The sequence below is a fragment of the Achromobacter sp. ACM02 genome, from assembly GCF_014851605.1.
Lineage (GTDB): Bacteria > Pseudomonadota > Gammaproteobacteria > Burkholderiales > Burkholderiaceae_B > Achromobacter > Achromobacter aegrifaciens.
Genome location: NZ_JACUZY010000002.1, coordinates 1 through 57,178, shown reverse-complemented (window position 1 = coordinate 57,178; position 57,178 = coordinate 1). Strand labels below are relative to the sequence as shown.

At 66.4% G+C, this 57,178-nt stretch carries 50 protein-coding genes (1 of these 50 cut by a window edge); 17 read left to right on the top strand and 33 right to left on the bottom strand.

The genetic code is table 11. The features are described from left to right. Both IB258_RS05085 and IB258_RS05080 read right to left on the bottom strand, forming a co-directional pair. Positions 1–2,068, bottom strand: partial view of an acetate--CoA ligase family protein gene (locus IB258_RS05085; protein ID WP_192352257.1) — the 5' portion only. Its footprint begins 17 nt before the window's first position; only the first 2,068 of its 2,085 coding nucleotides appear in the window; its start codon is at positions 2,066–2,068; the stop codon falls past the left edge of the window. Further along, positions 2,065–2,943 (bottom strand): enoyl-CoA hydratase, encoded by an 879-nt coding sequence (locus tag IB258_RS05080; protein WP_225590291.1) that lies wholly within the window; start codon positions 2,941–2,943, stop codon positions 2,065–2,067. Before IB258_RS05080 ends, IB258_RS05085 begins: the two co-directional genes overlap by 4 nt. A gap of 112 nt (positions 2,944–3,055) precedes the next feature. On the opposite strand from IB258_RS05080, the gene IB258_RS05075 reads away from it, so the two are divergent. Next, on the top strand, positions 3,056–3,826 hold the full coding sequence (locus tag IB258_RS05075; RefSeq protein ID WP_119450004.1) for an IclR family transcriptional regulator: 771 nt from the start codon (positions 3,056–3,058) through the stop codon (positions 3,824–3,826). A gap of 63 nt (positions 3,827–3,889) precedes the next feature. Here IB258_RS05075 and bktB read toward each other — a convergent pair whose 3' ends face one another. Next, a complete protein-coding gene (bktB, locus tag IB258_RS05070; RefSeq protein WP_054452951.1) occupies positions 3,890–5,071 on the bottom strand; it encodes a beta-ketothiolase BktB in 1,182 nt (393 codons plus the stop codon). A gap of 155 nt (positions 5,072–5,226) precedes the next feature. On the opposite strand from bktB, the gene IB258_RS05065 reads away from it, so the two are divergent. Continuing rightward, the gene (locus tag IB258_RS05065; RefSeq protein ID WP_054452953.1) at positions 5,227–6,132 is read left to right on the top strand and encodes a LysR family transcriptional regulator; all 906 of its coding nucleotides are present in this window, start codon (positions 5,227–5,229) and stop codon (positions 6,130–6,132) included. Between the two features lie 81 nt (positions 6,133–6,213). Then, positions 6,214–6,654: a CBS domain-containing protein gene (locus IB258_RS05060; protein ID WP_054452955.1), complete on the top strand. Its 441-nt coding sequence runs from the start codon at positions 6,214–6,216 to the stop codon at positions 6,652–6,654. Positions 6,655–6,684: 30 nt separating this feature from the next. Here IB258_RS05060 and IB258_RS05055 read toward each other — a convergent pair whose 3' ends face one another. Beyond that, the gene (locus IB258_RS05055; RefSeq protein WP_054452957.1) at positions 6,685–7,449 is read right to left on the bottom strand and encodes a sulfite exporter TauE/SafE family protein; all 765 of its coding nucleotides are present in this window, start codon (positions 7,447–7,449) and stop codon (positions 6,685–6,687) included. Between the two features lie 285 nt (positions 7,450–7,734). Between IB258_RS05055 and IB258_RS30290 the strand changes: the two genes are divergently transcribed. The 3 genes from IB258_RS30290 to IB258_RS05035 all read left to right on the top strand — a co-directional run bounded on the left by IB258_RS30290 (position 7,735) and on the right by IB258_RS05035 (position 12,897). After that, the gene (locus IB258_RS30290) at positions 7,735–9,363 is read left to right on the top strand and encodes an FxLYD domain-containing protein (protein WP_225590289.1); all 1,629 of its coding nucleotides are present in this window, start codon (positions 7,735–7,737) and stop codon (positions 9,361–9,363) included. Positions 9,364–9,504: 141 nt separating this feature from the next. Then, positions 9,505–12,096: a bifunctional aconitate hydratase 2/2-methylisocitrate dehydratase gene (gene acnB, locus IB258_RS05040; protein WP_054452959.1), complete on the top strand. Its 2,592-nt coding sequence runs from the start codon at positions 9,505–9,507 to the stop codon at positions 12,094–12,096. Between the two features lie 201 nt (positions 12,097–12,297). Then, entirely contained in the window at positions 12,298–12,897 is a 600-nt protein-coding gene (locus IB258_RS05035; protein ID WP_054452962.1) for a hypothetical protein, read from the top strand. Positions 12,898–12,913: 16 nt separating this feature from the next. On the opposite strand, the gene IB258_RS05030 is transcribed toward IB258_RS05035, so the two are convergent. The 8 genes from IB258_RS05030 to IB258_RS04995 form a co-directional block, all read right to left on the bottom strand. After that, positions 12,914–15,118: a TonB-dependent siderophore receptor gene (locus IB258_RS05030; protein ID WP_054452964.1), complete on the bottom strand. Its 2,205-nt coding sequence runs from the start codon at positions 15,116–15,118 to the stop codon at positions 12,914–12,916. A 252-nt stretch (positions 15,119–15,370) separates the two neighbouring features. Further along, a complete protein-coding gene (locus IB258_RS05025) occupies positions 15,371–16,879 on the bottom strand; it encodes a M81 family metallopeptidase (RefSeq protein ID WP_192352256.1) in 1,509 nt (502 codons plus the stop codon). Further along, positions 16,876–18,159, bottom strand: a complete 1,284-nt coding sequence (locus IB258_RS05020; protein WP_119450006.1) for a Zn-dependent hydrolase — start codon at positions 18,157–18,159, stop codon at positions 16,876–16,878. The genes IB258_RS05025 and IB258_RS05020 overlap by 4 nt, the downstream gene beginning before the upstream one ends. A 39-nt stretch (positions 18,160–18,198) precedes the next feature. Next, positions 18,199–18,897, bottom strand: coding sequence for an ABC transporter ATP-binding protein (locus tag IB258_RS05015; RefSeq protein ID WP_192352255.1), 699 nt, complete (start codon positions 18,895–18,897; stop codon positions 18,199–18,201). Next, positions 18,894–19,673, bottom strand: a complete 780-nt coding sequence (locus IB258_RS05010; protein WP_054452971.1) for an ABC transporter ATP-binding protein — start codon at positions 19,671–19,673, stop codon at positions 18,894–18,896. The genes IB258_RS05015 and IB258_RS05010 overlap by 4 nt, the downstream gene beginning before the upstream one ends. After that, on the bottom strand, positions 19,670–20,659 hold the full coding sequence (locus IB258_RS05005) for a branched-chain amino acid ABC transporter permease (protein ID WP_054452973.1): 990 nt from the start codon (positions 20,657–20,659) through the stop codon (positions 19,670–19,672). The genes IB258_RS05010 and IB258_RS05005 overlap by 4 nt, the downstream gene beginning before the upstream one ends. Further along, on the bottom strand, positions 20,659–21,516 hold the full coding sequence (locus tag IB258_RS05000; protein WP_054452975.1) for a branched-chain amino acid ABC transporter permease: 858 nt from the start codon (positions 21,514–21,516) through the stop codon (positions 20,659–20,661). Before IB258_RS05000 ends, IB258_RS05005 begins: the two co-directional genes overlap by 1 nt. Positions 21,517–21,605: 89 nt before the next feature. Beyond that, positions 21,606–22,805: an ABC transporter substrate-binding protein gene (locus tag IB258_RS04995; RefSeq protein ID WP_054452977.1), complete on the bottom strand. Its 1,200-nt coding sequence runs from the start codon at positions 22,803–22,805 to the stop codon at positions 21,606–21,608. A gap of 320 nt (positions 22,806–23,125) precedes the next feature. On the opposite strand from IB258_RS04995, the gene IB258_RS04990 reads away from it, so the two are divergent. Continuing rightward, complete coding sequence (locus IB258_RS04990; RefSeq protein ID WP_054452979.1) at positions 23,126–23,959, top strand: FadR/GntR family transcriptional regulator; 834 nt, start codon at positions 23,126–23,128, stop codon at positions 23,957–23,959. 45 nt (positions 23,960–24,004) lie between these two features. Here the strand turns inward: IB258_RS04990 and IB258_RS04985 are convergent, their stop codons facing one another. From IB258_RS04985 to IB258_RS04975, 3 genes are read right to left on the bottom strand one after another with little or no spacing between them, the layout of a single operon-like run. Beyond that, positions 24,005–24,991: a tripartite tricarboxylate transporter substrate binding protein gene (locus IB258_RS04985; RefSeq protein ID WP_054452981.1), complete on the bottom strand. Its 987-nt coding sequence runs from the start codon at positions 24,989–24,991 to the stop codon at positions 24,005–24,007. Between the two features lie 47 nt (positions 24,992–25,038). Beyond that, positions 25,039–26,541, bottom strand: a complete 1,503-nt coding sequence (locus IB258_RS04980; protein WP_192352254.1) for an AMP-binding protein — start codon at positions 26,539–26,541, stop codon at positions 25,039–25,041. Further along, positions 26,538–27,425 carry an SDR family oxidoreductase gene (locus tag IB258_RS04975; protein ID WP_054453670.1) on the bottom strand — a complete coding sequence of 296 codons (888 nt, stop codon included), beginning with the start codon at positions 27,423–27,425 and terminating at the stop codon, positions 26,538–26,540. The genes IB258_RS04980 and IB258_RS04975 overlap by 4 nt, the downstream gene beginning before the upstream one ends. Before the next feature lie 148 nt (positions 27,426–27,573). Here IB258_RS04975 and IB258_RS04970 point away from each other — a divergent pair, with 148 nt between their 5' ends. Both IB258_RS04970 and acnA read left to right on the top strand, forming a co-directional pair. Further along, positions 27,574–28,503 (top strand): LysR family transcriptional regulator, encoded by a 930-nt coding sequence (locus tag IB258_RS04970; RefSeq protein WP_082400873.1) that lies wholly within the window; start codon positions 27,574–27,576, stop codon positions 28,501–28,503. A 268-nt stretch (positions 28,504–28,771) separates the two neighbouring features. Then, positions 28,772–31,477 carry an aconitate hydratase AcnA gene (gene acnA / locus IB258_RS04965; protein WP_054452985.1) on the top strand — a complete coding sequence of 902 codons (2,706 nt, stop codon included), beginning with the start codon at positions 28,772–28,774 and terminating at the stop codon, positions 31,475–31,477. Positions 31,478–31,568: 91 nt separating this feature from the next. Here acnA and IB258_RS04960 read toward each other — a convergent pair whose 3' ends face one another. Beyond that, the gene (locus IB258_RS04960; RefSeq protein WP_082400875.1) at positions 31,569–32,345 is read right to left on the bottom strand and encodes a class III extradiol ring-cleavage dioxygenase; all 777 of its coding nucleotides are present in this window, start codon (positions 32,343–32,345) and stop codon (positions 31,569–31,571) included. Positions 32,346–32,554: 209 nt separating this feature from the next. Here IB258_RS04960 and IB258_RS04955 point away from each other — a divergent pair, with 209 nt between their 5' ends. The 6 genes from IB258_RS04955 (at position 32,555) to IB258_RS04930 (ending at position 36,931) form a co-directional block, all read left to right on the top strand. Further along, the gene (locus IB258_RS04955; RefSeq protein ID WP_054452990.1) at positions 32,555–33,757 is read left to right on the top strand and encodes a DUF2863 family protein; all 1,203 of its coding nucleotides are present in this window, start codon (positions 32,555–32,557) and stop codon (positions 33,755–33,757) included. Positions 33,758–33,763: 6 nt separating this feature from the next. Next, complete coding sequence (gene earP, locus IB258_RS04950) at positions 33,764–34,876, top strand: elongation factor P maturation arginine rhamnosyltransferase EarP (protein WP_192352253.1); 1,113 nt, start codon at positions 33,764–33,766, stop codon at positions 34,874–34,876. A 144-nt stretch (positions 34,877–35,020) separates the two neighbouring features. Continuing rightward, positions 35,021–35,581: an elongation factor P gene (gene efp / locus IB258_RS04945; RefSeq protein WP_006225610.1), complete on the top strand. Its 561-nt coding sequence runs from the start codon at positions 35,021–35,023 to the stop codon at positions 35,579–35,581. A 148-nt stretch (positions 35,582–35,729) separates the two neighbouring features. Beyond that, complete coding sequence (locus tag IB258_RS04940; protein ID WP_192352252.1) at positions 35,730–36,032, top strand: type II toxin-antitoxin system HigB family toxin; 303 nt, start codon at positions 35,730–35,732, stop codon at positions 36,030–36,032. 2 nt (positions 36,033–36,034) lie between these two features. Continuing rightward, positions 36,035–36,406: a type II toxin-antitoxin system HigA family antitoxin gene (locus IB258_RS04935; protein WP_346546232.1), complete on the top strand. Its 372-nt coding sequence runs from the start codon at positions 36,035–36,037 to the stop codon at positions 36,404–36,406. Positions 36,407–36,451: 45 nt separating this feature from the next. After that, positions 36,452–36,931, top strand: coding sequence for a VOC family protein (locus tag IB258_RS04930; protein ID WP_225590288.1), 480 nt, complete (start codon positions 36,452–36,454; stop codon positions 36,929–36,931). 52 nt (positions 36,932–36,983) lie between these two features. On the opposite strand, the gene IB258_RS04925 is transcribed toward IB258_RS04930, so the two are convergent. From IB258_RS04925 to IB258_RS04845, 17 genes are all read right to left on the bottom strand, one after another. Then, on the bottom strand, positions 36,984–37,445 hold the full coding sequence (locus IB258_RS04925) for a DUF1178 family protein (RefSeq protein ID WP_054452999.1): 462 nt from the start codon (positions 37,443–37,445) through the stop codon (positions 36,984–36,986). Between the two features lie 140 nt (positions 37,446–37,585). Beyond that, the gene (locus IB258_RS04920) at positions 37,586–38,290 is read right to left on the bottom strand and encodes a DUF2968 domain-containing protein (protein ID WP_054453001.1); all 705 of its coding nucleotides are present in this window, start codon (positions 38,288–38,290) and stop codon (positions 37,586–37,588) included. A 117-nt stretch (positions 38,291–38,407) separates the two neighbouring features. After that, positions 38,408–39,805 (bottom strand): sigma 54-interacting transcriptional regulator, encoded by a 1,398-nt coding sequence (locus tag IB258_RS04915; protein ID WP_175163168.1) that lies wholly within the window; start codon positions 39,803–39,805, stop codon positions 38,408–38,410. Positions 39,806–39,854: 49 nt separating this feature from the next. Continuing rightward, complete coding sequence (locus tag IB258_RS04910) at positions 39,855–41,897, bottom strand: pilus assembly protein TadG-related protein (protein WP_192328787.1); 2,043 nt, start codon at positions 41,895–41,897, stop codon at positions 39,855–39,857. A 102-nt stretch (positions 41,898–41,999) separates the two neighbouring features. Continuing rightward, the gene (locus tag IB258_RS04905) at positions 42,000–42,437 is read right to left on the bottom strand and encodes a DUF3613 domain-containing protein (protein WP_054453004.1); all 438 of its coding nucleotides are present in this window, start codon (positions 42,435–42,437) and stop codon (positions 42,000–42,002) included. A gap of 22 nt (positions 42,438–42,459) precedes the next feature. After that, entirely contained in the window at positions 42,460–43,329 is an 870-nt protein-coding gene (locus tag IB258_RS04900; protein ID WP_054453006.1) for a tetratricopeptide repeat protein, read from the bottom strand. Beyond that, entirely contained in the window at positions 43,329–44,324 is a 996-nt protein-coding gene (locus IB258_RS04895) for a type II secretion system F family protein (RefSeq protein ID WP_192352251.1), read from the bottom strand. The genes IB258_RS04900 and IB258_RS04895 overlap by 1 nt, the downstream gene beginning before the upstream one ends. Positions 44,325–44,337: 13 nt before the next feature. Further along, positions 44,338–45,261 carry a type II secretion system F family protein gene (locus IB258_RS04890; RefSeq protein ID WP_119450015.1) on the bottom strand — a complete coding sequence of 308 codons (924 nt, stop codon included), beginning with the start codon at positions 45,259–45,261 and terminating at the stop codon, positions 44,338–44,340. Continuing rightward, complete coding sequence (locus IB258_RS04885) at positions 45,261–46,622, bottom strand: CpaF family protein (RefSeq protein ID WP_054453013.1); 1,362 nt, start codon at positions 46,620–46,622, stop codon at positions 45,261–45,263. The genes IB258_RS04890 and IB258_RS04885 overlap by 1 nt, the downstream gene beginning before the upstream one ends. A gap of 33 nt (positions 46,623–46,655) precedes the next feature. Further along, positions 46,656–47,984, bottom strand: a complete 1,329-nt coding sequence (locus tag IB258_RS04880; protein ID WP_175164483.1) for a pilus assembly protein CpaE — start codon at positions 47,982–47,984, stop codon at positions 46,656–46,658. Further along, positions 47,981–49,342, bottom strand: a complete 1,362-nt coding sequence (locus IB258_RS04875) for a type II and III secretion system protein family protein (protein WP_125471893.1) — start codon at positions 49,340–49,342, stop codon at positions 47,981–47,983. The genes IB258_RS04880 and IB258_RS04875 overlap by 4 nt, the downstream gene beginning before the upstream one ends. Before the next feature lie 65 nt (positions 49,343–49,407). Then, complete coding sequence (gene cpaB / locus IB258_RS04870; protein WP_054453017.1) at positions 49,408–50,367, bottom strand: Flp pilus assembly protein CpaB; 960 nt, start codon at positions 50,365–50,367, stop codon at positions 49,408–49,410. Beyond that, positions 50,364–50,843 carry a TadE/TadG family type IV pilus assembly protein gene (locus IB258_RS04865; protein ID WP_244958701.1) on the bottom strand — a complete coding sequence of 160 codons (480 nt, stop codon included), beginning with the start codon at positions 50,841–50,843 and terminating at the stop codon, positions 50,364–50,366. The genes cpaB and IB258_RS04865 overlap by 4 nt, the downstream gene beginning before the upstream one ends. Before the next feature lie 13 nt (positions 50,844–50,856). After that, a complete protein-coding gene (locus tag IB258_RS04860; protein WP_082400878.1) occupies positions 50,857–51,318 on the bottom strand; it encodes a TadE/TadG family type IV pilus assembly protein in 462 nt (153 codons plus the stop codon). After that, the gene (locus tag IB258_RS04855; protein ID WP_082400946.1) at positions 51,264–51,785 is read right to left on the bottom strand and encodes a prepilin peptidase; all 522 of its coding nucleotides are present in this window, start codon (positions 51,783–51,785) and stop codon (positions 51,264–51,266) included. The genes IB258_RS04860 and IB258_RS04855 overlap by 55 nt, the downstream gene beginning before the upstream one ends. A gap of 142 nt (positions 51,786–51,927) precedes the next feature. Then, positions 51,928–52,128 (bottom strand): Flp family type IVb pilin, encoded by a 201-nt coding sequence (locus IB258_RS04850; RefSeq protein WP_054453678.1) that lies wholly within the window; start codon positions 52,126–52,128, stop codon positions 51,928–51,930. A gap of 130 nt (positions 52,129–52,258) precedes the next feature. Beyond that, positions 52,259–53,089 (bottom strand): MHYT domain-containing protein, encoded by an 831-nt coding sequence (locus tag IB258_RS04845; RefSeq protein WP_054453023.1) that lies wholly within the window; start codon positions 53,087–53,089, stop codon positions 52,259–52,261. A gap of 608 nt (positions 53,090–53,697) precedes the next feature. On the opposite strand from IB258_RS04845, the gene IB258_RS04840 reads away from it, so the two are divergent. Beyond that, complete coding sequence (locus tag IB258_RS04840) at positions 53,698–55,296, top strand: ShlB/FhaC/HecB family hemolysin secretion/activation protein (protein ID WP_370126546.1); 1,599 nt, start codon at positions 53,698–53,700, stop codon at positions 55,294–55,296. A gap of 348 nt (positions 55,297–55,644) precedes the next feature. Beyond that, a partial coding sequence (locus IB258_RS04835; protein WP_192352250.1) for a collagen-like triple helix repeat-containing protein occupies positions 55,645–57,178 on the top strand: 1,534 nt, incomplete at its 3' end.

The window sequence follows — 57,178 nt, the reverse complement described above, 5'->3', positions numbered from 1 at the left end:
CGGGCAGGATCAGCGCGTCCAGTACCGCAACGCCCTGTCCAGCCTCTTTGATCAGCAATGGATTGACTTCGATTTCCGCCACATGCGCGGGCGCGGCAAGCAAGGCATTGCCCACGGCCACGATGCTGCGGCACGCGGCCGCCACGTCGGCCTGGGGCTTGCCGCGATAACCGTCAAGCAGCGCGTAGGCCTTGAGCTCCTGCAGCATTTGCAGCGCAATGTCCTCGTCCACCGGCAGCAGACGATGGCTGGTGTCCTGGTACAGCTCGGTCAGCACACCGCCCAGCCCCACGGTCAGCACCGGACCGAAGACGGGATCGCGCGTGACGCCGACGATGATCTCGGCCACGCCGCGCTCCATCTTCTGCACCATCACGCCGTCGATCCGCGCCCCTGGCTGCGCCGCGGCCGCCGCCCGCGTCACCTCGCCGTACGCGCGGCGCACGGCGTCGTCGTCGGCCAGGTTCAGCGCCACGCCACCCGCCTCGGTCTTGTGGGCGATGTCGGCGCTCAGTATCTTCAGGGCAACCGGATATCCGGCCTCCCGCGCCTGCGCGACGGCTTCATCCGCGTTCGCGGCCACCTTGGTCCGCGCTTGCGGCAGGCCGAAAGCAGCCACGTACCCGCGCGCATCCGCTTCATTGCAGGGCACAGCCGGCACCGCTGGCGCGTCCAGTTGCGGCGCCGCCGCGATGCGCTTGGCGCCGCGCGCCTCGCACCACAGCAGGTAAGGCGCCAGGGCCGCGACCGCGAGACCCAAGTCCTCGAACACGGCCACCTCGGCGTCGCGCAAGGCCGCGCGGCTCTGGGCCAGGCCGGTATCGATGGCAACGAACAGGCGCTTGTGCCGGCGCGACACGTCCGTCAGCGCGTCGGCCATGCGGTCCAGCATGTAGCCGGGCGCATACACGACGACCGCGTCGATCGCATCGGTGGTGGCCAGCGCTTCCAGCACGGTATGCACAAAGGCTGGATCGTTGACCACGTTGCCGGTCACGTCCACCGGATTGCCGACCATGCCGTAGTCGGGAATCCCGCCGCGCAGTACCGCCTGCAGGTCCGGCGGCAGATCGGGCAACTCCAGTCCTGCGCCGATGAACTTGTCCGCCAGGATGGCGCCCAGCGCGCCCGACATGGTCAGCACCGCGACGCGCTTGCCCGCCGAGCGGTGACGCAGCGTGGCCAGGCTGGCCAGATGCGCCATCTGCGCGAAATCGGTGGCCTCGATCACATTCAATTGGCGGAAGGCCGCCCCGTACACGCGCCGGTCCCCGGCCAGCGCCGAGGTATGCGACTGCACCGCCTGCGCGCCCTTGTCCGTGGTGCCGGCCTTCAGCGCGATCAGCAACTTGCCCTGGCGCTCCAGTTCGCGGCAGGCGCGCTTGAAGCGCTCGCCATCGCGCAACTGTTCTATGTAGCCCAGGACGATTTCCGTCTGCGGGTCGGCCGCCAGGTACTCCAGGTATTGCGAGAAATCCAGGCAGGCTTCGTTGCCGGTGTTGATGAAATGCGAGAACGGCAGGTCCAGCCGGCGCGCGATCGCGTACACCGCCGCGCACACGTTGCCGCTTTGCGTCAGCAGGCTGACCTTGCCCGGCCCCGTCTGCGCCGGCGCGGTCTTGAAGACCGAGGCGAACGCCGTATAGGCCTGCGTGTTCAGGTTGGCGAAGCCCATGCAGTTCGGACCAGCCACGGCCATGCCGCTTTCGGCCACGAAGGCCTCCAGCTCGTCCTGCAGGCGCGCGCCCTCGCCGCCCGCTTCGGCGAAGCCCGCGGCGTAGACGATGGCGGCGCGCGCGCCCTTTGCGTGGCAGCGGCGCAGCATGGGCGTGACGTCCGCGGCCGCGATGGCCAGCACCGCCAGATCCACCGGTTCAGGCACGGACTCGATGTCCGGCCAGCAGCGGCGGCCGAAGACTTCCTGGTACTTCGGATTCACGGGATAGATGCCGCCCGCATAGCCGAAGCGCGTCAGCAGATCCAGCGGCATGCCGCCGATGCGCCCTGCGTCGGCGCTGGCGCCGATCATCGCGATGGAGCGCGGGTTGAGCAAGGGGTCCAGAGTCATGCTGCCTCACCCGTTTTGCCGCCGGGCCGCCCCAAGGCAAAAGGCGCCCCCTCGGGGGGCAGCGCGCTTGCGTCGCGTGGGGGCATTTGCTTATTGCGCTGGATGGCTTGCGCCAGGCCGCGTGCACGGACGGCCTGGAACTCCTCGCTCAGATGCGACAGCTGGTGCGTATCGAAATGCGCCGACAGAGCGGTGCGGAAGCCCTGTGCGTCCGCGGTGCGGTTCAGCGAACGCTTGATGAGGCGCAGGCCGAAAGGCGGCGCCTGCGCGATGCGCTGCGCCAGCGCCAGGGTCGCGGCGTCCAGCTCGGCCTCGGGCACCACGCGGTTCACCATGCCGATGCGCAGCGCTTCCTGCGCGTCCACCTTTTCGCCGGTGTAGAGCATTTCCTTGGCCTTGCGCAGCCCCATGACCCAGGGATGGATCAGCACCTCGGTGGCGGCGGCCGCCAGCGTGTGGCCGACGGGATCCGAAAAATAGGCGGTGTCGGAGCACACCACCAGATCGCACATATTGGCGATCATGAAACCGCCCGCCACGCAGGCGCCCTGCACCTGCGCCACCGTCGGTTTGGGAAAGTCCCAGATGCGCATGCAATAGCCGTAGTAGCGGCGCGACTCGTAATCCCAGCGCTCCTCCACCGTGAAGTCGGCGCGTTTGGCCTGGGCTTCCTTCAGGTCATGGCCCGCGGAAAAGTGCGCGCCGCGCCCGGCCAACACCACGACCCGTACCGAGTCGTCCTGTTCTGCGCGCGTCAACGCGTCATCCAGTTCGTCCAGCATCAGCTGGCTTTGGGCATTGCGCGCGGATTCGCGCGCCAGGCTGATGCGGCATACCGAGTCGTGCCGCTCGACGGCCAGGGTGGCGTATTCCATGGTCTCCTCGTCCTTGTTCTGCCGCGCCTTGAGAGGCGGCGCGGTCGACTGGATTGAATTAACGCACCTGGAATCCTAAAATACAAAATATTCAATCAATATTTCCCACATTATGAACAACAGCGGATCCACAGGCGGTACCCAGAGCATGCGGCGCGCCCTGGGCCTGCTGCGCGTACTGGCGCAGCACCAGGAAGACGGCATAGACCTGCAAGGCGTCATGGCCGAGGCCGGACTGGAACGCTCCACCGCGCACCGGCTGCTCAGTTGCCTGCTGGAAGAGCAATTCGCCGAGCGCGACGCCACGACCCGGCGCTACCGCCTGGGCGTGGATTCCATGCAACTGGGATTCGCGGCGCTGCGGCGCACGCCGCTCCTGGACGCGCTGCGTCCGTTTGCGCAGAAGCTCGCGCGCCTGTCGGGCGACACGGTGTTCCTGGTGATACGCCAGGGCGACTACGCCCTGTGCCTGCTGCGCGAGGCTGGCTCGTTCCCCGTCAAGGTATTCACCATCGACCAGGGGGAGCGGCGTCTTCTGGGCGTGGGCGCGGGCGGCCTGGCGCTGATGGCCACCCTGCCCGACGAGGAAATCGCCGCGCTGTACGCGCGGCACTCCGCCACTTACGCGCAGATCGGCGCATCCAGCGCTGCCCTGATGAAATCGGTCAGGCAGGCGCGCGCAGCGGGCTATTCGGAAATCGTGGACACCATCACGCCCGGCGTGTCGGGCGTGGGCGTGGCGTTCCGGGTGTCGGAACTGACCTGGGTGGCATTCAGCTTCGGCGCGATCAGCAGCCGGCTGGACGCGCCGCGGCGGGCGCAGATGGGCGCGCTGCTGCGCGCCGAGTGCCAGGCGTGGGCCCAGGACTACCTGGAAAAATAAAGCCCCCTCGCGCAGCGAGGGGGCAGTCTTGCGGCCGGGCGCCCAGAGGCGCCCCTAGGCGCTTCAGATCCGCTCGAAGATGGCGGCAATGCCCTGGCCGCCGCCGATGCACATGGTCACCAGCGCGTAGCGCCCGCCCACGCGCTGCAGTTCGTGCAGCGCCTTGACGGTGATGATCGCGCCGGTGGCGCCGATGGGGTGGCCCAGGCCGATGCCGCTGCCGTTGGGGTTCACCTTGGCCGGATCCAGCTTCAGTTCGCGCGACACCGCGCAGGCTTGCGCCGCGAACGCTTCGTTGGCTTCGATCACGTCCAGCTGATCCACCGTCAGGCCGGCGCGCTTGAGCGCGGCCTGCGTGGCCGGCACCGGACCGATGCCCATGATGTTGGGGTCCACGCCCGCGTGGGCATAGGCCACCAGGCGCGCCAGCGGCTTGACGCCGCGCTTGGCCGCGACCGAGGCGTTCATCAGCACCACGGCGCCCGCGCCATCGTTCAGGCCCGAGGCGTTGCCCGCCGTCACCGTGCCGTTTTCCTTCTGGAACACCGGCTTCAGGCCCGCAAGGTTTTCGGCCGTGACGTCGCGGCGCACATGCTCATCGGTGTCGAACACCACTTCGCCCTTGCGCGACTTCATGACCACCGGCACGATCTGGTCGCGGAAGTAGCCCGCGTCGATGGCGGCCGCGGCGCGGCGATGCGATTCCGCGGCCACGGCGTCCTGGTCCTGGCGGCTGATGCCGAACTTGGCCGCCACGTTCTCGGCGGTCACGCCCATGTGCATGCGGCCGAACGGATCCGACAGCGCGCCGGTCATCATGTCCAGCATCACGCTATCGCCCATGCGCGCGCCCCAGCGCTGCGCCGGCGCGATGTACGGCGCGCGGCTCATGCTTTCGGCGCCCGCGCCGATGGCGATTTCGGCATCGCCCAGCATGATGGTCTGCGCAGCCGACACGATGGCCTGCAAGCCCGAACCGCAAAGGCGGTTGACGTTGAAGGCGGGGGTTTCCTTGGCGATGCCGGCGTTCATGGCCGCCACGCGCGACAGGTACATGTCGCGAGGTTCGGTGTTGATGACGTGGCCCACGGCGACGTGGCCGACTTCGTCGCCCTTGACGGCGGCGCGTTCCAGCGCGGCCTTGATGACGGTTGCGCCCAGGTCGCACGGCGGCACGTCTTTCAGCGCGCCCCCGAAATCGCCGATGGCGGTGCGGACGGCGGACGCGACGATGACTTCATTCATGGTGTTTCCTCCTTGTAATGCGTTCCATCATACCGCCGCCGTCTTGTGCCCGGGGCTGGCGCGGCGTGAATGCCCGATACCGAAGGGATAGCACCAATACCCCTATCGATACGAACTTCATATCATCCATGCCCAATGCCATCTGGAGCGCCCGCATGGATTTCCGTCATCTGCAGCAGTTCCTGGTCCTGGCCGAAACGCTGAATTTCCACCGCGCTGCCGAAAAACTGCACATGTCGCAGCCGCCCCTGTCCGTCTCGATACGCAAGCTCGAAGAGATGGTGGGAGTGCCGCTGTTCCTGCGCGGACGCCAGGGCGTGAAACTCACCGAAGCCGGCCTGGCCGCGCTGGACGAGGCGCGCCGCGCCCTGTTCCATGCCGAACAGTTCCGGCAGGCGGCGCGCGCCGGCGCCGCGGGCGAAGGCGGCACCGTGCGCATCGGTTTCGTGGGCTCGGCCACGCACGGCGTGCTGCCGCGCATCCTGCCGCAGTTCCGGCAACGCTATCCCGGCGTCACCGTGGTGCTGCGCGAAGCCACCTCCATACGCATCATGCAGGAACTCGAGGAAGACACGCTGGAGATCGGCATCGTGCGCGTGCCGGTGGCGATGGGATCGAACGTGCGGCTCGCGCCGCTGACGACCGAGAACTTCGCGCTGGCCGTGCCCAAGACGCATCCGCTCGCGCGGCGCGGCCGCATCCGCCTGGCGGACCTGGCCGACGAGGCCTTCATCATGTACACCGCCACCGAGGCTGCCGGCCTGCGCATGGCCGCCATCAACGCCTGCCAGCTGCGCGGCTTCACGCCCCGCATCACGCAGGAGGCGGTGCAGGTGCAGACGCTGCTCAGCCTGGTGGAAAGCGGCCTGGGCGTGGCCCTGGTACCAGCCGGCGGCCGGCGCCTGCCCGGCACCAACGTCGTCTACAAGACGCTGGCCGATTTTCCCGCGGATGCAACGATCGGCATTTCGCTGGCATGGAACCCCGCGACCGAACGCAGCGCCACGCGCAACCTGCGCGAAATGGCCAGTCAGGCGTTCCGGGACAAGAACGCGAAATAAGCGCGCCGCTTGCGGCAACACGGCCGCCAGGCTTAGGATGGAGCATGGGTTTTATCCTCACCAGCGATCCGGGAGCGCATCGTGAAGACAGTTGCTGAGATACTCAGGGAAAAAGCCAATCATTCCGTCGTGACGGTTTCGCCCGACGCGTCGGTTTTCGAAGCCGTCAGAATCATGGCGGAACGCAGCATCGGCGCCGTGGTGGTGGTCCAGGGCGACGCGGTGCTGGGCATGCTGACCGAGCGCGACTACGCCCGCAAGATCGTGCTGCAGGACCGCTCCTCGCGTACCACGAAGGTGCGCGACATCATGACCGATTCCGTCTACTACGTCAGCCGCGCGGACACGCGCGAACACTGTATGGCGATGATGACGGAACGCCACTTCCGTCATCTGCCTGTCATCGAGGACGGCAAGCTGGTCGGCCTGCTTTCCATCGGCGACCTGGTCAAGGACGTCATGAGCGAACAGAAGTTCATCATCCACGAACTCGAACGCTACATCACCGGCGAACGCGGCTGACGCCGCGCGGTCCATGGGACGGACTCGCGGCTAGCCCGCCGCGAGCGCCTTGAATGCCGGCACGATCAAACCCATGCCGGCCGCCAGCAACAGCACGAACACCATGCGCTTGACGGTCTTCATCGAGCCCGCCGTGCTGTAGCGGCGAGCCACCCAGGTGACGCCGATCACAACCGGCAACGCCAGCAGACTCAACCAGAACGACGAGGCCATGAAGGCCCCCTGCCCGGTCACGAGCGCCAGGCGCACGACCGCGTTAAGCGAAAACAGAATCAGCAGGCTGTTGCGGATGGCGGCCAGCGGCAGGGGCTGGCGGTACAGGTGATAGACCATGGGCGGACCCGCGCTGGAAAACAATCCGCCCAGCACGCCGGAAATCGCGCCGAAGAACACGAACGAACCGCGCGAGGACACATGCGCCAGCGGCTGCGCACGCGCGATCAACAGCACCGCGCAGCCCAGGATGGTGCAGCCCAAAAGCAGTTGCAGCAGCACGCCCATGGAGCCGCTGATCCAGGCCAGCGCCGCCACGCCCGCCCCCACGCCGACCAGGCTGCTGGCCATCGCGGGCCGCATCAGCGACCAGTTCACCTGCGGCTTGGCGCGTGCCAGCGTCACGGCCGCGTTCACCAGCGACAGCACGCTGACCACGTTGGCCACTTCGGACACGGAAGCCAGCTGGAACACGCCCGACAGGCCCAACAACACCAGCCCGAAGGCGAAGCCCGTCATGGTCTGCGCATAGGTGGCGAGCGCCACGCAGGCGAGGAACAGCAAATATTGGGAAATGCTCATGCTAATGGGAGAGCCTGACCTGCCTCGGCTCTGCCCGGAGCGGCGCGTTGCGCGGCGCGGGAGCGGATCGACGGGGAACAGCGTTAGGGGTTTGGGATCGGGTTTTTTCCGCCGGCGATCATAGCACCGGGACGCGCCGACTCACACTTTGTCACAACTGGATGCGCTCGTGCACCATGACCGGCGCGCCCTGCCGCTATCCTTGCCGCCCTGTAAATCCCTTGCGCCTTGCTCCCGCCGCGCCATCCGCCGCGCCGTCTGGATACGGCGCGCACGGCTGCGAGAATGACGCCCAAACAGACCACGATCAACACGGTGACGCTGACCTGCTCGACCTGCGGCAGCGCCCAATTCACCAAGCTGGACACCAACGAATACCGCTGCAGCCATTGCCACGCGGTCACGCTGGTCGAAGACAACGTCGCCCAACGGCTGGAGAAGATCCTGCGCGGGATGCAGCAGCCGGCTCCCAAGCCGCAGCTCGGTCCGCGCGCCATCGCGGCGGTGGCAGTCGCCGTCGCCGCCGTAATCGCCGTGCCTTTGGTCGCCTCCATGATCGGGTCCAAACCGACCGTCACGCGGCAGCCGCCTGCGCCGCCTCCCATCGACGCCTCGCTGGTCAAGCTGACGGACGTGCAGGAGATCCGGGTCCGCGACCGCACGCAGCTGGTCATGATCATGCGCAACGAGACGGGCAAGAAGATCGACGTGCCGCGCGTCACGGCTTCGTTCTTCCAGGGCGACCTGTCGCTGCCGTCGAACTCCGGCTCGGCGCCGGCGCGTTCGCTGCAGCCGGGCGAGTACACACCTGTCATCATCTCCACGCCCAGCCAGGCCTACAGCCGCTATGCGCTGCAGGTCTCGCAGCCGACGCTGGCGCGGGACAGGAACAACGACGTGGCCGCCAGCAAGGTGCAGCTAGTGCGCAACGACGGCGCCTACCGCCTGGTCGGCCTCTTGAAGAACAACGGCGCCAACGAGGCCAACAGCAGCCAGATCACGGTGATGCTGTACGACGAGGACGGCAAGCTGATCGGCACCGGCAACGGCTACGGCGCCGCCAGCCCGCTGGCGCCGAACGCGCTGACCTCCTTTGACGTGCGCTGCGAGATGCTGACCGAGGGCCGGGTCGCCTCCTACGACTACATGGTGCAAAGCGAGACCCACACCGCAGCGTCTGCCGCGTCCAAGGCGGAAACGCCCGCCAGCCGCATCGTGCGCGTCAGCCCGGCCGACCCGCGAATCATCGAGCACGTGCGCCTGACGACCGCGGAACTGCTGGATCCGGACTTCGCGCTGTTCGACGCCAGCGCGCTCAAGCTGTCCGCGCCGCGCCGCCTGCTCGACGAGATCGAGCGCCCGGTCCTGTACGCCGAACTGGTCAACACCAGCGACCAGTACGTCGTCCTGTCGCCGAAAGCCAACATTACGGTGTTCGACGGTTCCAACCGGCTGGACCTGCGCCAGAGCTGGAGCCTGCCGGCGCGCCTGTACCCCGGCGAGCGGGTGCCGGTGGCGTTGACCGGCCGCGTCGACCGCTATACCGAGGTCAAGACCGACTGGCTGCCCGCCAAGCGCGCCGCCCTGCCCGGCCCGCGCCCCAAGCTGGCGGTCACGGTCGAGAACACCGAGGCCCAGGTCGGCACCGGCACCCTGAACTTCACCCACCGCTTCCGCTACAAGTACGTGACCGTGCACGGCCGCGTGCGCAATGACAGCCAGGCCGAGGTCGAGAACGTCAAGGTCTGGATCAGCCTTTACGACGCCCAGGACAAGCTGACCGGCGCGGTTTTCCAGGAATTGCGGCTGCCCAAGCTCAAGCCGGAGGAAAGCGCGCCGTTCCAGGTCGACGTCAAGCAATACGGCGGCAACTTCGCCCGGGTGGGCGTGGTGTACGACGCCGGGCCGCGCTAGGGTGCCGTCCTGCGTCGCCCTTAAGCAACAGCTATGGGCTCAAGTCTTATATAAGATATAAGACATTTGCTTGCGTCCCCCTGTTCCCTCTACAATTCGGCGAACAACCCTTCTTCCAACCCGACTTTGAGCAGGCCTCACATGCTGGATAATTACCGCCAACACGTTGCCGAACGCGCGGCTCTGGGGATCCCCCCGCTGCCCCTTACGGCCAAACAAACCGCTGAACTGATCGAACTGCTCAAGAACCCGCCCGCTGGCGAGGAGCAGAACCTGGTCGACCTGCTGACCCACCGCGTGCCCGCCGGCGTGGACGACGCCGCCAAGGTCAAGGCTTCGTACTTGGCTGCCGTGGCGCTGGGCAAGGAAGCTTGTGCGCTGATCAGCCGCGCCAAGGCGACTGAACTGCTCGGCACCATGCTGGGCGGCTACAACATTGGCCCGCTGGTCGACCTGCTGGACGACGCTGAAATCGGCACCATCGCCGCCGATGCGCTGAAGAAGACCCTGTTGATGTTCGACGCCTTCCACGACGTGAAGGAAAAGGCGGACAAGGGCAACGCCAACGCCAAGTCCGTGATGCAGAGCTGGGCCGACGCCGAATGGTTCACCAGCCGTCCGGAACTGCCGCAGAGCCTGACCATCACCGTCTTCAAGGTGCCTGGCGAAACCAACACCGACGACCTGTCGCCGGCTCCCGACGCCACCACCCGCCCCGACATCCCGATGCACGCCCTGGCGATGCTGAAGAACAAGCGCGACGGCGCCGCGTTCGAACCGGAAGAAGACGGCAAGCGCGGTCCGGTCAAGTTCATCGAATCCCTGAAGGAAAAGGGCCACCTGGTCGCCTACGTCGGCGACGTGGTGGGTACGGGGTCGTCGCGCAAGTCGGCCACCAACTCGGTGCTGTGGTTCACCGGCGAAGACATCCCCTTCGTGCCGAACAAGCGTTTCGGCGGCGTGTGCCTGGGCAACAAGATCGCCCCGATCTTCTACAACACCATGGAAGACGCCGGCGCCCTGCCGATCGAACTCGACGTTTCCAAGATGGAAATGGGCGACGTGGTCGAACTGCGCCCCTATGAAGGCCGCGCCCTGAAGAACGGCGAAGTCATCGCCGAATTCGAAGTGAAGTCCGACGTGCTGTTCGACGAAGTGCGCGCCGGCGGCCGCATTCCGCTGATCATCGGCCGCGGCCTGACCGCCAAGGCGCGCGAAGCGCTGGGCCTGCCGGCCTCGACGCTGTTCCGCCTCCCCAAGGACCCCGCCGACACCGGCCGCGGTTACACGCTGGCCCAGAAGATGGTCGGCCGCGCCTGCGGCCTGGCCGAAGGCAAGGGCATCCGCCCGGGCACCTACTGCGAACCGAAGATGACCTCGGTCGGCAGCCAGGACACCACCGGCCCCATGACCCGCGACGAACTGAAGGATCTGGCCTGCCTGGGCTTCTCGGCCGACCTGGTGATGCAGTCGTTCTGCCACACCGCCGCCTATCCGAAGCCCGTGGACGTCAAGACGCACCACACGCTGCCGGAATTCATCAGCACCCGCGGCGGCGTCTCGCTGCGCCCGGGCGACGGCGTGATCCACTCCTGGCTCAACCGCATGCTGTTGCCCGACACCGTCGGCACCGGCGGCGACTCGCACACCCGCTTCCCCATCGGCATCTCGTTCCCGGCCGGCTCGGGCCTGGTCGCCTTTGCCGCCGCCACCGGCGTGATGCCGCTGGACATGCCGGAATCGGTGCTGGTCCGCTTCAAGGGGAAGCTGCAGCCCGGCGTGACCCTGCGCGACCTGGTCAACGCGATTCCGCTGTACGCCATCAAGCAAGGCCTGCTGACGGTTGCCAAGCAAGGCAAGAAGAACATCTTCTCCGGCCGCATCCTGGAAATCGAAGGCCTGCCCGACCTGAAGGTCGAACAAGCCTTTGAACTGTCGGACGCTTCCGCGGAACGTTCGGCCGCCGGCTGCTCGGTGCGCCTGAACAAGGAACCGATCATCGAGTACATCAACAGCAACATCGTGATGCTGAAGTGGATGATCGCCAACGGTTACGAAGACGAGCGCACGCTGGGCCGCCGCATCAAGGCCATGGAAGCCTGGCTGGCCGACCCCAAGCTGCTGGAGCCGGACGCCGACGCCGAATACGCCGCCGTGATCGAGATCGACCTGGCCGACGTGCACGAACCCATCGTGGCCTGCCCGAACGACCCTGACGACGTGAAGACGCTGTCGGAAGTCGCTGGCGCCAAGATCGACGAAGTGTTCATCGGCAGCTGCATGACCAACATCGGCCACTTCCGCGCAGCCTCCAAGCTGCTGGAAGGCAAGCGCGACATCCCGGTCAAGCTGTGGGTCGCCCCCCCGACCAAGATGGACGCCACCCAGCTGACCGAGGAAGGCCACTACGGCGTGTTCGGCACCGCCGGCGCCCGCACGGAAATGCCGGGCTGCTCGCTGTGCATGGGCAACCAGGCACAGGTGCGCGAAGGCGCGACCGTCATGTCGACCAGCACCCGCAACTTCCCGAACCGCCTGGGCAAGAACACCAACGTGTACCTGGGTTCGGCCGAACTGGCCGCCATCTGCTCGAAGCTGGGCCGCATCCCGACCAAGGACGAGTACATGGCCGACATGGGCGTCATCAACAAGAGCGGCGACCAGATCTACCAGTACCTGAACTTCGACAAGATCGCGGACTACAAGGACGTGGCTGACGTCATCGAAGTCTAAGCATCGGGCAGCGCAGCCTGGCTGCATCGCCTGCAGGACGGCCCCGGAGCAATCCAGGGCCGTTTTTCTTTGCCTGGCGCATGCGGCACAGGTCGGAGAATTTCAGGGACGGAACTTTTTCCGCGATACGTTTTCATACAATCGCGGTAACTTGTGACATCCGCCCCCAACCCTGCCCCGATCTCCGGAGGAAGACCGCCAATGACCCGGCTTTTGCTGCCGCCGCTGCTATTGCTGGCGCTTGCCGGCTGCGCCACCGCGCCGCCCTCGAATCCCGAGAACATCTGCGCCATCTTTCGCGAAAAGCCGGACTGGCACGATGCCGCCCTGAAGGTGCAGAAGAAATGGGGCGCGCCCGTGCCGGTACCCATGGCCATGATGTACCAGGAGTCCTCCTTCAAGCATGACGCCGTGCCGCCGCGCTATTACTTCCTGGGCTTCATCCCCTGGGGACGCGTCAGTTCAGCCTACGGCTACGCCCAGGTCAAGGACGAGACCTGGGACGACTACAAGAAAGATGCCGGCGGCTGGGGTTCCAGCCGCGACGACTTCGCCGACGCGCTGGATTTCATGGGCTGGTACATGAACAAGACCCAACGCATCAACGGCGTGTCCAAGTCCGACGCCTATGGCCAATACCTGAACTACCACGAAGGCTGGACCGGCTACCGCAACCGCAGCTACGACCGCAAGGCCTGGCTCAAGACCGTGTCGCAGAAAGTGCAGGCACGGGCCCAGAAGTTCGCCGCGCAGTACAAGAGCTGCGAGAGCGACCTCACGCGCGGCGGCTGGTTCTGGTGAACGCCGCCGCCTGAACTCAGAAGTCCATGCTCGCGCTGAGCGAGAAGGTGCGCGGTCCACCCAGCACCAGATAGCCGTTACCCGGATAACCGCCCACCGACGACCAGTAGTTGCGGTTGGCGATGTTGTCCACGCGGGCGCGCAGGGTCACGACGTGGCCGTCCACGTCCATCATGTAGCGCAGGCCCGCATCGAAGCGGGTCCAGCCCGGCACCTTGAGCGTGTTGGCGTCGTCCGCGTAGGACGAACCGGTATAGACCACGCGGCCATCCACCGCCAGGCCCGGCACGCCGGGGATGTCCCATTCCACGCCCATGTTCGCCTGGAAGCGCGGCACGCCGATCACGCGGTTGCCGTCGATGGACGGGTTGCCGGTGGAACGCTGCGTGGCGTCCAGCCAAGTCAGGCCGCCCAACAGGCGCACGCTCTTGACGGGCTCGCCGTACATGGTGAGCTCCACGCCCTGATGGCGGTCCTTGCCGGACGTGGTCAGTTCGTTGCTGGCGTTGTACATGGCGCGCGGCTTGTCGGTCGAGAACAGCGCGAGTCCCGCGCCCAGTCCGTCGCCTTCATACTTCGCGCCGATTTCCTTCTGCTTGGAGACGAAGGGCGGCAGGCTCTGGCCGGCGTTGGGCACCGGCTTGCCGCCGGCATTGGCCGGGGCGGTCGGTCCCGCGACGAGCGCCTCGATGTAGTTCGCGTACAGCGAAACGCTGGGCGCGACCTTGACGACCAGGCCCGCGGCGGGCGAATTATGGCTGGCGTCGTAGGCGCCGTTTTCCTTGCCGGTGTTGTACGCGTAGTCGCGTTGCGACAAGCGCTGATGGCGGATGCCCGCCGTGAGCAGCACCTTGTCGTCCAGGAACGACAGCGTGTCGCCGATGGCGTAGCTGCTCAGGCGGGTGCGGCCTTGCAGCGCCGGATCGTCCAGGTCGTTGCCACGCAGCGCGGTGGCGCTGAATGGCGGCTTGTCATACGAAATCGGGTTGTAGATATTGGTGGGATACGTGTTCTGCCAGTCCATCACATAGGCATTTTTCTTCTTCAGGTCGAAGAAGGATGCCGACACGACGAACTCGTGGCCTACCGGCCCCGTGCGCAGTTTGCCGCGCAGGCCCAGTTCGCCCGTGTTCACGCTGTCTTCGCGGGTATTGTCGAAGCGGTAGAAGGTGCCCGCCCCCGTGCTGCCGTTGGTCAGCGTGACGTTGCCCAGCGAATTCGCTTCATCGCTGCGGCGCATGCCAAAGGCCGCGTAGGCGGTCAGCTTGTCGCTGAAATCATGTTCGCCGCGCACGGTGCCGAAGACGTCCCGCTCGTTCGAATACGACCAGGGCTGCGCATAATTGGAGCTGGCGTCGGGCGCGTCGGGCACCTTGGTGACGCCGGCGCCCAGCGTCACGTTGGGACGCGCGCGCTTGAGCTTGTTCTCCTGCCAGCCGATGTCGGCAGACAAACGGGTGTCGGCCGAACGCCAATCCAGGCCCAGCGATACCAGGCTAGTACGGGAATGTTCATCGTCGATACCGGTATCGCCGCTGCGCTGTGCGGCGTTGAGCCGGATGCCGGTGCTGTCGCCCGGGCCAAAGCGGCGAGCAATGTCGGTGGACAACTGGAACTGCCCGCCGCTGGACACGCCGGTGGTAACACGGGTCAGAGGTTCGTTCGGCGCGCGCTTGGGCACCAGGTTGATCACCCCGCCGATGCCGCCGCCGCCGGGCGCCGCGCCCGTCAGGAAGGTGGACGCGCCGCGCAGGACCTCCACGCGTTCGAACAGTTCGGTGGCGATGTATTGGCGCGGCAGCAGGCTGTAGAGGCCGTTGTAGGCCACGTCGTCCGAACCCAGGATGAAGCCGCGGATGAAGTACGACTCCTGGAAGTTGCCGAAGCCGCGGGCCACGCGCACGCCCGGGTCGTTCTGCAGCACGTCGCCCACGCTGCGGGCCTGCCGGTCCTGGATCAGTTCATTGGTGTAGCTGGTGATGCTGAATGGCGTGTCCATCAGGTCCTGCGTACCCAGCAAACCGACGCGGCCGCCCCGGGCGACCTGCCCGCCGGCAAAGGGTTCGGCCAGGCCGCCGGCCGAGGCATCGGCGCTGGCTTCGACCTTGATGGCGTCCATGGAAACGACGGAGCCGGCCTGATCGGACGCGGATTGGGCGTGGACAACGGGGAGATAGCACGGCAGCGCGGCGGCCATGCAGGCAAGAGTTCGGATTTTCATGTCGGGAAGTTCGCAGGCAGAGATCAAAATCCCGATGGGGTCACGCGCGCACTAAGAATTACGGATGCGTCTGGAATGTGCCGGAAGGCCAGGGCCTTGCCGGGCCGGCTGCACCAAAGGGGACTGGAATTGCTGAGCGCCCCATTCTACGGCAAACGGAATCATTCTCATTTATGTTACTTTTTGTTTGAGAATGTTCGTTGCCCGGGCGCCACAGCTGCCGCTTGTGGCGCCCTGGTCTTTCCGACGGGTCTATCGGCCGCCCGCGCGAGGATCGTAGTCCGCCGCCGCCATGGGTTCCAGCGGGTACAGCGGCCGCGCGCGTCTGCGGAATTCGAACAGCGACCAGTCGGAGCTGGTCACGCCGGGGCTGTCACATTCGACCAGCGCCTGGGAGATCGGCACGAACACCGGGCGGCAGTACATGCGCGACTTCACCAGCACGTAACGGGCGCGGGACGGATCCAGTCCAAGACTCTGGAACACGCCCAGATCCCAGGGTTCGTGGGTCTGCTCGGTCAGCACCAGCTGCGCGGCGCCTATGTCCAGCACCGCGCTGCGGCCCATGCAGGCCAGTTGCCCGGTATAGGTCGGCCCGGTGATCAGGTACTCGCCATTGCTCAGCGCGCGCACGGTGCCGCGCAGCGTGACGGGCTGCGCCTCCCGGCCGATTTCGCCGATGGCGCGCTTGTTGCCTAGCGGCAGCTCGACCGTGGCGCCGACGCCGGCGCGGGTCAATTCGGCCACCGCCTCGGGATCGCAGTACAGCCCCGCCTGTATGCCTTCCAGGCCCGCATCCAGCGCGGCCATCAGCACGTCCAGGGTGTCGCAAGTGCCGCCGCTCATGCAATTGTCGCCATGGTCCAGCAGCAGCACCGGCTTGCTTGCGCCTTCGGCCAGGATCTTGGCGCGCGCCAGCGACTCGGCCAGCGGCTCGCTGTCATAGAAGAATCCGTCGCGCTGCTCCCAGATCAGGGAGGCGATCTCGCCCGCCACGCGCTCCGCCTCGGCGCGGTCGCCGTCGGCCACCACGACCACGCTGACGCAGGGATGCGGGATGTCGGCCAGGCCGAAGCCCGCCAGCACCGACACGCCCAGCGCCCCCGCGGCCTCTGCCTGGCGCGCCGCTACGACGGCGGCGCGCATGGCGCCTTCGGCCGTGTTGCTGCGCAGGGAATGCGACACCAGCGGCAACCGGCGCCACGCCATGACCGGCTTGCATCGGCCGTCGATGCCCGCAAACAGCAGCCTGCCGGCGTGTTCGCCGGTTTCGTACATGTCGATGTGGGGATAGGTCTTGAAGCTGACGATGACGTCGGCGTTGTCCATCATCTTCTGCGTGACGTTGCCGTGCAGATCCAGCGCCACGGCAACCGGCACGCCAGGCGCGGCGGCGCGCAGCCGTTCAAGCAGGTCGCCCTCGCCGTCATCGGTGGTCTCCACCGCCATGGCGCCATGCAGGTCCAGCAGGATGACGTTGCAGCCCGGCGCTGCGGCCACGATGCGGTCGCATAGCTCGGCATAGGCCTGGCCATCGACGCGGCCGCTGGGATAGGCGGTGGCCGACACGGGCGTGACCAGTTCGGCGCCGCGCGCTTCGGCCAGGTCGATGAACGCCGACATCGCGGTGCGCTTGCCCTTGTTCTCTTCATAGGCCGCCGCATCGTAGGCGGGGCCGCCGTTGCCGAAGGCGGACAGCGGCGTGGGAACCGGCGAGAAGGTGTTGGTCTCGTGGTTCAACCTCGCGATCAGCGCCTTCATTGCGCGCCCCCATCGGAAAACTGGATGCGCCCGCAGCAGCGCAGCATGGCGTGCAACAGCACATTGCAGCCCGCCTCCAGGTGCTCGGGCTGCGCGTCCTCGATCTCGTTGTGGCTGATGCCGTCCTTGCACGGCACGAAGATCATGGCGGTGGGCGCCACCCGCGCCATGTAGACGGCGTCATGGCCCGCGCCGCTGATCACGTCCAGCGAATCCAGGCCCAGCGTGGCCGCGCCGTCGCGGATCGCCTGCACCAGGCGCGGCTCGAAGGGCTGCGGCGGGAAGTACACGACCTCCTTGCTGTCGACCTGGAAGCGGCCCGGCTCGGCCAGTTCCTCGCAGACGCGCGCAAACGCCGCGGCCATGCTGTCCAACGTGGCGTCGTCGGCGGCGCGCAGGTCTACGGTAAGCGCCACGCGGCCGGGAATCACGTTGCGCGAGTTCGGGAAGCTGTCGATGCAGCCAACCGTGCCGCGGCCATGCGGCGCATGCTCCAGCGCGATCCGGTTGACCTCAAGCACCAGCCTGGACGCGGCCAGCAAGGCGTCGCGGCGCAGTTCCATGGGCGTGGGCCCCGCATGCGCCTCCTGGCCGGTGATGGCGACGTCGTACCAGCGCTGCCCCAGGGCGCCCTGCACCGAACCGATGGTGATGCCGCGGTCCTCCAGGATGGGGCCTTGCTCGATGTGTGCCTCGAAGTAGGCGCCGACATCCCCGGGCCGCGCGGGTTCCGGACCGGCGTAGCCGATGGCGCGCAGCGCTTCATCCACGCTGACGCCGTCGCGGTCGCGCGCAGCCAGCGCGTGCTCCAGCGTGAAAGCGCCGGCGTACACGCCGGAACCCATCATCACGGGTACGAAGCGCGAGCCTTCCTCGTTGGTCCACACCACCACTTCCAGCGGCGCCTCGGTGGCAATGCCGCGTTCGTGCAGCGTGCGCAGGACCTCGATGCCTGCAAGCACCCCATAGTTGCCGTCGAATTTTCCGCCGGTGGGCTGGGTGTCGATATGGCTGCCGGTCATCACGGCGGGCAAGTCATCGCGCAGGCCGGGGCGACGCATGAAGATGTTGCCGATGGCGTCCACGCGCACACTGCAGCCCAGCTCGCGGGCCCAGGCGCAGACCAGGTCGCGGCCCTGCCGGTCCAGGTCGCTCAGCGCCAGCCGGCACACGCCGCCCTTGTCGGTGGCGCCGATGCGAGCCAATTCCATCAGCGAATTCCAGAGGCGGCTGCCATCGATGCGGATGCCGCTGACGGCCTCCAATGTGTTCATTTCCATGGTGTTTCCCTTGCTTCGGTTGCGCGGCGCAGGGGGTCCCTAGACGCCCACGCCCAGGTATCGGTCCTTCACGTTTTCGTCCGCTATGAAGACCGCGTTGCTGCCTTGGTAGACGATGGATCCCTGCTCGATGATGAAATGACGGTCGGCCAGCTGCGTGCAGACTTCCAGGTTCTGCTCCACCAGCAGGATGGTGACGCCGGCCTGCTTGATGGACTTGATCTGCGCCACGATCTCCTCGACGATCACCGGCGCCAGGCCTTCGACCGGTTCGTCCAGCATCAGCACGCGCGGATGGTTCATGAGCGCGCGCCCGATGGCCAGCATCTGCTGTTCGCCGCCGGACAACTGGCCGCCGCCGTTCCTGCGCCGCTCCTTCAGGCGGGGAAAGATGCGGTAGACGTCTTCCAGCTGCCAGGGCGAATCGCGGCGCATGCCCAGCTTGAGGTTTTCCTCGACCGTCAGCAGCTTGAAGATGCCGCGGTGCTCAGGCACAAGGCAGATCCCCATGGACGCGATCTTGTGCGCCGGCAGCCCGGCGATGTCGCGTCCGCCGTAGCGCACCGCGCCGCCCTTGGGCGCAATCACGCCGGCGATGGTCTTGAGCGTGGTCGACTTGCCCGCGCCGTTGCGCCCGAGCAGTGTGATCACCTCGCCCTGCGGCAGCTCGAGCGACACGCCTTGCAGAATATGGCTCTTGCCGTAATAGCTGTGTACGGCGTCGACATGCAGCATCATGCCCGGCCTCCCGTGATCATGTTGCCCAGGTACGCGGCGCGCACCCGCTCGTCGCTGCGGATCGCAGCAGGCGTGCCTTCGACCAGCACGCGGCCCTGCTGCATCACGGTGATCGTGTCGGAGATATCCATCACGATGTTCATGTTGTGCTCGATCAGCACCACCGTGTGATCGTCGCGCAGGCTGCGGATCAAGCGCTTCATCTCATCCAGGTCGTCCACCCCCATGCCCGAGGTGGGCTCGTCCAGGAAAATCGCGCGCGGCCGGGCGGCCAGCGCCATGCCCACTTCCAGGCGCCGCTGCTGGCCGTGCGACAGCGCGCCCGCCGCCACCTTGGCCAGCCGCGACAGGCCCAGCCGTTCCAGCGCCGCGTCGACGATCTCGCGCTGCGCCCGCGGGCCGGTGGGCGGATGCCAGCAGTCGAAGGCGCCGGCGCGATGCGCGCCCTGCGCCGCCAGCCGCAGGTTCTCCTGCACCGACAGGTTGGCGAACAGGCTGGTGACCTGGAAAGAGCGCGCGATGCCGCGCTGCACCCGTTGATAATCGGCCTCCTGCGTCACGTCATGGCCGTCGAACACGATGCTGCCCTCGCTGGTGCGCAAGGTGCCCGTCAGCGTATGGAACAGTGTGGTCTTGCCCGCGCCGTTCGGGCCGATGACGGAGTGCACCGTGCGCGGCTGCACTTGCAGATCGACCCCATGCAGGGCCACGAACTTGCCGAAGCGCTTGACGATGCCCCTGGCCTGCAGCAGCGGCGCGGAATGTTGCGGATTCATGCGCGTCCCTCCTTGGCGGCCGGCTCGCCGCCGGCAGGCTTGCGCCGCAGCGCCAGCCAGATGCGTTCTCCCAGCCCCCACAGCCCCTTCTGCATGAACAGGCTGACCGCGATCAGCAGGAAGCCCAGCAGCATCAGCCAGCGCGGCCACAAGGTGGAAAGCCAGTCCGCGAACAGCACGTAGAAAGCTGCCCCCAGCACTGAAGCGAACAGGTTGCCGGTGCCGCCGATGACCGTCATGACCAGGATCATCTCGCTGCTGTGGTATTCAATGCTGGACAGCGGCGCGATGCCGGTCATCATCGCCAGGAAGGCGCCCGCCAGCGCGGTGACGGCGCCCGAGATGGCGAAAGCCGCCAACTTGAAGAGGCGCACGTTGTAGCCCACCGCCATGGCGCGCGCCTCGTTGTCGCGGATCGCCAGCAGCGTGCGGCCGAACACCGAGTTGGTCACGCGCAGCAGCAGCCAGAATATCGCCAGGAAGCACACCGCCACGAAGGCGTAGAACTGCCAGGGCGTGGCCAGCGGCATGAGCTGCAGGCCCGCCACCGACAGCGCCGGACGCGGCACGTCCAGCAGGCCATTGTCGCCGCCGGTCAGGTCAGGCAGGCTGTACGCCAGGAAGTAGAACATTTGCGCGAAGGCCAGCGTCAGCATCACGAAGTAGGTGCCGCGCTGGCGGATGGCGAACCAGCCCACCAGCGTCGCGCCCAGCGCGCCCACCGCCATCGCCGCCAGCAACGCCAGCGGCATCGGCAGGCCGGTACGCGTCAACAGGATGCCGACGGCATAGCTGCCCAGGCCGAAGAAGATGCCCTGGCCGAACGACAACAGCCCGGTGAAACCCAGCAGCAGATTGCAGCCCAGCACCGCCAGCGCGTAGATCAGCACTTCCGTGGCCAGCGAGCCCGACTGCATGCACAGCGGCAACAGCAGCACCACGGCCAGCGCCAGCAGCAATTGGGCATGAGATTTCAAGCGCGTCATCATCCTCTCCCCATCAGGCCGTGGGGACGCAGCAGCAGCACCGCCGCCATCGCCACATAGATCATCAGCCGCGCGCCTTCCGGCCAGAGCGTGCTCATCACGCTCTGCACCACGCCGATCAGGAGGCCGCCGACCAGCGCGCCGAAGAAGCTGCCCATGCCGCCCACCACCACGATGACGAAGGCGATGCCCAGGGCCTCGATGCCCATGAAGGGTTCGACGCCGCGTATGGGCGCGGCCAACACCCCGGCCAGGGCGGCGGTCGCCGCGCCCAGCGCGAAGACCAGGCTGAACATGCGGAACACATTGATGCCCAGCATGGACACCATTTCGGTCGATTCGCTGCCCGCGCGCACCGCGCTGCCCAGCCGCGTGCCTTCCAGCACATACCAGAGCAGCAACGAGAAGACAGCGGTGAAGCCGATCACGAACAGACGGTACTTGGGATAGATGAAGCTGCCCCACATGACCACGCCCTGCAGGGCCGAGGGTGCGGCGACGTTGTCGCCTATCGGCCCCCAGATCACGATGACCAGTTCCTGCAGGACCAGCGCCAGGCCGACGGTGATCAGGATGTGGAATTCATGCGCCTGCGCGTAGACGTGGCGCAGCAGCACTTTCTCCACGACCCAGGCGCCGGCGCCCACCAGCAGCGGCACGATGGCCAGCGCGAGCCAGAAATTCAGGCCCCATTGGATGGCCTGGAAACAGAAGTAGGCGCCCAGCAGATAGAACGCCCCGTGGGCGAAGTTCACGAAGCGCAACAGACCGAAGACGATGGACAGGCCGACTGCCAGAAGGAAGTACAGCATGCCTACCCCGATCCCATTGATGATCTGGAGGAGATAGACGTTCATGGGTATGCCCGATGGAGGTAACGGAAGGCCGCGGGGCGCGCGGCGGCCGCGGACGCGGCGCGCCCACGGCCGCCCGCCTCAGGGGCGGGCTACAGCTTGCAGCCGGTTTCCGCGGGCGGCAGGAAGGAACGGCCGCTATGCACGATCTCGGCGTAATCGTCCTTGTCCTTCATGTCCTTCTTGGCGCGGCCCTTGAGCAGGTAGTAGTTCTTCAGGACCTGGTGGTCTTCCTTGCGGATTTCCTCCTTGCCCGTCAGGCCCTCGTAGGCCATGCCCTCCATGACGGCGATCACCTTGGCCGGGTCGGCGCTGCCGGCCCGGGCGATGGCGTCCAGCATGATGCGGGTGCAGATGTAGGAGCCCGCCAGGCTGTAATTGGGATTGGCGCGCGTCTTGTCGCGGGACAGCTGTACCAGTTCCTTGTTGAGCGGCGAGTCGATGCCGTGCCAGTACTGCGCGCCGAAGTACACGCCTTCGCACAGGTCCGCGCCCAGGCCTTCGAACTGTTCCAGGCCCGAAGCCCAGGCCACCAGGATGGTGCAGTTCTGCTTCATGCCGAAGCTGACGGCCTGGCGCAGCGTGTCGGAGGACTGCGAGCCGAAGTTCAGGATCAGCAGCACGTCCGGCTTGGCGGCCATGGCGTTGGTGAGGTAGCCGCTGAATTCCTTCTCGGTCAGCGAGTGATAGCTGTTGCCCACATGCTCGATGCCCTTTTCCTTGAAGATCGCCTTGGCCGCGCTGAGCAGGCCGTCGCCGAACACGTATTGCGGCGTGATGGTGTACCAGCGCTTGGCGTTCGGCAGCTTTTCGAGCAAGGGACGCACGGTCTGCTCGATGGCGCCAAAGGTGGGCACGGACCAGCGAAAGGTGGCCCGGTTGCAGTCCTTGCCGGTGATTTCGTCCGCGCCCGCGGTGGTGATGAAGACGCCGCCGGCGCGCTCGACTTCCTTGCCCATGGCCAGCGCTTCGGACGACAGGATGCCGCCGGCGAAGAATTTGACGCCCTTCTGTTGCGAGACTTCCTGGACCTTGCGCACCGCCGTGGCCGGCTTGCCCTCGGTATCCAGCACGGTATAGGCCAGCGGCCGGTCCAGCGCGCGGCCATACTGCTCCAGCGCCAGTTTCATGCCCAGGTCGGCGTATTTGCCGTTGGCGGCAAAGGCGCCCGACATGGGCACCGGACACCCGAACTGGATGGCGTCGGCTTGCGCCAGCGCGGACCGGGCGGTCCAGAGTGATCCGGGCACGGCGCCAAGCGCGGCCAATTTCAGCAGGTTGCGGCGATTCAAGATGGTTCTCCCTGGCTGCCGCTGGCGGTGCCGCGGCATATTGACGATGTCGAGCGCGCACCATGCGCGTCCCCATTCCGACTCTGTCTGCTCCAAGCTCCCGTGCCAGGGCTGCCGCCGCGTGGGCGTATTCGCAAGTCCCGGCGCTCATGCCTATACTGCGACTACCATCCTATTTATCATGATAAATAGGATTATTATCATGATCAGTTTGGCGAGCCGGCTCTGTCAATAGCGGGCGCATCAGGTATAACCCGGGGTCCGCGCAGAACCCGCCCGGGGCATGCCCCGCGCACACCACGCAGCAACGGAGGAACGCAATGGCGTTCAACAGTCACGACCTACAAGCCGCGGGCGCGTCGAGTCCGCCCAAGCGCAGCGACCTGGTCGCCGAAGAGATCAAGCGGCTGATCACGGCCAAGAACCTGTTGCCGGGCGACAAGCTGCCGCGCGAAAGCGAGCTGCAAAGCATGTTCTCGGTCAGCAAAAGCACCATGCGCGAAGCGCTCAAGTCGCTGGAGGTGCAGGGGCTGGTCAAGGTCAGCACCGGACCGGGCGGCGGCGGCACCGTGGTCGAGGTGCCGCTGGACCGCACCTTCCAGCTGATGCAGAACTACCTGTTCTTCAAGGAAGTGCGGATCGAGGACATCTACCAGGTGCGCAAGCTGCTGGAGCCCGAGCTCGCGGCCAGCGCGGTGCCGTTCCTGACGGACGCGCATTTCGCTGCGCTGGAGGAGAACATCGCCTGCTGCGATCCGTCGGCCGAGCACGTCGATGACCCGCTGGCGCAGCGCCAGGAAGAAATCAATTTCCACGACATCTTCGCGGCGGCCTGCCCCAACCCGTTCCTGCGCTTCAGCTGCGAGATGACCAATGAAATGATCCGGCAGCTGACCGTGTTCGACAACGAGATGCCGCTATCCGAGCAGCAGCGTTTCGGCAGCGCCAATACGGGCTTTCACCGCAAGATCCTGGCTGCGGCGCGCGAGCGCGACGTGGAAAAGGTGCGCGACTTGATGAGCGAACACATGCAGGACGCGATGCGTTCAGTCAAGCGCATGCACGGCAAGCTCGAAGGCCGGTTGATCCTGGACTCTGAGATGTCGCGGCGCAATGTCACGCGCAAGGCGCGCCGCGGCGGCAAGAAGGCCTGACGGCGCCGACGGCCAGGCGGCGTGGGCCAGGCGGCCGTTGCCGCCTCAGTCCAGCTTGATGTGATTGGCTTCGATCACCGCGCCCCAGCGCTGGCGGTCTTCCTGCACGTAGGCATCGATTTCTGCCTGGCTGCGGGGCGCCTGGATCACCAGGCCCAGGGGTTCAAAACGGCCGCGGAATGCCGGATCCTTCAGCACCTTGTCCAGCGCCGCCTGCAAGCGCTGCGCTTCGGCCTGCGGCACGGCGCGCGGCACGGCCAGACCGAACCAGGTGGCGGCGCGGAATCCCGGAAAGCCGCTTTCCGCCACGGTCGGCACCTCCGGCAGCACGGCCAGCCGCTCGCTGGTCGTGACGGCCAGCGCCTTGATCTTGCGTTCCCGCACCAGCGGCAGCGAGGTGCTGATCACGTCCACCATGAGCTGCGTGTCATTGCCCATCAGCGAGGTCAGGGCCGGCGCGCTGCCGTTATACGGGATATGCGCCACGTCCATGCCCGTGCGCGATTTCAGCAGTTCGGTCGCCAACTGCAGCGGATTGCCTATGCCCACGGAGGCGTAGTTCAGTTTGCCGGGCCGGGCCTTGGCATAAGTGACGAACTCGGCCAGCGTGCCCGCTGGGACCTCGTTGTTCGCCACGACCACCAGCGGCAGCTCGGCAGCGATGCCGAACACGCGGAAGTCGCGCGCGGCGTCATAGGCGATGCGTTGATAAAGCATGGGATTGAGCACCATGCTGGCGTTGCTGGCGAGGAAAACCGTGTATCCGTCCGGCGCCGACCTGGCCACCTGGGTCGCCGCGACCATCGTATTGGCGCCGGGTTTGTTCTCCACCACCACGGGTTGCCCAAGGTCGCGCGACATGCCTTCGGCCAGCACCCGCGACAATTGGTCCGCGGAGCCGCCCGGCGTATAGGGCACGACCAGTTTGACCGGTTTGTCCGGAAATGCCGCCAGCGCGGCGGCCGGAGCCGCGAGCGCGACGATCGCCGCGGTCGCGATGCGACGCAGCCTGAGGTTCAGCCTGATTGCCATGCCTGTCTCCCTTGTGGGTTTTGTTGTTGCGGCGATGCGCCGCCCTGCTATACCTGGCGCTGCCTGCCCGCCCAGAATTCGGCGCGCAGCCGGCGCTTGGCGATCTTCCCGTTGTCGTCGCGCGGCAGTTCCGCGCGCAGTTGCAGTTCACGCGGCACCTTGTAGCGCGCGATCCGTTCACCCAACCATAGCCTCAGCGCCTCGGGGTCGGGCGCGGCGCCCGCCGAGGGCTGCACCAGCGCCATCAGCCGCTCGCCGTATTCGTCGTCGGGCACCCCGAACACCGCGCAATCCGCCACGCCCGGATACTGCATCAGCTGGTGCTCGACCTCGGCGGGATAGATGTTCACGCCGCCCGAGATCACCAGGTCCGATTCGCGGTCGCACACATAGAGATAGCCGTCCGCGTCCAGATAGCCCAGGTCGCCCAGACCGATGAGTCCGTCCTTCTCCACTTCGGCGCGGGCCTGCGGGTTGTTGCGATAGGTGAAGTCCGCGTAGGCCGGCTGGCGCACGTAGATCCGCCCGACCTGGCCCGCCGCGCAGGGCGATCCGTCTTCGCCATAGATCCTGACCTGCGCGCCGCCGATAGGCCGGCCGGCGCTACCGGGACGGGCGAGCGCTTCGTGCGAATCGATGACGGTGACCATGCCCGCCTCGCTCGACGCATAGGTTTCATGGATGACCGGTCCCAGCCATTCGATCATGGCGCGCTTGATTTCCGGCGCGCAGGGCGCGCCGGTCGAAGCCACGAAGCGCAGCGACGACAGGTCGTGCGCGGCGCGGGTGGCGGCGTCCAGCTTCAAGAGGCGCACGTACATGATGGGCACCAGATACACCGTATCGATGCGGTGGGCCTCGATCAGGCGCAGGACTTCCACGGGATCGAACCTGTCCGTCAGCACGAAGGTCTCGCAGACCCGCAGGGCGACCTGCGCGAATACGCTGGGCGCACTGTGGTAGATCGGCGCGGGCAGCAGCGCGCGCGATCCCGGGCGCAGGCCGTAGGCCGCCTCCACCACCGCTTCGACCTGTTGCAGGTGGCGCCCCAGGTGTTCCAGCGGGAACGGCGCGCGCACCACGCCCTTGGGCCGACCGGTGGTGCCCGAGGTATAGGCCATATGACCGCGCGGCGCCACGCGCGGGCCGTCGTAGGGCTGTTGGCGGTCGCGCCAGGCGTCGTAGTCGGCATGCCCTGATTGCGCCGCGCCGGGACCGGCCAGCAGCACCGGCAGGCCGGCGGGCAGCGCATCGCGCAGCGGAAGCCACAGGTCGTCGTGCGCGACCAGCAGGCGGGCGCCGCTGTCTTCGATGAGGAATGCCACTTCCGCCGCGGTGAAATGCCAATTGATCGGGCAGTAGTAGCAGCCCAGCCGCTTGCAGGCCTGGATGATCTCCAGATAAGGCAGGCCGTTGCGCAATAGCACGGCGATCACGTCGCCTTCCCGCACGCCCATTGCCGCCAGCCCGGCGGCAACCTGTTCGCCGCGTGCGGCCAGCGCCGCGCCCGACAGGCGGTCGCCGCCCGCGTGGATGGTGCTGCCTGTCATGCGCCCCCCGTGCTGCGCTGCGCCTTGTCCTGCGCGGTGCGCGCTTCGATGGCCTGGCGCGCGGCGGCCCAGTCCGCGTCGCTCCATTCCGCGTACTGCTTGAAGTAAGCGCCGTTGGCCAGATAGTCGCCGCCGTCCAGCGCAATGGTCTGGCCGTTGATCCAGTCATAGCCCGGACTCAGCAGGAAGGCCGCCAGCTCGCCGATGTCATGTCCGGTGCCCAGGCGCCTCATCGGATTCTGCTGCGTCTGCGCGTCCGCGCCCGAGTCCTTGGGCCGCAGCCGCGCGCTGGCCCCTTCGGTCGGAATCACGCCCGGCGCGATGGCGTTCAGCCGGATGCCGTGGCGGCCCCATTCGATGGCCAGCGACTTGGTCATGGCGTCTATGCCGGCCTTGGACATGGCCGAGGGCACCACGAACGGCGAACCGGTCCAGACCCAGGTCACCACGATGGACAGCACCGCCCCGCCCGTGCCTTGCGCGATCCAGCGCTTGCCCACGGCCTGGGTCGTGTAGAAGGTGCCGCGGAACACGGTGTCGGCAATGGCGTTGAAGCCGCGCGGCGACAGTTTTTCAGTGGGGCTGATGAAATTGCCCGCGGCGTTGTTGATGAGGCCCGTCAGCGGACCGTGCCCGGTCCAGATGGCGTCGACGGCGGCGTCCACGGCCTCGGCATCCCGGATATCCACCGCCTGAACGTGGACCTCGGCGCCGTAACGTGCGCGCAGCCCGGCGGCAGCTTCTTCCAGCACGGCGGCGCGGCGTCCCCACAGGTGCAGCGCAGCGCCCAACGACGCCAGGCGCTCGGCCATGGCGTAGCCCAGGCCGGTGCCGCCCCCGGTGACGAGGATGCGCTCGCCGCGAAATAGATCGGCGCGGAACATGGTTTGCGGGGACATCCCGCCGGATGGGTTATGGGGCATGGTCTGGTCTCCTTTGCGATGGTGGCCAGAATATCAACCGCCGCCACGCCGCGACAATCCCGCAGCTTGCGTAAACTATGTTTCCTCACAGTCAACAATAGGACTGCGCATGCCCGCCCTGCCCGCGCTGGACCTCAACCTGATACAGCTGTTCGTCACCATCGTCGACGCCGGCACCTTGAGCGAGGCGGCGGTGCGCCACGGCGTGACCCGTTCGCACGTAAGCCGCAATCTGCAGAAGCTGGAACGCGCCTTCGGCGCCCAGCTCATCCGCCGCAGCACCCGGCGGCTGGAACTGACGCAACAAGGCTCTGTGCTGTACGAGCACGGCGCGCGCATGGCGCACGAAGTCGAATCCGCCCGCCATGCGTTGCAGAAGCTCGGATCCGAGCCCGCGGGCCACGTCCGGCTGAGCATCCCCACCGGATTGGGGGAACTGGACCAATTGCGTCCGCTGCTGGTGAGCTTCGCCCTGCGCCATCCGTCGCTGACCTTGCGCGTGCTGTTCTCAAACCGGGTGAGCGACCTGATTTCGTCGGAAATCGACGTGGCATTGCGGGTCATGACGACCCCGCCGCAGGATTACGTGGCGCGCGCGCTGGGCGACGTCAAATGGGTGCTGTGCGCGGCGCCCTCCTATCTGCAGCAGTTCGGCCCGCCGGCTCATCCGCGCGATCTCGGCCGCCTGCACTTCCTGGGCCCGCCCGACCCCAGGCCCCAGGTCACGCTGCGGCTGCGGCGCAAGGACCAGCTGCATGAGGCCAAGCTCGCGCCGCGGCTGCAATCAGAGTACTTCCCGTTCCTGGCGCAAGCCGCGCGCGCCGGCGCGGGCGTCGCGCTGCTGCCGGCCTACGTGGTGCATGAGGACCTTGCCGCGGGCCGGCTGACGCCGGTGCTGCCCGCATACCAAGCCCTGGGGCCAGGCGACAAGTTGTTCATCCTGACCACGCCCAACCCTTATCCATCGACCGCCCAGCGCGCGGTCGTCGATTTCCTGCGCAGCGAGCTGACCGTGCTGCTGCGCGAATTCCTTGCGTAGACCCGCCTTCCCTCGCAGGGCCGCAACATCCGCGTAGGACTTTCTTGATAAAAGAGGCTTGCGACCCGCGCACGCCTCGGCCAGAGTATCGGTTTGGGCCAACGGCCGCCCGCCCCTGATCGCAGTAGGGGAACTTTGGCGGTTCGCTCAAGTCTTATATAAGATATAAGACATACGGCCGCGCAGGCGCCAGTCTCACATAGAATGACAAATGCGCAAAAACGCCAGAAAATGCCGGCTTCAACCGGGCAAAACCACGGAGTCCATCATGCCGCACAACACCCTAGACACCCTCAAGAATTTCAAGATCGGCAATAAATCCTGTCAGTACTATTCGCTGCCGGCGCTGGGCAAGTCCCTCGGCATCGACGTGCAGCGGCTCCCGGTTTCGATCCGCATCGTGCTGGAATCCGTGCTGCGCAACTGCGACGGCAAGAAGGTCACCGAAGAGCACGTCAAGCAGTTGGCGAACTGGCAGGCCAATGCCAAGCGCGAAGACGAAATTCCGTTTGTGGTGGCCCGCGTGGTGCTGCAGGACTTCACCGGCGTGCCGCTGCTCGCCGACATCGCCGCCATGCGTTCCGTGGCCGACAAGATGGGCAAGAGCCCCAAGAGCATCGAGCCGCTGGTGCCGGTGGACCTGGTGGTGGACCACTCGGTCATGATCGACTACTTCGGCACCAAGAATGCGCTGGACCTGAACATGAAGCTGGAATTCAAGCGCAACCAGGAGCGCTACCAGTTCATGAAGTGGGGCATGCAGGCGTTCGACACCTTCGGCGTCGTGCCTCCGGGCTTCGGCATCGTCCACCAGGTCAACCTGGAATACCTGGCGCGCGGCGTGCACCTGGACAAGAAGAACAACGTCTACTACCCGGATTCCCTGGTGGGCACCGACAGCCACACCACCATGATCAACGGCATCGGCGTGGTGGGCTGGGGCGTGGGCGGCATCGAAGCCGAGGCCGGCATGCTGGGCCAGCCCGTGTACTTCCTGACCCCCGACGTGGTCGGCGTGGAACTCAAGGGCAAGCTGCGCGGCGGCGTCACCGCCACCGACCTGGTGCTGACCATCACCGAAATGCTGCGCCGCGAGAAGGTGGTGGGCAAGTTCGTCGAATTCTGCGGCGAAGGCACCGCCAGCCTGTCGGTGGCCGAACGCGCCACCATCGGCAACATGGCGCCGGAGTACGGCGCCACCATGGGCTTCTTCCCGGTCGACGAGCGCACCATCGACTACTTCCGCGGCACCGGCCGCACCGAAGACGAAATCGCCGCCTTCGAGGCCTATTTCAAGGCCCAGAAGATGTTCGGCGTGCCCAAGGCAAAGGACATCAATTTCACCAAGCTGCTGACGCTGGACCTGTCCACGGTCGCGCCGTCGCTGGCGGGCCCGAAGCGTCCGCAGGACCGCATCGAGATCGGCAACGTGAAGAACACCTTCATCGACCTGTACTCCAAGCCGGTCGCTGAAAACGGCTTCAATCAGCCCGCCGAAAAGCTGGGCCAGACCTTCACCACCAGCGCTGGCACCCAGGTCAAGAACGGCGACGTCCTGATCGCCGCCATCACGTCCTGCACCAACACCTCCAACCCCAGCGTTCTGCTGGCGGCCGGCCTGCTGGCCAAGAAGGCCGTGGAAGCCGGCATGACGGTGCCCAAGCACATCAAGACCTCGCTGGCCCCCGGATCGCGCGTGGTCACCGAATACCTGACCAAGACGGGTCTCCTGCCCTACCTGGAAAAGCTGGGCTTCGATGTGGCCGCCTACGGCTGCACGACCTGCATCGGCAACGCCGGCGACCTGACCCCGGACCTGAACGAAGCCATCACCGGCAACGACCTGATCTGCTCGGCCGTGCTCTCGGGCAACCGCAACTTCGAGGCCCGCATCCACCCGAACATCAAGGCCAACTTCCTGGCCTCGCCCCCGCTGGTCGTGGCTTACGCCCTGGCCGGCACCGTCACGCGCGACCTGATGACCGAGCCCGTGGGCCGCGGCAAGAACGGCGACGTGTGGCTGGGCGACATCTGGCCGACCACCGAGGAAATCGAATCGCTGCTGAAGTACGCCCTGGATCCCAAGGCCTTCGAGGCCAACTACGGCCAGGTCAAGAGCAATCCCGGCCAACTCTGGGAGAACATCAAGGGCGTGACCGGCGACACGTACAACTGGCCTGATTCCACCTACATCGCCGAGCCGCCCTTCTTTGACGGCTTCGGCATGACGCCGGGCGCGATGCCGACGGTCAAGAACGCCCGTGCGCTGGGCGTGTTCGGCGACTCGGTCACCACCGACCACATCTCGCCGGCCGGCTCCATCAAGGAGACCTCGCCCGCGGGCAAGTGGCTGAAGGAAAACGGCGTCATGAAGGCCGACTTCAACAGCTACGGCTCACGCCGCGGCAACCACGAAATCATGATGCGCGGCACCTTCGCCAACGTGCGCATCAAGAACCTCATGATTCCGGCGCTGCCGGACGGCAGCCGCTTCGAGGGCGGCGACACCCTGTTCCAGCCCACCGGCGAACAGATGTCCATCTATGACGCAGCCATGAAGTACGTCGGCGCGGGCACCCCCACCGTGGTGTTCGGCGGCGAAGAGTACGGCACCGGCTCGTCGCGCGACTGGGCGGCCAAGGGCACCCAGCTGCTGGGCGTGAAGGCCGTGATCACCCGCAGCTTCGAACGCATCCACCGCAGCAACCTGGTCGGCATGGGCGTGCTGCCCCTGCAGTTCAAGGGCGCGGACAGCGTGCAGTCGCTGGGCATCACCGGCGAGGAAACCTACGACATTTCCGGCCTGGAAAACGGCATCAAGCCGATGCAGGACGTGACGCTGACGATCACCCGCAAGGACGGATCGAAGCAGGACGTCACGGTGCTGCTGCGCATCGACACCCCGATCGAGGTGGACTACTACCAGCACGGCGGCATCCTGCCCTTCGTGCTGCGCCAGCTGCTGGCTGCCTGATCTTCTGACAGGCAAAGCAATGGCCCGGGAACCGCGAGGTTCCCGGGCCATTTTCATTGCGGCCTGCGCGGCGCCGCGGCCGCGCTTGGGATCAGTCCGCGAACTCGTAGGCATCCATCGCCAGCGCGCCGTACGAGATTTCGTCGGTCAGGCGCCGGAAACCGGCTCCGCCTGCACCCAGCGCCACGTACAAGGGCATCAGGTGGTCGTCGTGCGGATGGGCCTGCGCCGCGCCCGGCGCCTGAGCCTCCCAATCCAAGAGCGCCGCCAGGTCATGGCCGCTCAGCTTGTCCGCGTACCACTGCTGGAAAGCCGGCACGTAAGGCAGCGCGGGCGCGTCTTGCGGCATGCGCACGTGGCGCAGGTTATGCGTCAGCGAACCGGAGCCGATGACCAGGATGTCTTCGTCCCGCAGCCGGGCCAGCGCGCGGCCCAGTTCCAGTTGGCCAGCCGCGTCGCGCCCCATGTCCAGGGACAGTTGCACCACCGGCACGTCCGCTTCCGGATAGAGGTAGCGCAGTGGCACCCAGGCGCCATGGTCCAGCGGCCGTCGGGGGTCCAGGTCTGCAGCGATACCCGAGTCGGCCAGCAGGGCCTGCACCCGCGCCGCCAACTCCGGCGAACCGGGGGCCGTGTACTGCAATTCATAGAGTTCCGGCGGAAAGCCGCCGAAATCGTGCCAGGCCACCTGGCGGTCGCGGGTGGACAGCGCCAGGCCCTCGCCCATCCAGTGCGGCGAGACCACCAGGATGCCCTTGGGCTTGCGGCCCTGCTCGGCGCTCCAGGCGGCGAGCGCCGGGCCGGTCAGTCCGGGTTCCACGGCGAGCATGGGGGATCCATGGGATACGAAAAGCGTAGGCCAACGCATGGCGGTGCCTCCTGATATTGAGTAGATGGCTAGATTTTCCGCCGATTCTTCTCAGCAATAAACCACTTGACTCGGCATTATCTGTTGCTTATTTAGCATCAATCACACCGTGGCGCCGTTGTTGCGCCCCGCCGCCGGAGGTGCGCGCCGCCGTCCGCGCCGGGCGTTAAACTACACAGTTGCACACTTACTGGACGCTCCCCGAAGTTATGGCCCGATCCCGCAGCCAATCCGCTCCCCGCCTCACCCGTGACGCCGCCAAACTGGTCGCGCTTGCCCAGGCGCTCAACCGCTCGGGCAGCCGCCTCGAAGACGTGTTCTGGGAGAACCAGCTTGGCGTAGCGATTCCGAAGCTGCTGAAGGCGGGGCAGGATGCCCCCCTGGAAGCGGCCCTGGACCACCTCGCCCAGAGCGACGTGGGCGCATACGAGATCCTGATCGAACAGGCCGAAACCCTGTCCGAATCGATGAAGATCGAGAAAAATGGCGTCCACTACGACATTTTGCTGGTCGTGGCCCCCATCGTCGCCTGGACCCGCTACGCCATTCCGACCGGCCCGATCGCCGCCGGCGCGCAACAGGCCCTGATGGCGCAATTGCATGGGCATGTCCTGTCCAGCAAGGCCCGCAGCTCGCTGATGCCGGTGCTGGTCAGCGTGGACCAGATGCCGCGCACCTTCTCCGAAACCTGGCAATGGCTGCAGCGCCTGGGCACCCAGGCGCTGGGCGCAGAAACCGCCAAGCCCGCCTTGAACACCGAGACCGAAACGGCCAACATGCTGGCCGATACGCGCTACATCGTGGCGGCCGTCGCGGTGCCCGAAGGCGAGCCGATCTTCCGCTGGCAGGAACAGCTGGGCGAAGCCGACGCCAGCCGCGATGCCTGCCAGGAACAATGGGCGGCGCAGGCCCAGCCGACCCTCGCCAATCTGCTGCCGGGCTGCGGTTTCGAAGCCCTGCTGCCCGACGCCTACTATGTCAGCAACCGTGAAGCCGACCGGCGCGTGCGCCCGCTGTCGCTGCGTGCAGCGGTCAGCTGGCTCGAGGGCGCGGTCAGCCTGGAAGCCTCCCAGTTGCGCGCGGTGGTGGCCGGCTGCGGCGAAAGCCGCATCGACGAGTACCGCATCGGCTTCACCGCGCGCAGCAGCAACGACGTGTACTACGGCTGCGTCTGGCCGCTGTATGGGCGCGAGGAAGACCTGCCGGCTGACGAAGGCCAGCCCGACGTGGTGGACGAGATCGCCGCGCTGCTCAAGGAATACGGCGTCACCGAAGTGCGCCGCATCCCCGGCGTGCTGCCTCCCGAGTACTGTGAAGACTGCGGCGCGCCCTACTTCCCGAATCCGCTGGGCGAACTGGTGCACGCCGAACTGCCCGAGGACGCGGAAGCCTCGCCGGCCAAGTTCCACTAGGCGGCAATGCAAGCGGACATCTTCTGCCGGGTCGTCGACAACTATGGCGACATCGGCGTCTGCTGGCGGCTGGCGCGCCGGTTGGCGCATGGCCGCGGCTGGGATGTGCGCCTGTGGGTCGACGACCTGGCCAGCTTCGCCCGCATCCAGCCCGGGATCGCCACGGATAGCCCGCGCCAGCAACTGGCGGGCATCGACATCGTGCACTGGACCGAATCCCCGGATCCGGCGCTCGCCGCGCGCGATGTGGTGATCGAGGCATTCGCCTGCGATCCCCCCGAGGCATTCCTGGAGAGCATGCGGCGTGAGCATCCGGCCTGGGTCAACCTGGAATACCTGAGCGCCGAATCCTGGGTGGAAAGCTGCCACGGCCTGCCCTCGCAGCGGCCGGACGGGCTGATCAAGCACTTTTTCTTTCCCGGCTTCACCAGCGCCACCGGCGGACTGCTGCGCGAGCCGGGCCTGTCGGCGGAGCGCGACGCCCTGCAGGCATCGCCGCAAGACCAGGAAGCCTTCCTGCGGTCGCTGGGCGTGCCGCAGGACCTGCTGTTGCGCCGCCGCGACGGCGCGCGCGCCGTGTCCCTGTTTTGCTATCCGACGGCGCCGGTAACGGCGCTGGCCGAGGCTCTGGCGGCGGATCCGCGGCCCACCCTGCTGCTTGCCCCCGAAGGCGTGGCCCCCGGGCTGGAAGCCGCCTGCGCGGCGCCGGGCGCGCCGGCGGTGGCCCGGCTGCCCTTCGTGGCGCAGCCGGATTTCGACCGTCTGCTGTGGTGCTGCGACCTGAATTTCGTGCGGGGCGAGGATTCCTTCGTCCGCGCCGCCTGGGCCGCGCGCCCGCTGGTCTGGCAGATCTATCCCCAGGACGAAAACGTGCATCTGGAGAAACTGGAAGCGTGGCTGGCGCGCTATCCGGCCCCGGAAACCGCCCAGACGCTGATCCGGGCCTGGAACGAGCCGGAAACGGGCGCAACCGCTGCGGCGCTGTCTGCCGCCCTGGCGCCAGCCGCCTGGGGGGACTGGGCCAGCGCCGCGCGGGCTTGGGACGCAAGCCAGGCCGCGCTACCGGATCTTGCCGAAAATCTGGCTGATTTTTGCGCAGACTTGGCCAAGAAACGTTAGAATAGAGAGTTTTCCGAGCGCCCTGTATTTGTCGGGCCTCAACTATGACGCCTCCCGGGGTGTGCACGAAGCCGCTAGACGCTATAGCTGCGGCGGCTTTTTGCAAGCACGGCGAGTGCACCCATCACCCCCGGAGTTTTATCGATGAAAACCGCTCAGGAATTGCGAGTCGGCAACGTGGTCATGGTCGGCAAGGATCCCCTCGTGGTCCAGAAAGCCGAATACAACAAGTCGGGCCGTAACGCCGCTGTTGTGAAGCTGAAGTTCAAGAACCTGTTGACCGCCTCGGCCAGCGAATCGGTCTACAAGGCCGACGAAAAGTTCGAAGTCGTCCAGCTCGACCGCAAGGAGTGCACCTACTCCTACTTCGGCGACCCGATGTACGTCTTCATGGACGAAGAGTACAACCAGTACGAAATCGAAGCCGAGAGCATGGGCGACGCCCTGAACTACCTGGAAGAAGCGATGCCCGTGGAAGTGGTCTTCTACGACGGCCGCGCCATTTCGGTTGAACTGCCCACGACGCTCGTGCGCGAAATCACCTACACCGAACCCGCCGTGCGTGGCGATACCTCGGGCAAGGTGACCAAGCCCGCCAAGATCAACACCGGCTACGAACTGAACGTGCCGCTGTTCTGCGCCATCGGCGACAAGATCGAAATCGACACCCGCACGAACGAATACCGCAGCCGCGTCAACAACTGATCCGGCAAGCAGGCAAGAAAAAGCCAGACCTTCGGGTCTGGCTTTTTTATTGCCGTCTGCCTGACCAATCTTGCGGCCCTTGCTTGAAGGCATATAGCCGGACCACATGGGACCTGCCCTAGTCCCAAATTGGGACTAACATTGCGCTATGCGACTCATAGCCTTAAGCGCCCTCCGCCAGTTCTGGGAAAGGTACCCAGCGGCAGAACAACCCCTCAAGGCGTGGGTGGACGAGGCCAGCAAGGCGCAATGGAAGCAGCCTGCGGATATCAAGGCTCAGTATTGCCACGCCAGCATCCTGAAGAATCGGCGTGTGGTGCTCAACATCAAAGGCAATGATTTCCGCCTGATTGTGGCAATCGCATTCAACTTGAGCATCGTCTACGTGAAGTTCATCGGCACTCACGCGGAGTACGACAAGATTGACGCCGAAACCGTGGAAATGGAATGAACATGGAAATCCGCCCCGTACATACCGAGGCCGATTACAAGTCGGCGCTCAAGGAAATCTCCCGGTTGATGGAGTCTGATCCTGAACTGGGCACACCTGACGGTGACCGCCTGGACGTGCTGGCCACCTTGGTGCAAGCGTATGAAATGAAGCACTATCCGGTCGATCTGCCAGACCCTGTCGAGGCCATTAAATTCCGGATGGAGCAAGGCGGCCTGACCCCTAAGGATCTGGAGCCTATGATCGGCAAGCGCAACCGTGTATACGAAGTGCTGAACCGCAAGCGCGGTTTGACATTGCCAATGATCTGGCGTTTGCACACCGAGCTCGGCATTCCCGCAGAAAGCCTTATTCGGCCACCGGCTCACGCCTAATAACTGAAACGCGCTCATTCATCGACGACTTCCTGACGAAGCGGAATGCTTGCGCTGACCGCGGCAACACTCTGCCTAAGCTGGAGAACTGCGACTGTGGAAATTCGCCGTGCAAAGCTGGTGCCCGAGTTGCTTGTCGCAGATATCGCGGCAAGTCTGCAATTCTGGGTTGGTCTCTGTGGATTCTCGATCATGTACAGCCGCGAGGAAGACGGCTTCGTATATTTGGACCTCGACGGAGCGCAAGTCATGCTCGTCGAACGGCGCGGCGACAACGGTTGGATCACAGGTCCGTTGAGCGTGCCGCTGGGCAGGGGAATCAATTTCGAAATCGATGCGCCCTCTGTGGAGCCCTTTCTTGCCGCGCTTGCTAACGCCAAATGGCCCCTGTTCCGGAATCCGGTAGAGCAGTGGTATCGGGGCAATGACGTTGAAATCGGCGTGCGCGAGTTCCTGGTTCAGGACCCTGATGGTTATCTGCTGCGCTTCTCGGCCAAGATCGGTGAACGCAGGCATACCACCTGACATTCCGTACGCCCGTTCCCCTGTCCGAATCGGCTAGGGGCGGCGCAGCGGGTCACTGCAGGCGCTCGTCATCCAGAAAATCCGGCACCGCCATGACGTCGATGCCGTCCTCGGCCAGCGATTCGCGCTCTTCCGGCGTTGCCGTGCCGCGGATGGGACGGTCGTCGGCATCGCCTTCGTGGATGCGGCGCGCCTCTTCGGCGAAGCGCGGCCCGACGTTTTCGGTGTTGCGCAGCAAGGCGCGCACCTGGCGCATGACGACTGCCTGCAATGCGGCCATTTTTTCCGCGTCGGACGCGTTGGCCGGCAACGCCGGCGGCTGGGCGGCTGGCGCGTGCAGGTGGGCGACGTTCAGGCGCGGCGCGGACAGCCGCTTGGTGATGCTGGCCGAACCGCAAACCGGGCACGTGACCAGGCCACGCGCCTGCTGCGCGTCATAGTCTTCGTGCGAACCGAACCAGCCCTCGAAAATGTGGCTGTGTTCGCACTGGAGGTCGAAAACTTTAAGTGCCATGGCGTCTATATGGGGTGCAACTCCCAGAATACAAGAAAGCGCCCCAGGGCAGGCGCTTAGCCCCTGCGTGCGCAATGCCTATTCACGGCCGGCCAAGACAAAGCGGGCCCGCAGGCCCGCTACTCAGCCTGCCCTGCGGGTTACTTGCCGCGGTTCTGGGCCGCCGGGTTCCCCACTTGCGCCTGCTGCGCCTGCAAGGCGTCGATCTGGCGTTGCAGATCGCGCAATTGCTGGCGCACGTCCTTCTGCTGGTCAGCCAGCGCCGTGGCTTCCTGGCGCGACTGCTCCTGGCGGGCCGCGACCTGCTCTTCCTGCTGCAGGCGCACCGCGCGATCGGCCTGCAGGGTGCTCAGTTCGGCGCTGCGGCTGGCCAGCAGCTTCTCGGCGTGCGCGTATTCAGCCTGCATCTTGATGCGCTTGATATCCACTTCGGCCAGCTCGGCGGATTGGGCGACGAAGGCGCGGTAGGTGGCTTCGGCCTGCTTGTCCGACTTGCTCTTCACCACGCGCCAGAAATCCTTCTGCTGGAACAAGGCAACGTAATAGGTCAGGTCGTCCGGCTTGAACAGCAGGCTGGCGCCGTAGGTGCCGTTATAGGCAGTACGCAGCTCCGACACCTGGCGGCTTTGGATCAGGCCTTGCAGCTCCGACAGCGTGGATGCCGGACGCGCGGCGGGCGGCGGCGCGGGGGGAGTCACGGGCGTGGAGGCCGCCTGCGTGTCCTCGACCTGTTTAACCGTGGCCCGGGGCGCTTCGGATTGTGCGCTGGCGCAAGCGGCCAGGCCGGACAGGGCCGTGCCCAACAGCGCCATGCGGGCGGCGCCACGGATAAATTGGACGTTCATGCCTTCCCCAAAAAAATCGTTGCGGAACTATAGCAATTTATTTCGGCCGGGACAGACCCGCTTACATGCGCCGGCTCCGCAACTGTCGCCCACTACGGGGCATTACCTATTGCGTGTTCACATCGTCGTCTCGGCGAGACCATCGGCGGGTTCTCCCTGGCCCGTCCCGAGTTGCAGCTTGCGCATTTTTTCCCACAACACCTTGCGGCTGATGCCCAAGGTGTGGGCGGTATCCTGACGGCGCCAGCCGTTGGCGTCCAGCGCCGCCAGCACGCGCTCGCGTTCTGCGCGCTCGGCATCGGTGAAGGCGGCGGGCTCGACCCTCGCGGCTGCCGAGGCTGGAGCAGAGTGCAGCGGCTCGGCCAATTGGTCGAAGATGCGTTCGATGCGCGGCGGGTCCCAGGCCTGGAGCTGCCGCCGCACGATCGCGACGCGCTCGGCCACGTTGGACAGTTCACGCACATTGCCCTCGTAGCGCGTGCGCGAGACGCGCTCCAGCAACCACTGCGGCGGTTCCTCCTCCACGCCCAGGCGTTGCAGCAAGGCGCGGAAGATCGCCGCCTTCTCCTGCGGGCCGCGCTGCTCCAGGTTGGGTATGCGCAGTTCGATCACCGCCAGCCGGTAATACAGGTCCGCGCGGAACTCGTCCTGCCCCACCAGCACGCGCAAATCCTTGTTGGTCGCGGCGACCAGGCGGAAGTCCACCGGCACTTCCACGGTCGAGCCCAGCCGCGTCACCGTGTTCTGCTCCAGGACGCGCAAGAGCTTGACCTGCTGGTACAGCGGCAGGTCGCCGATTTCGTCCAGGAACAGCGTGCCGCCGCTGGCCTGCTCGAAATACCCCTTGTGCGCGCCGATCGCGCCGGTGAATGCGCCCTTGGCATGGCCGAAGAAATGCGCCTCGAACAGGCCCTCCGGAATGGCGCCGCAGTTGACCGCCACGAAGGGGCCGTCGAACCAGGCGGCCTGCTCATGCAGCAGGCGCGCAATGCGTTCCTTGCCCACGCCGGTTTCACCATGGATCAGCACGTTGCTGCGGCAGTCTGCATACATGTCCACTTCCGCCAGCAGGTCCCGCATGGTCGCGGAGACGGCAATCAGCGGCTGTTCGCGCCGGGGCGCGGCGCGATTGAGTTGATTCAGCGTGCCCAGCAGCTCATACAACAGCTTGCGCAGGTCCGCGGTGGTGAAGGTCAGCGGCAGCGTGTAGGAGTATTCCGGCGGGTAGTAGCGCGGGTCGCGTCCGCGCGCTTCCGCGGCGACCCAGATGACCGGCAGGCCTTGGGCCGCCAGCCAGTCGTAGCCGCTGAAGCGCTTGTCGCCCATCACCGACACCGACACCAGGGCCACCGCAGGCCGCGCCAGGTCGCGGGGCGGCGGAAACGCGGTGCCGGCGTCCGCCCGCAGCAGCGACACGTCCATGCCCGCCAGGCAACGCTCGGCGCGGCTGGCAATGTCGGAGGTGCCTTCCCAGACGTACACGTCGAATTCTTCGCGCGCGAAATTCTGGCTCATCGCTTGGACCATGCGGGGATGGAAAGGACAGGGGTCAGAGGCTTCATCATCAATACACCAGGCGGGGTTTGCCGCAATCCACGGAAATCAGCGCTACGTCGGTCTGGCCCACGCTCAGGCCCAGCACATTAAGCAGTTGCTGCAACGCCACGGACAACGAACTCAGCAAGGGATCCAGCAGCACCATGACGACCGACAGCACGCCGCCCACCTGCCCGCTGCCGTTCAAGGCCAGCGCGCCGACGGCGTTGACGCGGCACTGCCGGATCGCGTCCGGCACCAGCGCCAGCGCGCAGGTCACGTCGCTGAGGGGGGCCAACAAGAGCGAGTTCAGGATGCCGCCAACCAGTTGCAGCGTGCCGCCCAACACCCCCGTCAAGCCACCCGTGGTCAGACGCGCCCCGAGCTGGTCCATCGCCGTCTTGGACCACTGCATGTCGTTGACGACCTTGGAGATGGTCTTGCCGGCGTTGTTCTTGTCTCCGCCCACCAACTGCGTCGCCAGCTCTGTGCGTTGCGTTTCGGTCAGCGGGGTGCCGGTGTTGAACAAATCCCCCAGGATGCCCCCGATCAGCGCGTCCGTCAGGTTGGAGGCCAGCTTGGACAGGTCCACGTTGGTGGCATTGACGGTGGCGGTGGCGTTGGGCGATGGCGGCGCAGTGAGCGTCACCGACACGGGCGCCGAGGAACTGAACACCGGCAGCGTGAACCGGGCGGTAAGCGGCAATATGCCCAGTACGTTCAAGACCTGATGCCGTCCTATGGCGCCGAATGCGCTGGGCTCGCAGCGGTTCGTGAGCGACTGGAAATTCGCGGCGCTCGGGTCGGTGGCTGACGCCATGCCGGGGAAGCGGCCCAGACAGACGCTGGCCGCAGCCGACGTCACATCGATCATCGCCTGGTTCTCGGCCAGCGGCGCTTCGCACAGCTTGCGCAGCGTACCTGTGGATTGCGCCACGTCGATGATGATGGGCAGATCCACCTTGGTATTCAGGGTGTTGGCCAGCAAGGGCCCGACCAGCGGGATGTTGCTGGTGTTGACGCGCAGATACACGCGTATGCCGGCGCTGATGGCTTGCGCGCCGACACCGCCCACGCCCACGGCAGGCGGCTCGACGATGCGCACCCGGGCGTCCAGGCCCAGCAGCGGCACGCTCAGCCCCAGATTGATCAGGTTGCTGCCGTTGGCGATGGCCAGTCCGGTTTCCAGGATGTTCAGCGCGTTGACCTGGGCCTGCAAGGCAGCGGTGGGGTCGCCGCCCACCACGTTCAGATTCAGCACGCCGCCATCGCCGAACAGCTTCACAGGCAGGTTTAGCGGCATCAAGTCCAACACCGTGTTGATGGCTTCGCTCAACAATCCGACATCGGCGTTGGCGGTTCTCTGCTTGTCGATGACGCTCAGCGTGGCGCGCAAGAGCTGACCCAGGGTCAGGTTGCTCAGCGCCGTCAATTGCTCGGGCGTGCCCACGCCCGCAGCCACCGACAGCGGCAGGCCCAGCGCCTCCAGCAGGCCGGCCGGCGTAATGCCGACATTGGCCAGGCCGGCGGCGTCCAGCACGTCCAGTTGCGTGGGCGACGCCCCCACCGTGGCCAGCAGCTGCGACAGCAGGCCGCCGCGTTCCAGGCGCAATAGCCGCGACCCCACTGTGAAGGTCGCCACGGGTTGGGTGTTGGTCGCCACCGCCGCCACCGACGCCGTGACGCCGCCCACGCCAGGGATAAGATTGGCCAGTTGCTTGCGCGCCGCTACCCGCACTGCGTTATAGGCCTGCCCGCCCGCCGCGTCGAAGACGTGCATGCCGGAGGGATCGGACCGCGTCGGATCCCACACCTTGCATTCCACCGTGAAATCGGCGGCCGTGAACGCATCCAGGATGTTCGGCACATTGGCCAGGGCGGAAGCGCGGCCAGCGGCGGCGGCCCGGGCGCAATCCGCGCTGGAGCCCAGGCTCAGCACCTGGACGGCCGACAGCGCCGCCAGGTCCGCCGCCTTCTGCATTTCGCGCTTCATGTAGAAGCCGTAGCCAAGCTGCAGCACGCCGAGCAACACCACCCCCACCAGCACCGCGAAGACGACGGCGACGGTCATGCTGCCGCGTTGCCGCGACGGCGAGGAAGGATGTGGACGGCCGGCTGACATGCTCTTGCGACTCCATACCCGCATGCGGCGGGGAATACCAACGCCCGGAACCTATTGGACGTTGGGAATTTCCACATTCCGGTCGAACCACACGGGAATGGGATGCTTGAAGCTCTCCAGATAGCGGTTCCAGGCGGCGGTAGACACCGGCCCCAGCACGGGCAAGGCATTGCCAGCGCGCCGCCCGTCGGCCTGCGCCGCCAGCAGCCCGCGCGTCACGTCGCCAAAGCCTTCTTGCGCCGCAGGCGCGGCGGCGGGCGCCTGCGGCAGCGGAGTCTGCACCTGCTGCACCACGGCCCGCTCCGGCATGGCGGACACAGGTTCCGGCGCCGACACGGCGGCAGGCGCCTGAGCGGACGGCGCGCTGCCCGCGGCGCCCGACATGCTGCCCGTCAACGGCGCATTGGATTGCGCCAGGACGGCCGCGGGCGCCTGCGCCGCAAGCGCGCAGGCCACGATGAACAAGGCGTGCTGGGTCGAATGGGACATGGCAGTCTTCCTCAAAACGGGGTTAGCGCACGATGGGTCCGTTACCCAAGCCGTCCATCAAGGGGCTCATCAACGGCATGACGGCCTGTTCGCCGCTGGACACCCGGGTGGCAGGCGCATAGGAAGCGCCCGCCGCCGGGGCCAGCTGGCCGCGGATCTCGGCGGCCAGGCGCAGCACCTGTCCGCGCGCCTCTTCATTCAGTTGCGCCCGCTCCATCAGGCGCTGCGCCTTGAGCGGATCGCCCTCGACCAGCAGCAACACCGCCAGGTTCGCCAGCACCTTGCCGCTTTCCGGCGTCAGTTCGGCCGCCTGCCCCAGCGGCACGCGCGCGCCCGCCGGATCGCCCGCGCGCAGGCGCGCATAGCCCAGGTCGCCCAGGATGCGCGCGTCCATGGGAGCCAGTTTGGCCGCCCGCGAAAAATAATCGGCCGCCTGGTCGAACTGCCCGCGCGAACCGGCGATCAGACCCAGGCCGTGCCAGCCCTCGGCCGCCTGGTCGGTGGCGGTAAGCGCGCGATAGGCCTGTTCGCTCAGCGCCGCCTGCCCGGTCTGGCGCAGCGCCTCGGCGCGCAGCACGGCCACGCGCGCGTCGTTGCCGTACTTCTGCTGATAGCCGTCGATGTACGCGAGCGACGCGAAATAGCGTTCCTGGCGTTGCGCCTCGACGATCATGGACAGCATCATCTCGGGTTCCTTGGGCCGGCTCTTGCTCTGGGCCTCGTCCTCCTTCTGCCGCAACAGCGCCTGCTCCTGCTGCTGTTGCTGGATCAGTTGCCAGGCGGATTCCGCGTTGTTGGTCTTGCATCCACTCAAACCCGCGCCCGCCGCCAACACCGTGACGACAAGCACGCAGCGCCATGCGCGCGAGCTGCTTTCCGTTGCGCCGTTCATTACATCCCCCCCATGCGCGACAAACCGCGCAACACCGCGATGAACCCAGCCCCGCCCGTCACGATCAACAGCGCGGGCAATAGCGTCACGATCATGACCCCGGTCATCTTGACCGTGGTCTTGCCTACCTTCTCCTTCAGTTCCAGGCGCCGCTTGTCGCGCAGGCGTTCGCCGAAGCGGTTCAAGGGCTCCTGCACCGCGCCGCCGTGCTGGTCCACCTGCGCGATCAGGCGGCAGATGGCGGACAGGTCGTCGTTGTCGAAGCCCGTGGCCATCCTGGCCAGCGATTGTTCGCGCGTGCGGCCACGCACATAGAGCTCGGACGCCAGCCGCAATTCGAATGACAGCACCGGCAGCACCTGGCCGAACTCCTTGACCAGCACCTGCAGGCTCTGGTCGATCGACAGGCCCACGCCCTGCAACAGGCGCAGCAGGTCAATCAGCAAGGGCAACTCATCGGCCGCTTGCCTGCGACGGCGCGCCAGGCGCCGCTGCACGATCCATTTGGGCAGCATGTAGCCGACAGCGAAAGCCATGAAGGCCACGACGAAAGCCCCCAGCGGCATATCCGGAAGATGCTTGTGCCAGTCCAGCATGACCGCCGCCACGGGCAGCAGGATCGCCAGGCCAAGCCGGATCAGGACGAAGCGCGAACGCGCGGTGCCGGGGTTGGCATAGCCGGCCATGTCCACCAGCTTGCGGTCCTCGGCGGCCAGCAGCGCATCGGCCAGCCGGCCTTCGCTCAGGCGCTTGCCGAACGTGTCGGCCGCCCGCGCGGCCGCCGCCAGCCTGCCCTGCCCGCCTTCGCTGCGCACGGCCGCCGACGCCCTCGCGCCGTCGCGCGCGGCCAGCGCCTGATCCACCACCTGGCGACTGCGGCCCTGGCTGCGCAGGCGCCGCGCCATGCCCAGGCCCAGCACCACCAGGCCAGCCGCCACCAGCATCAGCGCCATCGCCAGCACGGTGGAAGCGTTCCAGGATTGCAGGATTTGCATGGCGCCCCTCCGGTCAAATGGCCTTGGCCATGCGATAGAGCCAATAACAGCCGCCGATCTGCAGGCAGACCGCGGTCAGCAGCATCCTGAAGCCTTGCGGGTCCTGCCACAGGCCCATGAACAAGTTGTTGTTGGCGACGATGATGAAGCCCGCGATGCCCACCGGCAGCAAGGCCAGAATCCAGGCCGACAAGCGGACCTCGGCCGAACTGGCGGTCAGCTCATTTCGCGCCTGCGCCACGTCGCGCATGAAGGCCGCCATGCGTTCCAGCACCTGGTCGCTGCGGCCGCCGAAGCGCAGGGCCAGCGACACCACCGCCGCCACCATGTACAGCTCCTTCAGCCCATACAGGCGCGACACGTGCGCCAGGGCCGCGTCGAGTTCCTTGGAGCGGCTAAGGCCGGCCGCCGTCTCCACCACTTCGCGCAAAGGTTCGTCGGCAGCGGCGGCGGCCGTCTGGAACGCGGCGCCCATGCTGTTGCCGATGGTGAGCAGGCGCACGATGTTGTCCAGGAACGCAGGCAGCTGCGAGATCATGCGCCGCTGGCGCTTGTCGGCCTTCAACCACAGCAGGAAGTAGGCGAACACCGCCAGCAGCAGGAGGGTCACCGCGCCGGAAAGCGCCCCCAGGAATGTCCATGCCAGCGCCGCGCCGACCACAACGGGAAGCGCGATGCGCACATACAAGCCCGCGCTTTGCCGCAGGCCGGCCAGGCGCAGCAAGCGGTCCCAACCGGAAAACCCGCTGCGGAACTCACGTGTGTTCTCAGCGAAAGGCGCGTCGGCGGCGGCCTCGTCGCGGCCCCGCTGCAGCTGGCTCTCCAGAAAGGCGGAACTGGCCGCCCGGCGGGCGCGGCGGTCGGCATGGCGCCACAGCAGCACCGCTCCTATGGTCAGCACCACGGCCAGGCTCGCAAGCGCCAGGGCTTCCTGCATCAGCGCCTCCTGCTCCAGAATCCGCCGCCCCCGCCATCGCGGTCGTCCGGCGGGTTGTCGCTGGCGCGCGCCTCGTTGCGCAGCTTGGCCAGCTTGGGCGTGTGAGGATGAATGCCCAGCCAGTTCCAGCGATCTTTCTCCTCGCCATCCTGCGTTGCGTAGGATTCGTGGCGATAGAGTTCCTGGGTGGAGATCACGTTGTCGCCCATGCCCGTGATCTCGGTCACCGACAGCACGCGGCGCTTGCCGTTGGACAGGCGGCCGATCTGCACGATGAAGTCCAGCGCGCTGGCGATCTGCCTGCGCAGGCTGTCCTCGCTGCCCTGGAATCCGGCGAAGCCGGCCAGCATCTCGATCCGGTACAGGCATTCGCGCGGGGAGTTCGCATGGATGGTCGCCATGGATCCCTCGTGTCCGGTGTTCATGGCCTGCAGCATGTCCATGACCTCGGCGCCGCGCACTTCGCCCACCACCACGCGGTCCGGCCGCATGCGCAGGCTGTTGCGGATCAGCTCGCGGATGCTGACGGCGCCGCTGCCGTCAAAGCCGCCCTGACGCGACTCCAGCCGCACCACGTGGGGATGGTTGAGCGACAGTTCGGCGGTGTCCTCCACCGTCACCACGCGTTCCGTTTCCGGAATGAAGAACGCCAGCGCGTTCAGCAGCGAAGTCTTGCCCGAACTGGTGCCGCCGGACACCAGGATGTTGCAGCGGTTCTTCACGGCCTCGTTCAGCAGCCGGTAGATCTCTTCATCGAAGCTGCCCAAGGTCAGCAGGTCCGCCGGCTTGAGCGGGTCCTGGCGGAACTTGCGGATCGACACCATGGGGCCGTCGACCGCCAATGGTTCGATCACCACGTTCAGGCGGCCGCCGTCGGGCAGGCGCGCGTCCACCATGGGGCTGGACTCGTCGAGCCGCCGGCCGATCGGCGCCAGGATGCGGCGCACGATGCGCAGCACATGCTGATTGTCGGTGAAGCGCAGCGTCTCGCGGGCCAGCACGCCGCGGCGCGAGACGAAGACATTGTCATAGCCGTTGATCAGGATGTCCTCCACGGCCGGGTCCGCCAGCAGATCCTCCAGGGGGCCCAGGCCGGCCAGTTCCTTGGTCAGCGCTTCGGCAATGGCGCGCATTTCCCCTTCGTTGATCGGCACCCGGCGCAGGCGTACGAAGCTCGCGACCTCGATGTCCACGAATTCCTGGATCGCCGACCTGGCCCAGCGGCCGAACTCCGCACCCAGCTCCTCGATGCGGGACAGCAGGTGCTCGTACGCCGCCGTCTTCACTTCCTGGTAGCGGTCCGACGCCGAAAAGCCTTTGTCGCCATCGCCGCCGAACTCTATCGTCGCTGTCATGATCATGTCGGATCCCGTAGCCGTCCGTCTGTCTGTCCGTCAACCGACCACCATGCGGCGGTGCACGCCGGGCAGCCAGGTGGCCAGCCAGCCTGCCCGCCCGCCAGGCGAGTTCTCTTCGGCGCACAGGCGTTCCGCCAGCGCCTGCACCGCGCGCACGTAGACATCGCGTTCGGCCTCTTCGTGCAGCAGATGGCCCCGGTTCGTGCACACCATCAAGGGCAGTGTGCGGTCCGGCAGCGTGCCCACCAGTTCCAGCTGGAAGCGTTCGGCGATCTGCTGCGCCGTCATGCCGTAGCGTTCGTCATAGCGGTTGACGATCAGGCCCAGGCTGCGCCGGTCCACGTGCTGCTGCTCCAGCTCCTGCAGTACGCCGGCCAGCGACACCAGCGCGCCGACGCTCTGGTCGGTCACGATCCAGTTCAGCTGCGAGGCGCGCGCCAACCCCGACACGAATTCGGGATTGCTGAAACCGCCCGCATCGGCCACCACGACCGAGAAGTGCTGGCGCATGCGCTCGAACACCAGCAGCGAATCCGACTGCGACACGTCACGCATCTGGCCCAGGTCTCGCGGCAGCGACAGCACGCTCAAGCCGTTGGCCGTATGCGCCATGGCCGATCCCAGCAGCGTCGAGTCAAGGCGGCGCAGGTTGCGGGCCGCCTCGGCGAAATCGAAGTCGCCGCCGATATTCAGATAGAGCTGGCAATCGCCCACGGGCCAGCCCAGGTCCATCAGCGCCACGCGGCTGGACAAGGGCAGCGGTTCGCCGGAAGGCTTGGCCGCCTTGGCTCCCAAGGCAGCGGCGCGCTGGCCGTGCGCAAGCTTCAGGCGGTCCTGCACCATGCCCGCCAGATGCACGGCCAGGGTGCTGGCGCCCACGCCCGGACGCGCGCCCAGCAGCACGACGCTGCGGCGCGTGCCGTCCATGCGGCCATCGGACGGCCGGTCGAGCAGGCGCAGCACCACTTCCTTGATTTCCTGCGGCGCAACCGAGGGATCGACAAAATCGCTGACGCCTGCCCGCAAGGCGGCGATCGCCCCTTCCGGCTGGCTCAGGAAGCCCACCGCCACGCGCGGCAACGTCGGCGCAATGCGGGCCAGCAAGCGCGCCAGTTCGGCGGACTTGAACAGTTTGCCAGGCTCGTCGTCGCTCAGGGTGAAGTCCAGGAACACCACCTGCGGCGCGATCTCCGTCAGGCGCCGCGCCAGTTCCTCTATGCGCGGCGATTCCTGGGTCAGCATCCCCAGGTCGCCCAAAGCCTGTCCCAACTGCGCCGCAACCGCGTTGCCCTGGGAGCAGAACAGGAACCGCGTGCCGTTTTGCAGGCCCACCCATTCGCTGGCATGTGTCTTCATATTGCTCACCGTGAAAAGCCCGGCATCTGCTGGCCGCCCACCGGGCCGGTCAGGTAATAGCCCCAAGCGTTGAATGCCGTGTCCGTCTGTTCCTGCTTGGCTCCCGGCAGCGGCAGGGCCACGCCGCGCGCGATGGGGCGCACCAGGCGCGGCGTCACGACGATGACCAGCTCGGTGTCCTCCTGGGAGTAATCAACGCTGCGAAAGAACGCGCCGATGATGGGCAGGTCGCCCAGCATGGGCACCTTGTTGACCATGGCCTTGGTCTGGCGCGACACCAGGCCGCTGATCACGAAGCTTTCGCCATCGCCCAGTTCCACCGTGGTATCAGCGCGGCGCGTACGCAACGCGGGAATGATGGTGCTGGTGTCCGCGCTGGTATTGATGGCGATGCCGTTGGTGTAGTCGAGTTCGCTGGCCTCGGGCGCGACCTTCAGCGAGATGCGGTCGCGCGAGAGCACGGTCGGCGTGACGGTCAGGCCGATGCCGAAGGGCTTGAAGGTCACATTGACCGTGCCCAGGCCGCCGGCCTGCGGAATCGGCAGCTCGCCGCCGGCCAGGAAACTGGCGCTCTGCCCGGTCAGGGCCACCAGGGTCGGCTCGGCCAGGACGCGCGCCATGCCATTGGTCTGCAGCAGGCGCAGCCGCGCCGCAAAGTTGTTGGAGTCGTAGAACAGCGAGAAACCCGAAGCCAGCGCGCCGCCCAGACTGGCGGGCATCGTGGAGCTGCCGCCGCTCCAGGGGCCGTTGCTGGCCGTGAAGCTGATGCCGGCCGCCTTCATCACCGAGCGCGACACTTCCACGACCTTCACTTCCACCTGCACCACGCCGCCGGCGCCTGCGGTGGACATGTCCACCACATTCTTTTCCCCGCCCACGGCGGATGCTGCCATGGTGGCTGACGCGATCTGCCCCAGCTGCGATTCGGCGTGGCCCGACACCACGGCATGGCCGTCGGCGATGTCCACGTTGGCGCCGCCGCCCAGGCCGCGGCTCGCCAACGCGCCCTGCACGCTGCCGCCGACGCGGACGTTCCATATCTGCGGCGCCGCATTGTTGCCGGTCCAGACCTGCAATTGCGTGGTGCCGGGCTTCTTGCCATAGAGCAGTACTGAGCCCGCGCGCTTGCCGGAAGCGGGCAATACCTTTACGTCCGCCACATCCGGGTCGCCGATGGCGATGCGCGTGGGCGCGCCGCCATCCAGCATGAGGGTCTGCTGTCCCTTCACCGCCATCGAGATGTCGCGGGCCGGCGCATTCGCGCCTGCCGCGGGCGCGGCGGTCTGTGCCAGGCCTAGGGCGCCATGCATCATCGCTGCCGCGCCCGACAGCAGGCAAATCATGGTGGTGCGCTGATGTTTCTTCATAGTGCTGGACCCGATGATGGAATAAGTCCGGCTGCGGCCAGCGCCTGGTCCGCCCGCAGCCCCGTTCAATAGCGCACGCGCTCGGATTTCTCTCCTCGGATGATTTCCACAGTCCTGCCGCCGCCGGAACCCTGGGGCCGGCCGGCGGCGCGGGCGGCGGGCGCCAGCGCCGCGGCCGTCGTGCCGTCCAGTTGCACCAGGCTCTCGCCGGCATAGGCGCGGTTCGGTCCCGTCAGCAGCGATTCGCGCTGCGCAGGGGTCAAGTCGGCCCGCACCGGCAGCACCGTGCCGCGCTGGGCGAACAACTGCGCGTCGGGCATGCTGTCATCGCCCACCGGGCGCAAAGCCAACTGCAGGCGCCCGGCGCGGCTGGCCAGCATCAGCTCGTTGACGCGATCGACCGGCACGGCCAGCACCGCGGTGCGCGCCGGCTGGCCGGGACCGCCCTGTTGCAGCGCCGACTTTTCGTCCGGCCCTTCCACCGTCGCCTTGCCATACGCCAGCACGCGCACCTGCGACTGCAGCAGGCGGGCCTGGCCGACGGCCACTTCGGCGCTTTTCTCGATCATGAAGAACACGTCCACCATGTCGCCGGGAACGATGCGATTGCCGCCGCCGATCACTTCGTCCACCGCGATGGCGACCGCGCGTTCGCCCGGTTTGAGCTGGCGCGCCAGGCCCTGCGTCAACAGGCTGGGCACTATCGGATCGCCTGCGGCGATGTCGACCTTCGTCACCGCGCCCTCCAGCGGCGCGACGTCGGCAAACCCGCCGGACAGTGCAACCTGCCACTGCGCCACCGTCAGCATTCTTGCGCTGTCGATGCGCGAACCGGCCGGAATCGGCTCTCGCGCCACCACCACCGGATGGAGTTTGAGCGGTTCCGCCGGCGTCGCCGCGACAGGCGCAGGCGCCACGCTGGCCGGGGGACTCGCGGGCGCCGAGGCCAGCCGCCAGGCCACGAAGGCCAGCACGAGGCCCGCCACCAGCAACATGCCCGCGATGATCTTGCTCAGACTGCTCATGGTGTCCCCTGCGATATCTGCACGACGGCCTGCGAATGCAATCTGTTGGGTATCCAGTTCCGGTTCGTGCCCGGCAACGCCGTGATCAGCCCTCGCACGGTCTCCAATAGCGGCCAGGACTGCGTGTTGTAGGTCATGGCGACGGTGGCGCAATCGGCTGGCCTGCCGCCCGCCCCAGTCCATGCACACGGCGCGCGCGTGGTGCTGCACAGCACCGCCGAGCCGGCGGAAAAGGTGCCCATCGCCGCCAGGCAGGCCGCCGCAGGCACATCGGCCTGACCACTGAAGCGGGCGTAGACCGCGGCGCGCGCGCCGTCGGCCGCGGCGGCGGCCAACTGCTGCTGCATCCAGAACAGCGCGCCGAATCCGACCACGCCGCAGATGAAGAGCAGCAGCAAGGTGAGCGTCAGCGAAAACTCCAACGCCGCGATGCCGCGCTGGCGCTTGCGTGAAGTCTGGCCGGCAGGGAGTTGCACGCAGGCTCGCATCTCAGCCTCCCCCGCCCAGGGCATTGCCCAGATGCACCGTGGCGCGCGCACTCAGCACGCTGGAGGCCGGCATCAACGCCGCCTGCAGCAGCGGCACCGAGGGGATGAGCGGATGGGCCCCATAGGCGTAGGACACGGTGACTTCGATCTGGTCCTGCGCCAACGGCATGCCGCTGCAGGCGCCGCCGGCCGCGCTGCTGAGCGCGCCCGCGCTGCCGCAGACCGCCACCTGGACCGGCGCGGCGGACATCGTGCTGATCCACTCCGCCTGGTACAGCGCGGAATCGCGGCCGGCGTCGGCTCGCGCCGTCAGCGACGCGGAACCCGCCTGCCACTGCAAGACCTTGCGCGCGCCATCCTGCGCGGCCAAGGTCACGGAATGCTGCGCGGCGACCACCAGGGAATATGTCAGGATCCCGTAAAACACCAGGAAGAACACCACGAATACCAAGGCGAACTCCACGGAATAAGAACCGCGATGCCGGCGGCGAGGCCCAGATACGCGGCATAGGGGATCTGCCGCGCCCGGTTGCTCAGCGCCCAGACCCGGGACACCGCCAGATACAGCAAGCCATGCAGGCCGGCCAGCACGCTGGCCAGCGCCAGCGTCACCATCAGCGGCGCGAAGCCCAGCAGCAGTCCGAGCACGGCGATGGCCTTGATATCCCCTGCTCCCATGAGACGCCTGCGCCACAAGGGCAGGAATGGCGCCGCGACCAAAAAGCCGGCCAGCGCCATCCACCATCCCGACCATCGCGGCGGATAGGCCCAGCCAGGCGCCAGCAAGGCCGCCAGCAGCCATAGCAATTGGCCCGCAAGTCCCGCGATGATCAGCCGGTTGGGGACGCGGCGATAGCGCAGATCGGCGTGGATCAGCGCCAGAATCCAGCATGTGAACAACAGCCACCACAGCACTACCCCTGGATACAAGACTAAGACCTTCTGAAAAAACGAATGCGACAACGGGCGCGCCGGATCGGCGCGGACTCCTTCAAACAAGTGATGCGATGTTGCGGGCACGCGCCGCGGCGGCAAGCGACTCACCGCCGCCACGGCGCGAACGGGTTGCGGCTCAGGTCGGAGGCGGGGTGGTGGTACCGGTCTTGGCGTTGTCCAGCTTGGTGCCAAGTTCCTCGAACATGCCCTTCAAGGACCCGGTAAACGCCCCCACTGCGACAATGAGGGCGACCGCCACCATTCCCGCGATCAGCCCGTACTCCAGGGCGGTGATGCCGTCTTCGTCATTCCAGAACTGCGCAAGTGTCGCTTTCATGTCGAGCTCCATGGGTCTCGATTGATGACTGGGGCCGTTCTTCAACATTCTTCAAGAAGCAGGGCCCCCTATAAAGCCTGGAACTGCCTGCGCGCCGCCGTGATTCCCGCGGCGCGCGTCCAGGGTCCAGCTAACCCGGCCCTGGCGTGGCTCCGGGCAATCTGTCCGGAGCCGCGCCAGGTGCCGATTCAATGATCGAGTCGATGCGCTGCGCCGTGCGCGCGCGAAAGCGTTCGGAAGCGCGCTGCAAATGCCAACGCATGAGGAACAAGGTGACGATCGAGAGCGCGAAAGCGATGTATGGCAGCTTGGCGCCGCCGATATGCAGGCCGACGGCGTCATTCTGGGTCGTGCAGATGACGGCGCCGGCGGCTGCGCCGGTGTAGTGCATGCCGCAAACCGCGATGGCCATCAAAACGGCCGCGCCGATGCGCTGGCGTTCATTCTGGGTATTGAAGGCAAGCCACAAGGCCGCGGTAGCCGCGATGACGGCGATCAGCACCGACAAAACCACCAGCGGCAGGTTCCAGAGCAATACCGCCGGCATGCGCGCCGCGCTCATGCCGACATAATGCATGGAGGCCACGCCAAACCCTGCGGCACAGCCACCGACCAGGCATCGGAGAAAGCTGAAACGTTCGCGGCCGACATACCAGAACGCCCAGCCGGAAAATCCTGCGGCAACCACGAAACTGAGTATCGTCAGGCCGACCTGGTAACCCACTTCAAACGGCAGGTTCTGCGCCAGCATGCCGATGAAATGCATGCTCCAGATACCCACGCCGCCCATCGCCACCGCGCCGATGACGATATAGCCGATGCGGATTTCGCCGTCCTGGGTTTCTGCCCGAATACCGGCTGCGGCCAGCAGGGCCACATACGAACCCAAGGCGGCGATCAGGAACGAAAGCGCCACCAGACCGCCATTGAATGAAAGCGGAACGATATCGCCCGGGCTCATGAATGCCCCGTTTGTGGCGAGCCATGACGGCAATACGCGGCCGTCAGGCAGTTGCAGCAATTCTTGCGGTAATCCCCAGCCATCTTGACCTCCGGGCGGGCCACACATTTTGCGTATTTTTGATACGTATCTTTAGTTTATATATTGCCAAATCATACACATCAGGGTTTTCACTGAATTTCGCTATATTGCGACATAAGATGTGTAACGAACGCTCCTAAGTTTTCGAAAACATTATTAAATCCGGCTGAACGGCGGTTATCTTGGCCCGAAAATAGTTTCCGCAACGGAAGAATATTCCGAAATAATGTCGATGCGATGAGCCGAGGGAGGCGGAATTTGAAATTAATTGTCATTCTCCCGGGATTGCTGGCACCATATGCGCACCGGCAAATGCAACTTTTTCCTAACACTGTTGCAGCCCTTTTCCATCCGATACTCGATCGGGATCAGCTATCCGTTCAGAAGCGCCAGCGGAAATGAGAGACGAAAAAGGCAAGAGATGCATGTTTCCGGCGAGTCCGATTTGCCTCGCCCTCTTGTGCATATTGGCGGCCAGCTCTCAGGCCAGGGCGGAAGGCCCGCTACGCGGCAACCCGGTGGACGCCATGCCGCGGCTGGAGCGTCCGCCCTCGGCAACGCAACCCCCGCCCTACGTCCAGACCGCAACGCCGGAACAACTGGCCTTGCAGGCCCGGCTGGCTCAACGCATCGTGCCGCGCAATTTCGACGTCAGCGGCGTGCGCGCCATTCCATTCGAGGAAGTGTCCGGATTGCTCAGCCCTCTGGCTGGCAAGGAAATCAGCCTGGGCGAGCTGGTCCAGGAAGTCGACAAGATCACGCAGCTCTACCGCGACAAGGGCTTTCCGCTTTCCTTCGCGCTGCTGCAGAACCAGACCTTTGCCAACGGCCTGGTGGTAGTGACAGTGGTCGAGGGCTACATCGCCAACGTGCGGATCGAAGGCGACATCGGCAATGCGCAGGACCGGCTTGAAGCGCTGGCCGCGCCGATGCAGGAAGAAAGGCCGCTCAAGCAGGCCACGCTGGAACGTCAGTTGAACCTGATGCGCACCGTGCCCGGCGTCAAGTTCACGCCCAGCCTGGATTTGCCGCGCCGCGCGGACGGCGCGACCGAACTGGTGCTGGCGGCCAGCCGCCAGCCCGTCAGCCTGACCGGCGGCATCGCAGACCTGGGCACCGGCATGCAGCCCATCGTGAACCTGGCGACCAACAGCCTGACGCCCCTGGGCGAGCAAGTGAAGCTGACAGCCTCGGTGCCCTTCAATACCGATGACGTGAAGTACGTGTCGGGTGAAATCCGCGTGCCGATTGGTGCGGACGGCCTGGCGATCAAGATCGACGGCTACCACTACGACGCCCGGCCCCAGGACGACGCGATCGAAATGCTGGGCTTCGAACGCCGCGTGAAGAACGACCGCATCGGGGTTGGCGTGAGCTATCCGTTCCTGTTGAACAACACCCGATCGCTGACGGGAACGCTGGGCGTATACGCGGCCAATTCGAAGGACCGGTACGAGGCACATAGCACCGACCGGTGGCTGCAGCAGGATGCGCAGGTGCGTGCGGCGACCGCCGAAATGCGCTACATCCAGGTGTCCGAGACCAAGGCCACCGACGTCACGTTGAGCGTGGCCAAGGGGTTCGACGCGGCGGGGGCAAAGAAGGACATCGCGACCAACTACGGTTATTCCGCCACCCCGCTGCTGGACCTGGACTTCACCCGCTACAACCTCAACGCCAGGCAGACCTTCGTGCTGCCCGCCCAGATCGGCCTGGTTTTCTCGGGTGCGGCGCAGTACTCCAGCAATATCCTGCCGTCGTCCGAACAGATCTCGTACGGTAGCTGGCGCTACGCCATGGGCTATCCGCAGGGCGACCAAAGCGGCGACAAGGGCGTCGGCGTATCGGCGGAAATCAATCGCCGCTTCGGCGTGGGCTGGGAATACCTTTCCAGCGTGCAGCCCTACGCCCTGGTCGACTACGCACGCACTTGGTACAACAACAAGGACCTGCAGACTTTGAACCAGCGGCACCTGTCTTCCGTGGCTCTCGGCTTGCGCTTTACCGACGACAAATACTATCTGTTCGATTTCAACGTGGCCAAGCCGGTGGGATCGGCCACCGTGAACGACAACCGCGACGTGCGCTTCAACGCCAACTATTCGCTGTTTTACGACGCGTTCTAGCCGTCCTGAACAGCGCGCCCGCCAAGCCGATGAACGCCCGCCATGACGGGCGTTTTTTCTTGGGCGACGCCACCGGCGTTACGTAACGCCCGCCGTAACGTTACGTCGGATGGGCGGCTTTCCGTAACATTCGCAGGCTCCTGGCGATCGCAAAAATGAGGATTTTCCAGATTTAAGGAAAACCCTTAATCACCGCCATATCCCATTGATAATGAAGCGATTTATTTTCTCAGAATTTACCGAAGCAGGCGTCTTGAAGCGGGTCTGAAAAATCTTGGCATGGTTTGTGCATGAGGAAGCGTATCGGGTTGTTTCGACGCCTGACTCTTCCAACCAAAGGAGCTCGCCATGCATACCCATTCCGACACGCGCCGCCTGCAACGCGTCCTGACCGCCACCGTCCTTGCCACCGCGCTGGTAAGCGCCCTGGCCGCCTGCGGCGGTGGCGGCGGCGGAAAGAAAACCGCGGGCCTGCCCGGGACGGACATTCCGACCAATCCTGGCGGTGGCGGCCTGGATCCCGGCGGCGGTCTGAACCCCGGCGGCGGTACCAACCCTGGCGGCGGCACCGACCCGGGCGGTGGTACCAATCCCGGTGGCGGGACCAACCCCGGCGGCGGGACCAACCCCGGCGGCACTGACCCCGGAGGCGGCACCGATCCTGGCGGCGGCACCAACCCGCCGCGCGTGAGCGGCCTGCTGGAAACCACGTTGGGCAATACCGGCGCGGCGCTCGACAACACCCTGCCCCTCAATCTGGACACGACCTTGAGCGGCGTGGGCAAGGCGCTGGATCCCACGATCAAGCCGGTCGCCGACACCGTCGTCGGCCTGACCCAGCAGATCGGCGCGACTACCGGTCTGGGGCAGCCGGCCGACGGCATCGTCCGACAGGTAGGCGGCCTGGTCAGCGACCTGGGCGGCAACGTCAAAGGCTCAGGACTGCCCGGAGGCCTGGGTGCCGGCGTGGGCGGCCTGGTGGACGGCCTGGGCAAGACCGTGGCCAGCACAGGCGGCCTGTTGAACGCGAATCCCAACAATCCGAATCCCCTGACGACCGTGCTGGGCAACGCCACCGGCGCGGTAGGCGCCTTGACCGGAGCGCTGTCGGGCCAGGGGGGCCTGTTGCAGCCCATCACCCAGGTGGTGGGCGGTGTGACCGGCGGGGTGCTTGGCGGCCCCACCACCCCGCTGCTCGAGCCCGCGCTGGGCAACGTCGGCAAGACGGTCGACAACGTGCTGCCGCTAGGCCTGCAGCCCGTGCTGGCCGGGGTGGGCGGCGCGCTCGATCCCACCGCCAGTCCGCTGGCCGGCAAGGTCACGGGCCTGACGCAGCAAGTGGGCGATGCAACCAAACTGGGCGCGCCAGTGGCCGGCCTGCTGACCAGTCTGGGTGGCACGGTCACGAATCTGGGCGGCGCGTTGCCGGGCGGCACGCCGGGCTTGAACGGCGTGCTGCAAGGACTTGGCGGCGCTGTCGCCAGCGCGGGCGGTTTGCTGCATGCCACGCCGGGCAACGCCAATCCGCTGGGTTCGACGCTGGCCAACGCCACGGGCGCGGTCGCCTCGCTCACCGGCGGTCTGGGCCTGGGCGGAGTAACGGGCGGCTTGACCGGCGGCGCCAACGGCACGGGTGGCCTGCTGGCGCCCGTGACGGGTCTGCTGGGTGGCGTAACCGGAGCCGTGGGCGGCGCGACTGGCGGCGCCAATGGTGGTCTGCTGGCTCCGGTGACAGGCCTGCTCGGCGGCGTGACCGGCGCCGTCGGCGGTACGGCTGGCGGTGCGGCGGGAGGCGCTGCTGGCGGCGGATTGCTGGGCGGACTGGTCGGCGGATTGACCGGAGCCGGCGGCGCCGCGGCGGGCGCAGGCGCGGGCGCCGCGG

What these genes read in the sequence shown, in the direction of transcription:
- acnB (WP_054452959.1), top strand. Translation starts at nt 9,505, where the DNA reads ATGCTGGATAATTACCGCCAACACGTTGCCGAACGCGCGGCTCTGGGG.
- IB258_RS04840 (WP_370126546.1), top strand. Translation starts at nt 53,698, where the DNA reads ATGCCGCGGCTGGAGCGTCCGCCCTCGGCAACGCAACCCCCGCCCTAC.
- IB258_RS05030 (WP_054452964.1), bottom strand. Translation starts at nt 15,118, where the DNA reads ATGAAAATCCGAACTCTTGCCTGCATGGCCGCCGCGCTGCCGTGCTAT.
- IB258_RS04910 (WP_192328787.1), bottom strand. Translation starts at nt 41,897, where the DNA reads ATGACCGTCGCCGTCGTCTTCGCGGTGCTGGTGGGGGTGGTGTTGCTC.
- IB258_RS04940 (WP_192352252.1), top strand. Translation starts at nt 35,730, where the DNA reads ATGCGACTCATAGCCTTAAGCGCCCTCCGCCAGTTCTGGGAAAGGTAC.
- IB258_RS04845 (WP_054453023.1), bottom strand. Translation starts at nt 53,089, where the DNA reads ATGAGCCCGGGCGATATCGTTCCGCTTTCATTCAATGGCGGTCTGGTG.
- IB258_RS05065 (WP_054452953.1), top strand. Translation starts at nt 5,227, where the DNA reads ATGGATTTCCGTCATCTGCAGCAGTTCCTGGTCCTGGCCGAAACGCTG.
- IB258_RS04920 (WP_054453001.1), bottom strand. Translation starts at nt 38,290, where the DNA reads ATGAACGTCCAATTTATCCGTGGCGCCGCCCGCATGGCGCTGTTGGGC.
- IB258_RS04985 (WP_054452981.1), bottom strand. Translation starts at nt 24,991, where the DNA reads ATGGCAATCAGGCTGAACCTCAGGCTGCGTCGCATCGCGACCGCGGCG.
- IB258_RS04975 (WP_054453670.1), bottom strand. Translation starts at nt 27,425, where the DNA reads ATGTTCCGCGCCGATCTATTTCGCGGCGAGCGCATCCTCGTCACCGGG.
- IB258_RS04930 (WP_225590288.1), top strand. Translation starts at nt 36,452, where the DNA reads ATGCTTGCGCTGACCGCGGCAACACTCTGCCTAAGCTGGAGAACTGCG.
- IB258_RS04895 (WP_192352251.1), bottom strand. Translation starts at nt 44,324, where the DNA reads ATGCAAATCCTGCAATCCTGGAACGCTTCCACCGTGCTGGCGATGGCG.
- IB258_RS04885 (WP_054453013.1), bottom strand. Translation starts at nt 46,622, where the DNA reads ATGATCATGACAGCGACGATAGAGTTCGGCGGCGATGGCGACAAAGGC.
- IB258_RS05035 (WP_054452962.1), top strand. Translation starts at nt 12,298, where the DNA reads ATGACCCGGCTTTTGCTGCCGCCGCTGCTATTGCTGGCGCTTGCCGGC.
- acnA (WP_054452985.1), top strand. Translation starts at nt 28,772, where the DNA reads ATGCCGCACAACACCCTAGACACCCTCAAGAATTTCAAGATCGGCAAT.
- IB258_RS04915 (WP_175163168.1), bottom strand. Translation starts at nt 39,805, where the DNA reads ATGAGCCAGAATTTCGCGCGCGAAGAATTCGACGTGTACGTCTGGGAA.
- cpaB (WP_054453017.1), bottom strand. Translation starts at nt 50,367, where the DNA reads ATGAGCAGTCTGAGCAAGATCATCGCGGGCATGTTGCTGGTGGCGGGC.
- IB258_RS04925 (WP_054452999.1), bottom strand. Translation starts at nt 37,445, where the DNA reads ATGGCACTTAAAGTTTTCGACCTCCAGTGCGAACACAGCCACATTTTC.
- bktB (WP_054452951.1), bottom strand. Translation starts at nt 5,071, where the DNA reads ATGAATGAAGTCATCGTCGCGTCCGCCGTCCGCACCGCCATCGGCGAT.
- IB258_RS05055 (WP_054452957.1), bottom strand. Translation starts at nt 7,449, where the DNA reads ATGAGCATTTCCCAATATTTGCTGTTCCTCGCCTGCGTGGCGCTCGCC.
- IB258_RS04935 (WP_346546232.1), top strand. Translation starts at nt 36,035, where the DNA reads ATGGAAATCCGCCCCGTACATACCGAGGCCGATTACAAGTCGGCGCTC.
- IB258_RS04905 (WP_054453004.1), bottom strand. Translation starts at nt 42,437, where the DNA reads ATGTCCCATTCGACCCAGCACGCCTTGTTCATCGTGGCCTGCGCGCTT.
- IB258_RS04900 (WP_054453006.1), bottom strand. Translation starts at nt 43,329, where the DNA reads ATGAACGGCGCAACGGAAAGCAGCTCGCGCGCATGGCGCTGCGTGCTT.
- IB258_RS30290 (WP_225590289.1), top strand. Translation starts at nt 7,735, where the DNA reads ATGACGCCCAAACAGACCACGATCAACACGGTGACGCTGACCTGCTCG.
- IB258_RS05005 (WP_054452973.1), bottom strand. Translation starts at nt 20,659, where the DNA reads ATGACGCGCTTGAAATCTCATGCCCAATTGCTGCTGGCGCTGGCCGTG.
- IB258_RS04890 (WP_119450015.1), bottom strand. Translation starts at nt 45,261, where the DNA reads ATGCAGGAAGCCCTGGCGCTTGCGAGCCTGGCCGTGGTGCTGACCATA.
- IB258_RS04960 (WP_082400875.1), bottom strand. Translation starts at nt 32,345, where the DNA reads ATGCGTTGGCCTACGCTTTTCGTATCCCATGGATCCCCCATGCTCGCC.
- IB258_RS05080 (WP_225590291.1), bottom strand. Translation starts at nt 2,943, where the DNA reads ATGGAATACGCCACCCTGGCCGTCGAGCGGCACGACTCGGTATGCCGC.
- earP (WP_192352253.1), top strand. Translation starts at nt 33,764, where the DNA reads ATGCAAGCGGACATCTTCTGCCGGGTCGTCGACAACTATGGCGACATC.
- IB258_RS04850 (WP_054453678.1), bottom strand. Translation starts at nt 52,128, where the DNA reads ATGAAAGCGACACTTGCGCAGTTCTGGAATGACGAAGACGGCATCACC.
- IB258_RS04875 (WP_125471893.1), bottom strand. Translation starts at nt 49,342, where the DNA reads ATGAAGAAACATCAGCGCACCACCATGATTTGCCTGCTGTCGGGCGCG.
- IB258_RS04955 (WP_054452990.1), top strand. Translation starts at nt 32,555, where the DNA reads ATGGCCCGATCCCGCAGCCAATCCGCTCCCCGCCTCACCCGTGACGCC.
- IB258_RS05015 (WP_192352255.1), bottom strand. Translation starts at nt 18,897, where the DNA reads ATGATGCTGCATGTCGACGCCGTACACAGCTATTACGGCAAGAGCCAT.
- IB258_RS05020 (WP_119450006.1), bottom strand. Translation starts at nt 18,159, where the DNA reads ATGGAAATGAACACATTGGAGGCCGTCAGCGGCATCCGCATCGATGGC.
- IB258_RS05025 (WP_192352256.1), bottom strand. Translation starts at nt 16,879, where the DNA reads ATGAAGGCGCTGATCGCGAGGTTGAACCACGAGACCAACACCTTCTCG.
- IB258_RS04990 (WP_054452979.1), top strand. Translation starts at nt 23,126, where the DNA reads ATGGCGTTCAACAGTCACGACCTACAAGCCGCGGGCGCGTCGAGTCCG.
- IB258_RS05000 (WP_054452975.1), bottom strand. Translation starts at nt 21,516, where the DNA reads ATGAACGTCTATCTCCTCCAGATCATCAATGGGATCGGGGTAGGCATG.
- IB258_RS05075 (WP_119450004.1), top strand. Translation starts at nt 3,056, where the DNA reads ATGAACAACAGCGGATCCACAGGCGGTACCCAGAGCATGCGGCGCGCC.
- IB258_RS04980 (WP_192352254.1), bottom strand. Translation starts at nt 26,541, where the DNA reads ATGACAGGCAGCACCATCCACGCGGGCGGCGACCGCCTGTCGGGCGCG.
- IB258_RS04970 (WP_082400873.1), top strand. Translation starts at nt 27,574, where the DNA reads ATGCCCGCCCTGCCCGCGCTGGACCTCAACCTGATACAGCTGTTCGTC.
- IB258_RS05010 (WP_054452971.1), bottom strand. Translation starts at nt 19,673, where the DNA reads ATGAATCCGCAACATTCCGCGCCGCTGCTGCAGGCCAGGGGCATCGTC.
- efp (WP_006225610.1), top strand. Translation starts at nt 35,021, where the DNA reads ATGAAAACCGCTCAGGAATTGCGAGTCGGCAACGTGGTCATGGTCGGC.